The sequence below is a fragment of the Streptomyces sp. NPDC050703 genome (genome assembly GCF_040654435.1).
Taxonomy (GTDB): Bacteria; Actinomycetota; Actinomycetes; order Streptomycetales; family Streptomycetaceae; genus Streptomyces.
Genome location: NZ_JBFAHX010000004.1, coordinates 1 through 56,007 on the forward strand (window position 1 = coordinate 1; position 56,007 = coordinate 56,007).

Consider the following 56,007-nt stretch of genomic DNA (forward strand, 5'->3'; position numbering starts at 1 on the left):
AAACTGCCCCACCCTCCGTCTTCCCCCGAGACGCTGGGTGGGGCTTTTCGCTGCCCGATGTCTTCGCAGGGTTCTTGCTAGTAGAAAGTGATCCAGATGAACCAGCTCCACACCCCGAAGGCGAGCAGGAACCAGGAGACAGGGCGGCTGAGCTTCATACGTTCAGTATCGCGATCCGGCCTGTCGAACCGCTCCCGGGGTGGGGACAGCGCGGCGGGAGGCACCTCGGCGCCGGGGTCCACGGCCGGGACCTGTACGTTCACGTCCGTGCCCGCCTTGAGAAGAGCCGCCCTGCTGCTCGCTTCCGCGACGATGCTGACCCTGTCGACCACGGCCCCCGCCCTCGCGGACGGCAAGCCGGACGACGACGGGCAGCCCAAGCCCCCTTCCTCCATGTCGACGGTCGGCGGCGCGAGGCTCGGAAAGCCGGGTACGCAGGTGCGGCTGAAGCAGGGCGCCCCGGTGCTGCCCAAGGACCTGTCGGCGCGCTCCTGGATGGTGTCGGACGCGGAGTCGGGCGAGGTGCTCGCCGCGCACAACGCGCACTGGCGGCTGCCTCCGGCGAGCACCCTGAAGATGCTGTTCGCGGACACGGTCCTGCCGAAGTTCCCCAAGAGCCAGAAGCACGAGGTCAAGCTCTCCGACCTGGAAGGGGTCGGCGTGGGCAGCAGCCTGGTGGGCATCAAGGAGAACGAGACGTACACCGTCCACGACCTGTGGCTCGGTGTCTTCCTGCGCTCGGGCAACGACGCGGTGCACGTCCTCTCGGCGATGAACGACGGCGTCGAGCAGACCGTCAAGGACATGCAGGAGCACGCCGAGGAGCTCCAGGCGCTCGACACGCACGTCGTCTCGCCCGACGGCTACGACGAGAAGGGGCAGGTCTCCTCGGCGTACGACCTGACGCTGTTCGCCCGGTCGGGGCTGCAGAAGAAGGACTTCCGCGAGTACTGCTCGACGGCCACGGCCCAGTTCCCCGGCGAGACGAAGAAGATCACCAAGGGCAAGGACAAGGGCAGGACCAAGCGCGAGTCGTTCGGGATCCAGAACACCAACCGGCTGCTCACGGGTGCCGACGGGATCACTCCGTACAAGGGCATCGCCGGTGTCAAGAACGGCAGCACCACCAACGCGGGCAACACGTTCACCGGGGTCGCCGAGCGCGACGGCAAGGTCCTCCTCGTGACCGTCATGAACCCCTCGTCCGGGGAGCCGCACGCGGTGTACAAGGAGACCGCCCGGCTCCTCGACTGGGGCTTCGAGGCGGCGGACAAGGTCGAGCCGGTGGGTGAGCTCGTCGCGCCGAAGGGCGCGACCGGTTCGGGCAAGGGCGCTCCCGGCGGTGGCGGCAAGGGCGATGCCGCCGCGAAGCTGGCGCACACGTCCGGCGGGGGTTCGAGCGGCATGGGGGTCGCCCTCGGGGTGGCGGGCGGTGTGGTCCTCGTGCTCGGTGCGGGCGCCTTCGTGCTCAGGCGCCGGATGCCGCTCCCGGGACAGGCCGGCCGGCGGACCCCGCGGGACTGACGGCGTCCGGCCCGGCGCGGTCGGCGCTCTCCGCGCCGTCCGCGCCGTCCTCGCCGACCTCGCCGGCCTCGCGGGACGCCTTCCGCGTCGCCGTCCACGCGGCGCAGAACAGCAGCAGCTTCGCGGTGAGGTTGATCCAGAGCAGCAGCGCGACGGGCACGCCGAAGGCGCCGTACATGCTCTTCGCGGCGACGCCCTTCATGTAGCCGCCGAGCAGCAGCTTGAGCAGTTCGAAGCCGACGGCGCCGATCAGGGCGGCGGTGACGAGGTCGCGACGGTGCGGCTGCACGCCGGGCAGCAGCGTCAGGACGTAGAGCAGCAGCAGGAAGTCCGCGAGGATGGCGATGGCGAACGCCAGGACCTGGAGCAGTACGGCTCCCCAGCCGGTCTCGTCGATGCCGAGGAGGCGCGCCGTCCAGCCGACGGCGACCGACGCGAGGCCGGAGGCCGCGAACGAGGCGAGGCCCGCGCCGCCGAGCCCGAGGAGCACCCCGGCGTCCTTGGCCTTGCGCAGGACGGGGTTCTCCTCCTCGTCCTCGCACTGCCAGACGGCCCGCAGGCACTCCCGCATGGAGCCGACCCAGCCGATGCCGGTGAAGAGCAGCAGGGCGCCCGCGATGAGGCCGACGGTGCCGGCGTTGGCGACGAGGGCGTCGAGGTCGAGCTGGTCGGAGATGCCGGGCACCTGCTCGGCGAGCTTGTCCTTGAGGGTGTCCTGCTGCTTCGCGGAGAGGGTGGCGGCGGCGATCGCCGCGGCGACGGTGAGCAGCGGGAAGAGCGCCAGGAAGCTGATGAAGGTCATCGCGGCGGCGAGGCGGGTCCAGTGCACCTCGTCGAGCCGTTCGTAGGCGTGCCACGCGTGCGTGCGCATGCCCTTGGCCACCAGCGGCCCGATGCCGGGCAGTCTCTTCAGCCAGTCCATGACGCCTCTCCGCCCGCTGTCGCGCCCTGAGCCGTCCCCGACGGCTCGCGGGACACCCGGAAGACCAGGGTCCGTGTACCCCAGAATCGCAGGGCGGTGGCCAGCGCCATGCCGATGCCCGCCCCGGAGACGGTGTCGGCGCGCCGCGAGGTGAGGCCGAGGCCGTAGTGCGACACGGCGATGCAGAGCAGTTGGACGAGGGCGCCCGCGATGTTGACGGCGAAGAAGACCACGTACTGGCGCAGCCGTGACACCCGCGCGGCCCTGCGCCGGTAGGTGCCGAGCGCGTTGCCCGCGTACGCCACGGAGCAGCCCGCCACGAAGGACAGGGCCTTGGCGGTCAGCGGGTCGAGGCCGGCGGGGCCGCGCAGCCAGAGGAAGAGGCCGAGGTCGGCGGCGTAGGCGCAGGCACCGGCGGCGGCGAAGCCGAGGAGTTCGGGTCCCATCGCCCGCAGCCGTGCGCGCGGGGTGGGCCCTGCCCGCTTCCGGCCGGGTGCCGGGGGCCGGGCGGGCCGCGTCACCAGTCCGCGACCGCGAGGCCGTACAGGGCCACCCACACGACGCCGATCACGGCCAGGGCCCTGTCCCGCAGGACGACGTCCTCCGGCTCGCCCGCGGTGCCCCGGTCGGCGAACACGGCGTAGCGCAGGACGGCGAGGATGAAGGCCGCCATGGAGAGCTGGCGCCAGGGCAGCGTGCCGCCGTTGGCGGTGCCGCCCTCCTCCATGGCCCACAGGCAGTACGCGAGGACGGCGACGCCGGCGGCGAGCTGCCATACGAAGCGCAGGTAGCCGGTGGTGTATTCGGTGAGCAGCGCGCGCGTGGCGCCGGGTCTGCCGGGGCCCGCGGACATCTGGACGGCTTCGGAGTAGCGCTTGGCGGAGACCATGAAGAGCGCGCCGAAGCCGGTGGTGATCAGGAACCACCGCGAGAGCGGGATGCCGAGCGCGAGGCCGCCGATCATGGCGCGCATCAGGAAGCCGGTCGTGACGATCGTGAGGTCGACGACGAGGACGTGCTTGAGGCTGACGCAGTACGCGAGTTGCATGACGACGTACGCGGCCAGGAGGGCCGCGGTCAGCGGGGTGCACAGGACGGCGGCGGTGGTGGGCGCGAGGACGGCGAGGAGCCCGCCCGCCGCGTAGGCGACGGGTACCGGCACCTGTCCGGCGGCCACCGGTCTGCGGCACTTGGTGGGGTGGGCGCGGTCGGCGTCGGCGTCCCGGGCGTCGTTGATGAGGTAGACGGCGGAGGCGGCGGCCGTGAACAGCGTGAAGACGAGGACGAGTTGGACGGCGGCGTGGCGCGAGAAGAGCTCACCGGCCGCCGCGGGGGCGGCGACGACCAGGACGTTCTTCACCCACTGGCGGGGCCGCGCGGTCTTCAGGACGCCCAGCGGCAGGCCAAGGGCGGACGGCCGGGGAGGCGGGTCGAGGGCGGCGGGGGAGAGTTCCGGTACGGCGGCGGAATGTTCGGGCACGGCGGCGGAGCGCTCAGCCACGGCTGCGGCCCCCGTTCATCCAGCCGGCTCCCAGGCGGGCGGTGAGCGCGCCGAGTGCGGCGCCCGCGGCCACGTCCGAGGGGTAGTGGACGCCGACGACGAGCCGGGAGACGCACACGGCGGCGGCCAGCGGCGGCACGAGGCGGGCTCCGGCGGGGCGCAGCGCGCCGTACGCGACGGCGGCGGCGGCCGACGAGGTGGCGTGGGAGCTGGGGAAGGAGTGCCGGCCCGCGGTGCGCACGAGGGGCGCCGCGCCGTCCGGTCCCTGCGGGCGCGGCCTGCGGACGACCCGCTTGACGGCCATGCTCGCCGCATGGGCGGTGACGGTCAGCGCCGTGGCGCGCAGCCAGGCGCCGCGCCGCTCGCGGTCCGCGGCGGCGCCCACGAGGCCGGCGGCGATCCACAGGGCGCCGTGTTCGCCGCCCCGGGACAGGGCGCGGGCCGCGGCGGCCACGCGCGGGTCGGTGCCGCAGTCGCGCAGGGCCGACAGCAACCGGTGGTCCATGTCGTGCATGTGGCCTCGATCTCGAAGCATCTCTTCATCCGGGCAGTTCAACTCTCCAAGGCATCAGCCCGATAATGGGGTCATTACAGGGTGACACTCCCCTAATCACCCATTTCGGTGAGAGCACGGACGATCCTGAGTAAATCCCCCTCATTCCGGCGCTACCGTCGTGGCCATGCCTGCCGACTCCCCCTCCCTGGCGCCCTTCGAAGCCGTCTCCGTCTCCGGCTGGGGGCGCACGGCCCCGACCACCGCCCGGCTGGTGAGACCCCGTACGCAGGAGGAGGCGGCGGCCGCGGTGCTCGGCTGCGGTGAGCGCGGCGGCATCGCCAGGGGCCTCGGCCGGGCCTACGGCGACGCCGCGCAGAACGCGGGCGGCGACGTCTTCGACATGACGGGCCTCGACCGGGTGCACTCCATCGACGCCGACGCGGGCACCGTCGTCTGCGACGCGGGCGTCTCGCTGCACCACCTGATGGAGGTCCTGCTCCCCCTCGGCTGGTTCGTGCCCGTCACCCCGGGCACGCGCTACGTCACCGTCGGCGGGGCCATCGGCGCCGACATCCACGGCAAGAACCACCACGGCTCCGGTGCCTTCGCCCGCCACGTCCTCTCGATGGACCTGCTCACGGCCGACGGCACCATCCGCACCCTCGCGCCCGGCACGCCCCTGTTCGACGCCACGGCGGGCGGCATGGGCCTGACCGGCGTGATCCTCTCGGCGGCCGTGCGGCTCCAGCCGGTCGAGACGTCCCTGATGAGCGTGGACACCGAGCGCGCGACGGACCTCGACGACCTGATGGCCCGCCTCACCGCCACCGACCACCGCTACCGCTACTCCGTGGCCTGGATCGACCTCCTCGCCCGCGGCGCGGCCATGGGCCGCTCGGTCCTCACCCGCGGCGACCACGCCCCGCTCGACGCCCTCCCGGCACGGGCACGCGCGCGCAGAGCGCCCCTCGCGTTCCGCCCCGGGCAGCTCCCCGCCGCCCCCTCCTTCGTCCCCGAAGGGCTCCTCGGCAGGACGTCGGTGGGCCTCTTCAACGAGCTCTGGTACCGCAAGGCACCCCGGTGGCGCACCGGGGAGCTGCAGAAGATCTCCACCTTCTTCCACCCCCTGGACGGCGTCCCGCACTGGAACCGCGTCTACGGCCGCGGCGGCTTCGTGCAGTACCAGTTCGTCGTCGGGTACGGCAAGGAAGAGGCCCTGCACCGCATCGTGCGCCGCATCTCCGAGCGCGGCTGCCCGTCCTTCCTCGCCGTCCTGAAGCGCTTCGGCGACGCCGATCCGGGGTGGCTGTCCTTCCCGCTGCCCGGCTGGACGCTCGCGCTCGACATCCCGGCGAACCTGCCGGGGCTCGGCGCCTTCCTCGACGAGCTCGACGAGGAGGTGGCCGCCGCCGACGGGCGCGTCTACCTCGCCAAGGACTCGCGGCTGCGGCCCGAGATGCTCGCCGGGATGTACCCCAGGCTCGACGACTTCCGCGCCCTGCGGGCCGAGCTCGACCCGCGCGGCGTGTTCCGCTCGGACCTCTCGCGCCGCCTCGCCCTCTAGGAGATCGGTACTCATGAAAGACGCCTTCGGCACCCCCCAGTCCCTGCTCGTCCTCGGCGGCACCTCGGAGATCGGCCTGGCCGTCGCGCGGCGCCTCGTCGTACGCCGCACCCGTACCGTGTGGCTGGCGGGCCGCCCGTCACCGGCCCTCGACGAGGCCGCGGCGGGGCTGCGCGACATGGGCGCCGACGTGCGGACCGTCGCCTTCGACGCGCTCGACCCCGAGTCCCACGAGGAGGGGCTCGGCAAGGTCTTCGCCGAGGGCGACATCGACATGGTGCTGCTCGCCTTCGGCGTCCTCGGCGACCAGGCCCGCGACGAGGACGAACCCCTCTCGGCGGTGCGCGTCGCCCAGACCAACTACACCGGGGCCGTCTCCTCCGGCCTGGTCTGCGCGCGGGCGCTGCAGTCGCAGGGCCACGGCTCCCTGGTGGTGCTCTCCTCGGTGGCGGGCGAGCGGGCGCGCCGCTCCAACTTCATCTACGGCTCCAGCAAGGCCGGCCTCGACACCTTCACCCAGGGCCTCGGCGACGCCCTGCACGGCACCGGGGTGCACGTCATGGTCGTCCGCCCCGGCTTCGTCCGCTCGAAGATGACGGCAGGCCTGGAGGAGGCCCCCCTGTCGACCACGCCCGACGCGGTCGCGGCGGCCGTCGAGACGGGGCTGCGGCGGCGCTCGGAGACGGTGTGGGTGCCCGGGAGGCTGCGCGTGGTGATGTCGGCGCTACGGCACGTGCCGAGGCCGCTGTTCCGGCGCCTGCCGATCTGACGGGCCCCGCGCGGCCCCGGCCGGGCCGCTGCCCCGGTCAGCGGGTGGGCAGCGTGCCGCGGGCCGCCGGGGACGCGGCCTGGGACGGCACCACAGGGCCGCCGAAGTCGAAGTCGCGCAGCTTGCGCCAGATGCCGTCCGTGCCCTGTTCGTAGAGCGCGAAGCCGGTGCAGGGCCAGGCGGCCTCGTACTCCGACAGCTCCTCGTACGCCCGGTCCATGGCCTCCTCGGAGATGCCGTGGGCCACCGTGACGTGCGGGTGGTACGGGAACTGCAGTTCGCGTGCCATCGGCCCCGACGCGTCCCGCACCCGCTTCTGGAGCCAGGAGCAGGCCGCGCCACCCTCCACGACCTGCACGAAGACGACCGGCGACAGCGGCCGGAACGTGCCCGTCCCCGACAGGCGCATCGGGAAGGGCCGCCCGGCCGCCGCGACCGACATCAGATGCGACTCGACCGCGGGCAGCGCGGACGCCTCCACCTCGGTGGGGGGCAGCAGGGTCACATGCGTGGGGATGCCGTGCGCCGCGGGGTCCCCGAAGCCCGCGCGCCGCTCCTGGAGCAGGCTGCCGTGTGGCTCCGGGACCGCGATCGAGACGCCGATCGTTACGGTCCCCACGTCGTACTCCTGTCGTCGTGTCGATGGGCAGGGGGCGCTGCTCGCCGCGCAGCGCGGGTGCGGTGGTCGTGCTCGGTCCGGTGACGCTCAGTGCTTGGCGGGCAGGAAACCCACCCTGTCGTACGCCTGCGCGAGGGTCTCGGCGGCGACGGCACGGGCCTTCTCCGCTCCCTTGGCCAGGATCGAGTCCAGCGTCTCGGGGTCCCCCAGATATTCCTGGGTGCGGTCCCTGAACGGGGTCACGAACTCGACCATGACCTCGGCGAGGTCGGTCTTGAGCGCACCGTAGCCCTTGCCGGCGTACTTCTGCTCCAGTTCCGCGATACCGGCACCGGTGAGCGTGGAGTAGATGCGGAGGAGGTTGCTGACGCCGGGCTTCTCGGCCACGTCGTAGCGGATGACGGTGTCCGTGTCGGTGACGGCGCTCTTGACCTTCTTGGCGGTCGCCTTGGGGTCGTCCAGGAGGTTGATCAGGCCCTTCGGCGTGGACGCCGACTTGCTCATCTTGATCGACGGGTCCTGGAGGTCGTAGATCTTCGCCGTCTCCTTGAGGATGTACGCCGACGGCACGGTGAACGTCTCCCCGAGGCGGCCGTTGAAGCGCTCGGCGAGGTCGCGGGTCAGCTCGACGTGCTGGCGCTGGTCCTCGCCGACCGGGACCTCGTTGGCCTGGTAGAGCAGGATGTCCGCGACCTGGAGGACCGGGTACGTGAAGAGGCCCACGGAGGCCTTCTCGGCGCCGTGCCTGGCCGACTTGTCCTTGAACTGCGTCATCCGGGACGCCTCGCCGAAGCCGGTGAGGCAGTTCATGATCCAGGCGAGCTGGGCGTGCTCGGGGACGTGGCTCTGGACGAAGAGCGTGCAGCGCTCCGGGTCGAGCCCCGCGGCGAGCAGCTGGGCGGCGGCGAGCCGGGTGTTGGCGCGCAGCTCCGCGGGGTCCTGCGGGACCGTGATGGCGTGCAGGTCCACCACCATGTAGAAGGCGTCGTGGGACTCCTGCAGGGCGACCCACTGGCGCACGGCGCCGAGGTAGTTGCCGAGGTGGAACGAGCCGGCGGTGGGCTGGATACCGGAGAGCACACGAGGACGTTCAGAGGCCATGCGGCCCATTCTCTCAGGTGCCTCTCACAACTCGGAAACAGGTGCGGCCCGCGCGCGGCCCGCAGGGGCCCCGTCTCCCGCGCGCCAGTCGCCGTCCTGTCGAGTCCGCCCCGGCGGGCACGCCGATACGGCATGTTTCCCCGTCCGCGACGCGGCCGACGATAGAACATGGGCGCCACCTACACGCCACACCGCAGGACGATCGGAGAACCCGTGTCGAGCATGCCAGCACCGTTCGCGTCATCTTCGTCAGCGCAGTCGGCGACGCCCTCGCCGGCGGCACCCGCGGGCTCGGCCACCGCGGAGTACATCGCGTCCGCCGAGGCGCACAGCGCGCACAACTACCATCCGCTGCCGATCGTCGTCGCCTCCGCCGAGGGGGCGTGGATGACCGACGTCGAGGGGCGGCGGTACCTCGACATGCTCGCCGGGTACTCCGCGCTCAACTTCGGGCACGGCAACCGCCGGCTCGTCGACGCGGCCAAGGCGCAGCTCGACCGGGTGACGCTGACGTCGCGGGCCTTCCACCACGACCGGTTCGCCGAATTCTGCGCCCGCCTCGCCGAGCTGTGCGGCAAGGACATGGTGCTGCCGATGAACACCGGCGCCGAGGCCGTGGAGACGGCCGTGAAGACCGCGCGGAAGTGGGGTTACCGGGTCAAGGGCGTGCCTGAGGGGCGGGCGAGGATCGTCGTGGCGGCCGGGAACTTCCACGGCAGGACGACGACCATCGTCAGCTTCTCGACGGACGAGGAGGCCCGGGCCGACTACGGTCCGTACACGCCGGGCTTCGAGATCGTGCCGTACGGCGACGCGGCGGCGCTGCGGGCCGCCGTCACCGACGACACGGTGGCGGTGCTGCTCGAACCGATCCAGGGCGAGGCCGGAGTCCTGGTGCCGCCGCCCGGCTATCTGGCGGGCGTCAGGGAGCTGACCCGGGAGCGGAACGTCCTCTTCGTCGCGGACGAGATCCAGTCGGGGCTCGGCAGGACGGGCCGTACGTTCGCGTGCGAGCACGAGGGCGTGGTGCCCGACGTGTATCTGCTGGGCAAGGCGCTCGGCGGCGGCGTCGTGCCCGTGTCGGCGGTGGTCGCCGACGCCGACGTGCTCGGGGTGTTCAAGCCGGGCGAGCACGGGTCGACGTTCGGCGGCAACCCGCTCGCCTGCGCGGTGGGCCTGGAGGTGGTCGCGATGCTGTCCACGGGCGAGTTCCAGGCCCGCGCCACGGAGCTGGGCGAGCACCTGCACGCCGAGCTGAACCTGCTGGCCGGTGCCGGTGCGGTGACCGGGGTGCGCGGGCGCGGCCTGTGGGCGGGCGTCGACATCGCCCCGGGGCACGGCACGGGCCGCGAGGTCTCCGAGAAGCTGATGGACCGCGGCGTCCTGGTCAAGGACACGCACGGCGCGACGATCCGCATCGCTCCCCCGCTGGTGATCAGCAAGGAGGACCTGGACTGGGGCCTCGACCAGCTGCGGGCGGTGCTCGCCCAGCCACGGGCGTGACCGCCCCCGGCCGGGGGCGGCGCCCGTTCCGCTACGGCAGGATCACGTGCGGGAGGAAGCGCGCGTACTCGTCCGTGACCAGCCCCGACGACTCCCTGATGCCGAGCCCGGCCGCCTCGTCCTCGACGACCCACGCGCCGAGGACGACGCGGTTGCCGTCGAAGTCGGGCAGCGGCGCGAGCTCCTGGTAGCAGCAGGGCTCGTCGCGGACGGCGGGGGCGGCGCCGGGCTCGTGCACGGTCACGCCCGCGCCCTCGCGGCCGAGCAGCGGCTTGGCGACGTAGCCGCGTTCGCCGGCCAGCTCGCGGGGGCCGTCCAGATGGGCGGGGAGCAGGTTCGGGTGGCCGGGGTACAGCTCCCAGAGGACGGCGAGCAGCGCCTTGTTGGACAGGAGCATCTTCCAGGCGGGCTCGATCCAGAGCGTCGATCCGGTGCCGCCGCCGTTGTCGAGGGTCTCCAGGACGTGCGGGGCGAAGCGGTCCGTGGTCAGCCACTCCCACGGGTACAGCTTGAAGCAGCCGCGCATGAAGCGGAGCCGCTTGTCGACGAAGCGGCGCGAGAGGCGGTCCCAGCCGATGTCCTCCATGGCGATGGCCTCGGTGGCGAGCCCCGCCTGTTCGGCCGTCTCCCTGAGGTACGCCACCGTCATCAGGTCCTCGCCGAGTTCGTCGGCGGCGGAGTGCGCGAAGTACAGCGGGGAGCCGGGCGGCAGGAGCGCGGCCTGCTTCCGCCAGGCGTCGACGAGGCGTTCGTGCAGGGAGTTCCACTGGTCGGCGCCGGGGAAGCGCTCCTCCATCCAGAACCACTGCGGGCTCGCGGCCTCGACCAGGGAGGTGGGCGTGTCGGCGTTGTACTCCAGGAGCTTGGCGGGGCCCGTGCCGTCGTACCGCAGGTCGAAGCGGCCGTAGAGCGAGGGGAGTTCGGCGCGGCGGTGCCAGGACTCGGTGACGGCGGCGGCCACGCGCGGGTCGGTGATGCCGAGGTCGGCGAGGCGGTCGTGGCCGACGATGTGCGCGGCGGCGGCCAGGCACATCGCGTGCAGCTCCTCGACGACCTCCTCCAGCGCCTCCACCTCGGGAAGCGAGAACACGTAGTACGCGCTCTCGTCCCAGTAGGGGCGCAGGGAGCCGTCGGGGTAGCGGGTGAGCGGATAGATGAGGCCCTGGTCCTCGACGGTCCGCTGCCAGCCGGGGCGGGGTTCGATGGTGCGGCGTTCCATGGCGTACGCGTCCTCGTCCCCGGGTCAGCCGCCGCCGCTGCCGCTGCCCGAGCAGCCGAAGCCGTCGCGGTCCACGGCCTCGCTGCGGCTGAACGTGCCGTTGTCGGCGTGGCGTCCTTCGACGTCCGCGTCGTAGTACCAGGCGGGGTCGGTGCGGCCCGCCTTCTTGCCCGTGCCGTAGGAGCCCGGGCCCGCCTTGCGGCCCTTGCCCGCTGAACTCCCGGACGAGGGCTTGCAGTTCTTGTCGGCGACGACCTTGTAGCCGAGGAACGTGTCGTAGCTGTCCCGGTCCACGCACCGCCGGTCCGGGTCGGAGCCGCAGGACGTCAGGGCCGCCGCGAGGACGCCCATGCCGCCGAGCACGACCGTGCTGGAACGCAGCCGCCGTGGTGTCTTCTCCGCCATTCCGTGTACTCCCCCGTTGTCCGTGCTCCCGCCGTGCCCGGTGGCGGGCGGGTGGCCCGCGTACGTCTCGGGCCGGCGATCAGCGTAGGCAAGGCGCCGCGCGGCGTGCCGGCCGCCCACCCCTGATGTCCGCCGTGTGCCCGTTGGGCCGCCTTTGACGCGTGGTGGCGGGCCGCCGTCACGGAAGGACCCGGCACAGGGCCGCGAGGGCCCCGGTCCACGCGTGCTCGGCGGGGGTGCCGTAGCCGACGACGAGCGCGTCGCCCTGCCGGGCCGCCGCGAGGGGGTGGCGGAAGCGGGAGAGGCCCTGCACCGCCAGGCGTTCCCAGGTGGCGGCCTCGACCACGGAGTCCTCCGTGCCCGGGGGCAGTTCGAGCACCGCGTGGAGGCCCGCCGCGATGCCCGTGGCGCGGGTCTCGGGGGCCCGCTCGGCGAGGGCGGCCACGAGCTGGTCCCTGCGGCGCCGGTAGCGGAGCCTCGCGGCGCGCACGTGGCGGTCGTACGCGCCCGAGGTGAGGAACTCCGCCAGGGTGAGCTGGTCGAGGGCGCCGCAGGACCAGCCCGCCGCGTCCTTCTCGCCGAGCGCCTCGTCCCGCAGCCCGGCCGGCAGCACCATCCATCCGATGCGCAGCCCCGGCGCGAGGGACTTGCTGGCCGTGCCGAGGTAGACGACGCGCTCGGGGTCGAGGCCCTGGAGGGCGCCGACCGGCTGGCGGTCGTAGCGGAACTCGCCGTCGTAGTCGTCCTCCAGGATCAGGCCGCCCTCGCGCCGGGCCCAGTCGACGGCCGCCGCCCGCCGGTCGGGGCGCAGCGGCATCCCCATCGGGAACTGGTGCGCCGGGGTGAGCAGCACCGTCTCGGCCGCGCCCGCCCCGCCGGTGAGGTCGGAGACCACCGTGCCGAGGCCGTCGAAGCCGAGGGGCACCGTCCGCAGGCCCGCCCGGTGCAGCAGCTGCCAGTGGATGTCGAGGCCGTACGACTCCACGCCGACCTGCCGCTGCCCCCGGGCCCGCAGCACCCTGCCGAGGATCGACAGGGCGTGCACGAACCCGGCGGTCACCACGATGCGGTCGGGGTCGGCGTGCACGCCGCGGGCCCGCGCGAGGTATCCGGCGAGGGCCTCGCGCAGCTCCACCCTGCCGCGCGGGTCGCCGTAGCCGAGGGCGTCGTTGGGGGCCGCGGTGAGCGCGCGGCGGGCCGCCTTGAGCCACTCGGCGCGGGGGAAGGCGGAGAGGTCGGGCTTGCCCGGGGTCAGGTCGTACGTCGGCTCCCCGCCCCTCCTGCGGGGCCGCGCGGCCCGCTCCGGGGGCGTGACGACCCGCTCGGCGACCCGCGTGCCGGAGCCCTGCCGGGCCGTGAGCCAGCCCTCGGCGACCAGGTCGGCGTACGCGTCGGCGACCGTGTTCCGCGCGATGCCCAGGTCGACGGCGAGGGAGCGGGAGGACGGCAGCCGCGTGCCCGGCGCGAGCCTGCCGCCGCGCACCGCTTCGCGCAGCGCGTCCGTGAGGCCCCTGCGGACCCCGTGCCGTGAGGCGTCGCCGCCCGTCTCCAGGTGCAGGTCGACGCCGAGATTGGCCCACGTTCCTCCCATGGGAATGGACCATACCGCTGGGCTGCATCGAGCCTAGGCTCGACCGCATGACGACCACGGACGAGAACAGCACGGGAACCGGCACCACCAAGGAGTACCTGCACGAGCACACCCCCCGCCTCGCCTGGGCCACCCACGCCCCCGAGGTGTTCAAGGCCATGATCAAGTTCGACGCGGCGGCCCGTAAGGGCCTCGACCCGGTCATCTACGAGCTGGTCAAGATCCGCGCCTCGCAGATCAACCGCTGCGCGCTCTGCCTCGACATGCACACCAAGGACGCGCTGGCGGCGGGCGAGAGCGTCGAGCGGATCGTCCAGCTCAGCGCGTGGGAGGAGTCGCGGCACTTCTACACGGCCAGGGAGATCGCGGCGATCGAGCTGACCGAGGCCGTCACCGTCCTCACCGACGGCTTCGTGCCGGACGAGGTGTACGCGAAGGCCGCCGAGCAGTTCGACGAGGCCGAGCTGACCCAGCTCATCGCCGCGATCACGGTCATCAACGCCTGGAACCGCTTCGGCGTGACGACGCGCCAGGTGCCGGGCCACTACAAGCCGGGCGACCACAAGTGACCGTCGGCGCCGCGCCGCACCCGGGTCCCCGTACGACGTACCTGGACCCGGGTGTGGCGGGCGCGATGAGCGCGCTGAGCGCCGCCGCCAAGCGGGGGCTCGGCGACCCCGTGCTCGCCGAGCTGGTGATGGCGCGTGCCTCGCAGATCAACGCGTGCGCGTTCTGCCTCGACATGCACGTGGACCTCGCCCTGGAGCGGGGCGAGACGCCGAAGCGGATCGCGCTGCTCGACGCCTGGGCGGAGGCCGGGGACCTGTTCACCGAACGGGAGCGCGCGGCCCTCGCGCTGACCGAGGCGGTCACGGTCCTGACCGCGGACGCCGTCCCCGACGCGACGTACGCGCGGGCCGCCGAGCACTTCGGCGACGCCGGGCTCGCGCACCTCATCGCCCTGATCACCGTCATCAACGGCTGGAACCGGCTGATGGTCAGCCGCCGCATCGCCCCCGGAGGCCCCGCATGGTGAACCACGTCGAGACGCTGCGCGCCCTGCACCACGGGCGGGCGCCCGGGGACCCGCTGGTCCTGCCGGGGCCGTGGGACGCGGCTAGCGCTCGTACGTTCGAGGCGGCGGGGAGTCCCGCGCTCGCGACGCCCAGTGCGGGCATCGCGCTGTCCCTCGGGTACGAGGACGGCCAGGTGCCGCCGGACGAGATGTTCGCGGCGGTCGCGCGGATCACGCGGTCCGTCTCCGTGCCGGTGAGCGCGGACGTCGAGGACGGCTACGGGCTCGCGCCCGCCGAGCTGGTCGAGCGGCTCCTTGAGGCCGGCGCGGTCGGCTGCAACCTGGAGGACTCCCGGGGCGGCGCCCTCAGGGACCCCGCCGAGCAGGCGGACTTCCTCGCGGCGGTACGGGATGCCGCGGGCGGCCGGATCTTCGTGAACGCCCGCGTCGACACGTTCCTGCGGGGCGTCGCGGAGCCGGGCCCCGCGATCGAGAGGGCCCGGCTGTACGTGGCCGCGGGCGCGGACTGCGTCTACCCGATCCTGGCGCCCGCCGAGGCGGTCCCCGCGCTGCGGGCGGGGATCGAGGGGCCGATCAACGTGGTCGCCCTGCCGGACGGCCCCGGCCCGCGGGAACTGGGGGAACTGGGCGCCACGAGGGTCACGTTCGGGCCCGGCCTGCTGCACCGGACGATGGCCGCCCTGGAGGAGATCATGGCGGACCTGGTCTAGACGGGCCGAGCGGGCGGGCGGGTGGGAGAGACCCGCCGCGAAGCGGCGGATCAGAAAAACCCCCACCCCCCGGCAGGGTCACTTGGGCAGCCAGGCCCGCCACTTGGACTCGTTCTTCTTGATCCAGGACTCCGCCGCGGCGTCCGGTGACATCTTCTTGTCCGCGATCATCAGGGAGACCTCGTTCTGGTCCTCCTCCGACCACCGGAAGTTCTTCAGGAACTCCGCGGCCTCGCCGCCCTTCTTCGCGAAGTCCGCGTTGAAGTACTTCTGCAGCGGCGTGTGCGGGTAGGCGCACTTGATCTCGGCCGGGTCGGCGTCGCAGCCCTCCTTGTACGCGGGCAGCTTCACCTCCGTCATCGGCACCTTCTCGAACAGCCACTGCGGCTTGTACCAGTAGGTGAGGAACGGCTTCTTCTGCTTGGCGAACTGCTCGATCTGGGTGATCTGCGCGGCCTCGGACCCGGCGAAGACGACCTCGTAGTCCAGGCCGAGGTTCTTCACCAGGGCCTTGTCGTTCGTCACGTACGACGGGGAGCCGTCCATGAGCTGGCCCTTGCTGCCGCTCTCGGACGTCTTGAACCGGTCGGCGTACTTGTTGAGGTTCTTCCAGTCGGTGACGTCCGGGTGCTTCTTCGCGAAGTACGTGGGGACGTACCAGCCGATGTGCCCGGTGACGCCGACGTCGCCGCCGGGGACGATCGTCTTCTTGTCCTTGACGTACCGCTGCTCCTGCTCGGGGTGGCCCCAGTCCTCCAGGATCGCGTCGACGCGGCCCTGGCTGAGGGCGTCCCAGGCGGGGACCTCGTCGATCTGGACCTTGTCGACGCGGTAGCCCAGCTCGTTCTTGAGCAGGTACTCGGCGACGGCGACGTCCGCCTGCGCGCCCACCCAGGACTGGACCGAGAGGGTCACGGTCTTGGCGCCCTCGGCGTTGGCGTACGGGGACGCCTGCTTGGTCATGTCGGCCGCGCCGCAGCCGGAGAGCGCGAACAGCGCCCCGCCGGCCGTGACGGCGCTCATGACACGCGTACGAGTGCGCATGTCACGCTCCCTTCCTGCCGCGGCGTTCGGTGGGCTGGGTGACGCGGTCGAGCATCAGGCCGAGGCAGACGATCGCCACACCGGCCACCAGGCCCGTGGCGAGGTCGCCCTGCGCGATGCCGAACACGACGTCGTAGCCGAGCGCGCCACCGCCGACCAGGCCGCCGATGACGACGACGGCGAGGACCAGGACGACGCCCTGGTTGAGGGCGAGCAGCAGCGCGGGGCGGGCCAGTGGGAGCTGGACCTTGCGCAGCTGCTGCCAGCTCGTGGCGCCGAGCGAGCGCGAGGACTCCATCGCGGCGGCGTCGACCTCGCGCAGGCCCTGCGTGGTGATGCGGACGACGGCGGGCAGCGCGTAGACGACGGCCGCGGCGACCGCGGGGGCGCGGCCGATGCCGAAGAGGGCGACGACCGGGATCAGGTACACGAACTGCGGCAGGGTCTGGAAGACGTCGAGGACCGGGCGCAGCAGGCGTTCGAACCGCGGGCCGCGGGAGGCCGCGATGCCGATCGCGAAGCCGAGGACCAGCGTGACGGCGACGCCGGCGAGGACCTGCGCGAGGGTGTCGAGGGACTTGTCCCAGACGCCGAACACGCCGATGGCGGCCATGGCGGCGACGGCGGTGAGCGCGGTCTGCCAGGTGCCGATCAGCCAGGCGAGCGCGGCGACGATCAGCAGCGCGGCCCACCAGGGCAGGCCCTGGAGGCCGTCGCGGACGGGGTTGAGGACCCACGTGGTGAAGTGGGACGCCCAGTCGGCGGTGCCGCCGACGACGGGCACGCCGGTGTAGAGGTGGTCGACCATCCACTCCTTGGCGGTGTTCACCGACGGGGCGATGTTCACGACCCAGCCGGTGGGCCACTCCAGGCGGTCGGCGAAGCGGGCGGCGAGCGCGGCGGCGACGCTCACGACGGCGGCGAAGGACCAGCCGCGCCACCCGCGCAGGGCGGAGGTGTCGGTGCCGTGCGCGCCCGCCTTCTCGCCGGCGGCGGCGGTGACGCGGTCGAGGACGACGGCGAGCAGCACGATGGGGATGCCGCCGGCGAGCGCCTGGCCGACGTCGACGGTGGAGAGCGCCTGGTAGACGCGGTCGCCGAGGCCGCCGGCGCCGATCACGGAGGCGATGACGGCCATGGAGAGCGCCATCATGATCGTCTGGTTGACGCCGAGCAGCAGCTGCTTGGCGGCCAGCGGCAGCCGGGCGGAGAACAGCCGCTGGCGGCTGGTCGCGCCGAGCGACGTGACCGCTTCGAGGACGCCGCCGTCGGCGCCGCGCAGGCCGAGCGCGGTGAGCCGGGCCATGGGCGGGGCCGCGTACACGACCGTCGCGATGACGGCCGCGGGGACGCCCATGCCGAAGATGAGGGCGAACGGCAGCAGGTACGCGTAGGCGGGAAGGACCTGCATGGTGTCGAGTACGGGCCGCAGGATGCGGAAGACCCGGTCGTTGAGGCCGCCCGCGAGGCCGAGCAGCGCGCCGGTCACGATCGAGGCGAGGACCGCCACGATCATCAGGGCGAGCGTCTGCGTGGTCGGCACCCACATGCCGAGCAGCCCGCAGACGGCGAACGCGGCGGAGGCGGTGACGGCGAGCCGTACGCCCGCCACGCGCCAGGCGACGAGTCCGGCGGCGACGGTCACGCCGGCCCAGCCCGCGGCGAGCAGCACGAGGTAGACGCCGCGCACGGAGAGCACGATGGCGTTGCTGACGTGCCCGAAGAAGTAGGTGAACAGCGGGTGGCTGTCACGGTTGTCGATGATCCAGTCGCTGGCCCTGCCGAGCGGCTCCGTCAGGTCGACGGTGAGGGCCTGCGGCCAGGCGCCGGAGGCCCATCTGGCGTTCACGATCGGCACGAGGACCGCCGCGGCTGCCGCGAGCAGCAGGAGCTTGCCGACGGCGCGGTGGCGAAGGAGCGCGCCGATGCCCGTATCTCGTACGGGGCTCGACGCGGTGGCGGTGGCCATCAGGCGACCACCTCGCCCTTGCCGGAGGTCTCGCCGGCGACTTCGACGGGGGCCTTGACGGGGGCGTCGGTGCCCGCGACCACGGCGAGCAGCCCGGCGTGGTCGACCACGCCGAGGCAGCGCTTGCCGTCCATCACGCGCACCGGGAAGCCCGAGCGTGCGACGGCCTCGATGGCCTCGGCGACCTTGGCGTCGGGCGCGAGGGCCGCGCCGCGGCTCTCCTCGTCGGTCTCGGCGGGGCGCATGGCGCTGCGCACGCTCATGACGTCGGCGCGGGCCACGTCGCGCACGAAGTCGCGGACGTAGTCGTCGGCCGGGGAGCCGACGATCTCCTCGGGCGTGCCGAGCTGCACCACGCGGCCGTCGCGCATCAGGGCGATGCGGTCGCCGAGCTTGAGGGCCTCGCTGAGGTCGTGGGTGATGAAGACCATGGTGCGGCCCTCTTCGCGGTGCAGGCGGACGACCTCTTCCTGCATGTCGCGGCGGATCAGCGGGTCGAGGGCGCTGAACGGTTCGTCGAAGAGCAGGACCTCGGGGTCGACGGCGAGGGCGCGGGCGAGGCCGACGCGCTGCTGCTGGCCGCCGGAGAGCTGGCCGGGCCTGCGCTGTTCGAGGCCGTCGAGGCCGACCTTGGCGATGACCTCAAGGGCCTTCTCGCGCCGCTCGGCCTTGCCGACGCCCTGGATCTCCAGGCCGTAGGCGACGTTGTCGAGGACGGAGCGGTGCGGCAGGAGGCCGAAGTGCTGGAAGACCATGGCGGCGCGGCGGCGGCGCAGTTCGCGCAGGCGCGCCTTGTCCATGGCGAGGACGTCCTCGCCGTCGATGGCGAGCCGTCCCGACGTGGGCTCGATGAGCCGGGTCAGGCAGCGTACGAGGGTCGACTTGCCCGAGCCGGAGAGGCCCATGACGACGAAGACCTCACCCTTGTTGACCTCGAAGGACACATCGCGCACGGCGGCGGTGCAGCCGGTGCGTTCGCGCAGTTCGGCGGGGCTGAGGTCGTGGAGCGCGGTGTCGTCGGGTATGCGCTCCGCCTTCGGGCCGAAGACCTTCCAGAGGTTCTCGACGGCGAAGACGGGCCCGTCGGTGGCCGCCGTCTCCTCACCGGTCGTCACGAGGGCCTCGCTCATCGGCCGTCACCACCCAGCATCTCGGCACATTTCTCCCCGACCATGAGTACTCCGATCATCGGGTTCACGGCGGGCATCGTCGGGAAGACGGATGCGTCCGCGATACGGATTCCCTGCATGCCCCGGATCTTCAGTTCCGGGTCCACCACGGCGAGTTCATCAGTGGAAGCGCCCATTCGGCAGGTTCCCGCCGGGTGGTAGACCGTGTGCGCGGCCTTGCGGACCAGTTCGCTGATCTCGGCGTCGTCGGTGACGTCGGGGCCGGGGAAGACCTCGCGCTTGAGCCACTTCTTGAACGGCTCGGCCTGAGCGACCTTCCGGGCCAGCTTGATGCCGTCGACGAGGGTCCGCCCGTCGTAGTCGCCCTCGTCCTCGAAGTACCTGAAGTCCAGGGCGGGCTTGGCCTCGGGGTCCGCCGACGTCAGGTAGAGACGGCCGCGGGCGCGGGACTTGGGGATGTTCGGGGTCATCGACACGCCGTGCTCGGGGCGCTCGTAGCCGAGGCGCTCCGGGTTGTCCGTGAAGGGGATCTGGTAGAAGTGGAACATCAGGTCGGGGCCCTTGTGGTCCGGGTCCCGCCGCACGAAGAGGCCCGCGTCGGAGTCCATCGCGGAGTTGCCGGGGATCGGCCCGTTCGTCTCCCAGACGATGACCGACTCCGGGTGGTCGATGAGGTTCTCGCCGACGCCGGGCAGGTCGTGGACGACCGGGATGCCGAGCGCTTCGAGGTCCTTCCTCGGGCCGATGCCCGAGTGCAGGAGCAGCCGGGGCGTGTCGACGGCGCCCGCGCACACCAGTACCTCGCGGCGGGCGGTGAGCAGCTTCTCCGCGCCGTCCTTGGTGCGGACGCGGACGCCGCGGGCGGTCTTGCCGTCCAGTTCCAGCTTGGTGGCCCAGGTCTCCAGGAACAGGTGGAGGTTCGGGCGGTCGCCCGCCTCCATGTGCGGGTGGAGGTAGGCGACCGAGGCGGAGGAGCGCTTGTTGTTCTCCGGGTGGTACGCCAGGTCGAAGAAGCCGACGCCCTCGTCGAAGGGCTTGTCGTTGAAGCCGACGACCTCGGGGACGCCGAGGGCGGTCTTCGCCGCCTCGACCCAGTCGGTGGCGATCTGGTTCTGGTCCTTCTTGGCGACGCGCACGATGTTGTTGCGCAGCTTGCCGAAGTAGGGGTCCATCGCCCCGGCGTTCCAGCCGGTGGCCCCGGCCTCCTCCCACTCGTCCCAGTCGGACGGCAGCGGCTTGAAGGAGATCAGGGTGTTGTGCGACGAGCACCCGCCGAGCACCTTGGCACGGCTGTGCAGGATGTGGGAGTTGCCCCGCGGCTGCTCCGTGGTCGTGTAGCCGTAGTCGAGGTCTCCGCCGAGCAGGCCGAGCCAGCGGCGGAGCGTGAGGACGTCCTCGCGGTCGATGTCGCTGGGTCCGCCCTCGATGACGGCGACGGTGACGCCGGGGTCCTCGGTGAGGCGGGACGCGATCACCGATCCCGCGGTGCCGCCGCCGACGATCACGTAGTCGTACGTGGTCGCGGCGCCGGACTCGGCCACTGCCTGGGGGGTTTCAGCCATGGGGTAGCTACTCCTCTTCCTGCGAGGTCGTGCAAGGTGCTTGCGCGTAAGGGGTGGACGGGCGTCAGCCCGCGAACCAGCGGACCGGGCGCGGTGCCAGGTTCTGGTAGATGTGCTTGGACTCGCGGTACTCGGCGAGGCCCGCGGGGCCGAGTTCGCGCCCGACGCCGCTCTTGCCGAAGCCGCCCCACTCCGCCTGCGGAAGGTAGGGGTGGAAGTCGTTGATCCAGATGGTGCCGTGGCGCATCCGGCGGGCCATGCGGCTCGCGCGGCCCTGGTCGCTGGTCCACACGGCGCCCGCGAGACCGTACTCGGTGTCGTTGGCGAGGGCCACGGCCTCGTCCTCGGTGCGGAAGGTCTCGACGGTCAGGACGGGCCCGAAGACCTCCTCGCGTACGACCTTCATCTCGCGGTGGCACTGGTCGAGGACGGTCGGCTCGTAGAAGTAGCCCTCGGCGGGCCGCACTTCGCTCGGCTCGGGGCGCTTGCCGCCGGAGCGGAGCACCGCGCCCTCCCGCAGCGCGGAGGCCACGTACATCTCGGTCTTCTCGCGCTGCTGCGCCGAGACGAGGGGGCCGCACTCGACGCCGTCCTCGGTGCCGCGGCCGAGTTTGATCTGCCCGGCCCTGCGGGCGAGTTCGGCCACGAAGCGCTCGCGGACGGACTCCTCGACGATGAGGCGGCCACCGGCGGAGCAGACCTGTCCGCTGTGGATGAAGGCGGCGTTCAGCGCCTGGTCGACGGCGGTGTCGAAGCCGTCGTCGGTGGCGCAGGCGTCGGCGAAGACCACGTTGGGGTTCTTGCCGCCGAGTTCGAGGGCGACCTTCTTCACGCCGAGCGCGGCGGCCTGGGCGACCTTGGTGCCGGAGACGAGTCCGCCGGTGAAGGAGACCAGGTCGACGTCGGGGTGGTCGGCGAGGCGGGCGCCGACGGTGTGGCCGGGGCCCGTCACGATGTTGGCGACACCGGCGGGGAGACCCGCCTCGACGAGCAGTTCGATGAGCGCGACGGTCGTCAGCGGGGTGATCTCGCTCGGCTTGATGACGAACGTGTTGCCCGCCGCGAGCGCGGGCGCGATCTTCCAGCTGGCCTGGAGCAGCGGGTAGTTCCAGGGTGTGATCATCGAGCAGACGCCGACGGGCTCGTGCACGACGACGCTGTGGATGTCGTCGGAGCCCGCGTCCACGACGCGTCCCGCGCCCTCGCCGATCACCAGGTCGGCGAAGTACCGGAAGGCGTCGGCGACGCAGTCGACGTCGACGCGGCCCTCTTCGAGGGTCTTGCCCGCGTCCCGGCTCTCCAGGAGGCCGATCTTCTCGCGGTCGCGTATGAGGAGGTCGGCGACCCTGCGCAGCAGCGCGGCGCGTTCGGCGACGGGGGTGGCAGGCCACGGCCCCTCGTCGAAGGCCCTGCGCGCGGCGGCGACGGCCGCGTCGGCGTCCTCGGTACCGCCCTCGGCGATCAGCGCGAACGGCTTGGCATCCGCCGGGTCGAGGATCTCGCGGGTGGCGCCGGAGGCGGCGCTCAGCCACTCTCCGCCCACATGGATGGTCAGTTGTGCGGACACGTCCCGTATGCCTTCCGTTCCTGTCAAATGCCCCGCCAGTCACTCACGGGAGCCGGGAGCACCTTCCCAACGGGCGGGAAGTCATGCCTGACGTGGCCGAAAGTGCGCTGTGTCACTGAGCGGGGGACGGAACGGGACAGGAGGGTGCCGCTATGGGCGGGACAGCCAGGCGCCCTTGGGTGCGCCATCGCCGTGGACGCCGTCGTCGATGCCGTCGTCGATGCCGGGCTCGTCACGTACGGAGAGACCGGCCACCCAGAGCGGCATCAGCCAGTGGACGACGAAGACGGAGAACAGGACGGGGAAGAGGTACCCCTCGGTGTCCACGCCCTTCACGGTGAGCGCGCCGGCGGCGACGGTCACGGCGAGGAGCAGCCACAGCATCACGCCGCGGGCCCGGGCCGCCACCCGGAAGCGCTCCGCGCGCTGGCGCTCGTCCAGCGCGCGGGCCCGCAGTTCGAGCAGGCCGCGGGTGGAGCTGTTGATGACGCCGGTCACGAAGCACCAGGGCAGCAGCAGGCCGAGCATCGTGAACATGGCCCAGGACCGCTCGCCCACGACGGAGAGGAGCCAGGCGGCACCGGCCGCGACCGTCAGCGCGATGTGGGCCACGACCACGGCGCGCCTGCGGGCGGCGGTGGCGTGGAGGGCGGCCCCCTCGCGGCGGTTCATCAGCCGGAACATCCGCCGGTCATAGCTGGTCGTGGGGCGCTCGTCGGTCGCCGTCATCACTGGTTCCTCCCGTAGACCTGATCCGTGAGCGGCCGGAACGGTTCGAGGGAGAACAGCGCCTCGACCGGCAGCTCGAAGAACTTCGCGACCTTCAGTGCGAGGTCCAGGCTCGGGTTGTACTGCCCCCGCTCGATGTAGCCGATGGTCTGGTAGTGGACGCCCACCGCCTCGGCCAGGCGCTGGCGCGACACCTTCCGCTCGGCGCGCACCATCGCCAACCTGTTGTGCACTTGCTCGCTCATGTATAAGAAGTACTACATTCGAGAGCAGGAGAGCAACAGGTCGGCATCGCCTCCCCCGCCCGCTCGCCGACCGCGGGAGCTAGGTCCCCGGCGTCGGGCACTCCTGGAACGGTGGACAGAACCAGGCCAGGGCGGTCGTGACGAGCTGCTCCTCATCGGCCCTGCCGTCGGATTCCGCGCCATAGGCGGCCACCGCGTACAGCCGGCCGTCGAAGGCCTCGAAGCGGTGGTCGATGACGTGCCAGAGGCCGATCTCCCGCTCCCCGGGAATCCGGTCCGTGAGGTGTTCGAGCCGGGCGGCGGGCAGACCGTCGCGTTCGAGTCGCTCCAGGGAGATCTGCTCGTACCCCTCGGCCTTCCGCACGGACGAGACCTCCAGGTACTCCCGCAGCGAGCCGTACGGGGTCGCCTCGCCGACCTGGTACACCTGTAGCCGCCGGGTCCCGTCGGGGCTGCGGTAGTTGACCACGTCGTAGCCCTCGCCGGGGGAGAGCCGCTCGCGCTCCCAGCCGCGCGGCACGGCGAGCCGGTAGCCCTGGGAGTCGGTCACCTCCTCGAAGTCGTCGGGCAGCCCGTCCGCCGGGGAGGGCGACGCGGTGGAGCCGCCGTCCGCGCCCGCCTCCCGCGACGACCCCCACTCCCCCCGGTGTGCCACGGGCCCCGGCTCGTCCTTCCAGCCGAGCGCCCAGACGCCGAAGGCGAGGGAGCAGACCGCGAGGACGGCCAGGGCGCCGTGCAGCGCCGTGCGCTGGCGGGCGGCGTCCCGCTCGTGGAGCCCGGCGATCCGCCGCTCCTCCCCGGGGTCCTGCCACTCCTGGCGGACGGGGTCGAAGGCGCGCGCCCCGTCTCCGGCGCGCACCGGTTCGGTGGACCGCACCGCTCAGCCCGGGATCTGGGCGATCGCCTGAAGCACGGCCGTCACCGACGCGGCCGTCGCGGTGGCGGCACCGTACCGTTCGAGGAGGGTCCGCAGCTTCGTGAGCGGTCCGCCGCTGCCGGTGCGGCCGATCTCCCGCTCCACGGCGGCGAGTTCGGCGTCCAGCTCCTCGTCCTCGGGCGTCTGCCCCTCCGCCCGGTCCAGCTCGCCGCGGAGGGTGCGCACCGTGCCGAGCAGCCGCTCGTACCCCTGTCCCGGCACGACAGTGACATTGGTGGAATCGGCCCTGCCGTGGTCGCCGAATGCCTGCGAGCCCCCGCTGATCGATCCGATCCGCACGTGCGCCCCGCCGCCGGTGCCCGTCTCCGCGCTCATGCCGTGCTCCTCTCGTGGTGCGCGGCCCGGCCGTGGGTGCCGGTGGCGAGGGCGCCGCCGGACATCTCCCCGATGTAGACCCCGCTGTTGGTGATCTGCGTGATGTGCTGCTCCAGGCGGTCGGTGCGGTACCCGCCGAGGCGCAGCGCCTCGCGGACGCCCTCGCCGATGCGGTCCTGGAGGGTCTTCGTGTAGCGGGCCACGTCCATCTCCTGGAGGAGGGACAGGCCGTCGGTGGCGGCCAGTTCGCGCAGCGAGACGTCCGGGGCGTCGGACGGCACGCCGTCGGGCGGCGCGGGCCAGAGCGCCGAGCAGCGCCGACGCAGGGCGCGCAGGGCGTCCGCGGCCCGCGGCCGGAGCCACTTGGGGGGAGCGGTCGTGCCGGTGTCGGCGGCCAGCCAGAACCGGAGCGAGGCGCCGAGGGACGGCAGCGTGCGCAGCGCGGCCACGCCGATCGCGAGTCCCGCGGCGGGGGCGTCCCGGCAGGCGCGCAGGGCGTCGCGCAGCGGCCCCTCCGGTTCGCCCGCCACGATGCGGTCGACCGCGCGGTACTCCGGCACGATCGGCCCGAGCACGTGCGGCACCACTTCGAGGACCAGCATGCCGCCCTGCGTGTGCACCCTGACCAGGAGCGAGACGACGACCTGCTCGTCCCAGGCGCCGACCCTGAGGCGCAGGAAGTGCCGCCGGGCCTCCCCGCCCTCGCCCGCCGCTTCGGCGATGTGCCGCTCGGCCTGCGCGGGGGCGTAGACGGCCGCGGGCTCCTCGCCCGGTCCGGCGCGCAGCGGCTCGTCGCGGCCCGGTCCCGCGGGGAGGCAGACGAACTCCTCGATCTCCAGGTCGCACAGCCGGTCCCTGCTGGTGGCCGCGGCGGAGGTGCGCAGGGCCCGCAGGCGGGGCCTGATCATCTCGATGACGTCACGCGCGGTGAGCGCGACCGGTGGCCGGGCGCCCTGCCGGGGCACGGTGCCGTCCGGCTCCCGGCCCGGCTCCTCGGCGTCGCCGCGGCGCAGCTCAAGGACGACGGACCACGGTTTGCGGGGCGTGCCGGAGCCGACGAAGGGGCGGTTGGCGTCGTACAGGGTGAGCGGGGCCCGCTGCTCGCGGCGGACGCACTCGGCGATCCGCGCGTACCTGCGGGGCAGGCGCGACTGGGCGGCCCCGTCGAAGTTCCGCCGGGCCAGCTCGGCGCGCAGCGTCCGCCTGCCGAGGAACTGGTGCCGCCACACCACGGCCGCCATGAGCAGCGGGAAGATCACGGGGTAGGGGTTGCCGGTGATCCCGGTGAGCGCCTCGATCCCGTACGTGGCCGCCGTGGACCAGGCGAACAGGTTCAGCAGGAAGGCGGCGCGGCGCCGCAGCCAGGCGAGGACGGGCGGGAGGCGCCGCTCGCGGGGCGGTCCGCCGCCGGTGGGGCGCCCCGAGACGACCCTGGCCAGCCAGAGCAGCAGCACGACCACGGCGTACGAGCCGGCCCAGCCGCCCGGCAGCAGGGTGCCGAGCCCGTCCCAGGGCCCTGAGTGCTCGCCGTGGTCGCCGGGGCCGACGGCGAGCAGCGCGATGTCCGAGCCGGTGAGCCCGGACTCGCCGCCCGCCCCGTCCTCCAGGGAGTCCCAGATCATCAGCGAGTCGGCGGCGAGGAACCCGGCCCAGGCGGTGAGCAGCAGCAGGGCGGTGCGCATGTCGTCGCGGCGGGCGCGCAGCGCGTGGGCGAGGACCGGGAGGACATCGGCGCCGAGGGCGGGGGCGACGGGGCGCTCGGCGTGTCCGACGAGTTCCTCGACGACGCGCCTGCCGAACGCCGGGTCGAGCCGGACACCGGCGCAGAGCAGCCGGGTGGCCTCGGAGTTCGCGTACTGCCGCGGCGGGTCGTCGTCCATGGGCCGCAAGCTAGGGGAGCACGCGCGCCCCGGTCGGGAGAAGGGCACTCCGGTCCCCCGAACCGGTGAACGGCGGCGGTGCGGGGACGACGACGCCCCCGGCCGCCGCGGTGAGCGGCTGCCGGGGGCGGGTCGCCTCACGGGCGCTGGGGCCCGGGAGGTGTCGTTCAGATGAGGCCGAGACCGCGGACGGCCTCGCGCTCCTCGGTGAGCTCCTGCACGGACGCGTCGATGCGGGCGCGCGAGAACTCGTTGATCTCCAGGCCCTGGACGATCTCGTACTTGCCGTCCTTGGCGGTGACGGGGAAGGAGGAGATGAGGCCCTCGGGAACGCCGTACGAGCCGTCGGACGGGATGCCCATGGAGGTCCAGTCGCCGTCCGCGGTGCCGTTGACCCACGTGTGGACGTGGTCGATGGCGGCGTTGGCGGCGGAGGCGGCCGAGGACGCGCCACGGGCCTCGATGATCGCGGCGCCGCGCTTGGCGACGGTCGGGATGAAGTCGTCGGCGAGCCACGCCTGGTCGTTCACGACCTCGGCGGCGTTCTTGCCGGCGATCTCCGCGTGGAAGATGTCGGGGTACTGGGTGGCCGAGTGGTTGCCCCAGATGGTCAGGCGCTTGATGTCGGAGACCGAGGCGCCCGTCTTCTTCGCCAGCTGCGACAGGGCGCGGTTGTGGTCGAGGCGGGTCATCGCGGTGAAGCGCTCGGCCGGCACGTCCGGGGCGGCGGCCTGCGCGATGAGCGCGTTGGTGTTGGCCGGGTTGCCGACGACGAGGACCTTGATGTCGTCCGCGGCGTGGTCGTTGATGGCCTTGCCCTGCGGCTTGAAGATGCCGCCGTTGGCCTCCAGGAGGTCACCGCGCTCCATGCCCTTGGTGCGGGGGCGGGCACCGACGAGAAGGGCGACGTTGGCGCCGTCGAAGGCGACGTTCGGGTCGTCGCTGATCTCGATCGAGTTCAGCAGCGGGAAGGCGCAGTCGTCGAGCTCCATGGCGGTGCCCTCGGCGGCCTTCAGCGCCGGCGTGATCTCCAGAAGGCGCAGGTTGACCGGCACGTCCGCGCCGAGCAGGTGGCCCGAGGCGATGCGGAAGAGCAGCGCGTAGCCGATCTGGCCGGCCGCGCCGGTGACGGTGACATTCACGGGAGTGCGGGTCATGGCGATCTCCGTAAGACAGCTGGCGGTGGGGTCCCGTGTCCCTCTACTGGATCCCCTGATTCCTGGATCCCCGCCGACGCCTCTTCGAGTCCTCGATCGCCTCTCGATGATCGATCTCTTGGCATCAAGAGAGATCCGCCGCCAGGCTATCGCGCCCCGGCCACCCCCGGCCGCCGGGTCCGTGTGGCCCAGCCCACAGCTTCACCGTGATGCCGGAAAAAGGGGGCGGCCGCCACCGGGGGGGAGGGTGGCGGCCGCTGTGGGGGTGTGAACCACTCCCGTGGGGGTACCGTCCGCCTGCCCCGCGATGAACGGCTCATGCACTCGTCGCGGAAATTTCTTCGGGGCGCCCGCGGCGGGGCCTTTCCGGACGCGTCAGTCCGTGCAGCCCGTCTGCCCCGAGGTCAGCGTCGCGCAGGCCTTCGCGGACGTGCCCTCCTTGACCGCGACCATCGGCGTGTACGCGTCGAAGTCCGCGTTGACCGTGCCGTTCTGCTTGGCGTCTGCGCCCTTGCCGGAGCCGGTGACCGTGACCTTGTCGCCCGGCGTGGCCTGGGTGATCCGCGCCCACGCCGCCCCGCACGTCTTGCTGTAGCGCACCTCGATCAGCGCCTTGCCGACCGTGGCCCGCGAGGTGGTCTTCGCCAGCTCGCCGCCGCAGCCCATGTTCTCGGGGTCCTTGCCCGCGCAGTCCGTGCCGCTGCACTCGACGCCCGCGGGCAGGTCCGCCGCGCTGGAGGTGGGGGTCTTGGACGGTTCCGCCGCGGTCTTCTCGTCGCCGCCGCCGGATCGGGTGAGGAAGATTGCCGCCGCGATCACGACGAGGGCCCCGACGACGCCCGCGAGGAACATCGTCAGCTGCCGCTTGCGCCGCTGCCCGTCGGGCGAATCGCCGCCCCGCGGGACGTGCGGGGCGCCGGGCGGCGTTCCCGCGCCCCCGGGCACGCCGCCCTCGCCGAAGGCCGACGCGGAGGCGTCACCGTACGAGGAAGGGGCTCCGTACGGCGAGGGGGTCCCGTACGGCACGCCCGGGCCCGGGGCGCCCGGGGCGGAGTGGGGGGCGGGGGTGTGCGGCGGCAGCGTGGGCGAGACGCCCGCCGGGCCCGCGACACCCGTCAGGCCGGCGCCCGCGGAGCCGTGGCGCGCCGGGGCCGCGTCGTCCTTGCCGGACGCTTCGCCCGACGGCTTGCCGGACTTCGGGCGGGACTTGGCCGCGGAGGGGGCCTGGCGCTGCTCCGCCTCCTTCAGGGCGGCCCGCGCCTGGGATATGCGTATCGCCTGCATGGTCATGTCGTGGCGCATCTCGGAGCGGCTCCAGGCGCGCTCCGCGAGTTCCCAGAGGGTGATGAGGTGCACGGGCGGGGTGCCCGTCACCTCGGCGAGCGCGACGATCGCCCCCTTGGGCGCGAGCAGCCGCCCGTTCAGATAGCGCTCCCACGACGTCTTGCTGTACCCGGTCCGGTCCGAGACCGCCGCGATGCTCAGACCGCTGCGGTCCACGAGCCTGCGGAGCTGGTCGGCGAACTCCCTGACCTCTGGGTCGAGCTCGTCCGGCAGTGCCTTCCAACGAGGCATTACTCCCCCTCTTCCCCCCGTACGTGCCTGTCCTGCCCCCGTACGTCCTGTCCTGCGTCCGCGCCTGCCTTGCCGCCGCCCCGTCCGGAGGGATGCGCGGAGTCAGGATGTCAGTTCCCGCGGCCCGCCGAACAGTGTCCCACCGCCTCGCGGTGGCCGGTCACACACATCGGACCAGGGTCGTTGCACGCCTCGGACACCGTTGCGGAATGGTCACCTCCGTGCCACAGGGGCCGGGCAGAGCTTGAACGATGTTGGCGCGTCCATGACTCTGGATCTCAAGCGGAACGCACCGCTTACATCGGGTGATTCCTTCGGGAATCGCCCCTCCCCGACGACGGTGCCCGTCCTCCCACGGGGGAGAGGACGGGCGCCGTCTCCCTTCCGTTCCACGGACACCGGGGCGATTGGCCCGAAAGGGCGTACTTCGGCCAAGTCTGCGGCGCGGGGCCCCGGGAGATCGGCAGAGTGCAGAGGCACAGCACGCACTCACGAAGGGACCCGTACATGAAGTACGGCAAGCGTCTCGCCGGCGGACTCGTCGCCGCCACCGCCCTCCTCGGCACCTGCCTCGCCACGGCCCCCGCGGCCGAGGCGGCGACGGTGCGGGGCACCGCACCGTCCTGTGTGAAGCGGGACGTGATCAAGCACCGGAAGTACGTGAAGGTCACGAACAACTGCCGCGAGACCATGCACCTGAAGGTCGTCATCGACTGGGGCAGCGACTCGCCGTGCCTCACCTACCAGCCGGGCCAGCAGTGGGAGTGGAACTGGGGCCGCGGCTCCTACGGCAAGGTCGTCACCTGCTGAACGACGACCGCCGGGGGCCGTACCGGGCCCCCGGACCCGCACCGCGGGGGTTCACCGCGCGCCGGGCGTGACGAGGCCCGACTCGTAGGCCACCACCACCGCCTGCGCCCTGCTGTCCAGGCCGAGCTTGCTCATCGTGCGGTTGAGGTGCGTCTTGACCGTGGCCTCACTGATGTAGAGCCGCTCCGCGATGTCCGCGTTGGTCAGGCCGCGGGCGATCAGCTTCAGGACCTCCACCTCGCGCCCGGTCAGCGCCGCGAGGTCGGGCGGCGGTTCGCCCTCGTCGCCGTCGCCCGGGGCCGCGGCCTGCCGCGCGAACGCCTCGACCAGGCGGCGCGTCACGCTGGGCGCGAAGAGCGCGTCGCCGGCGCCGACCGCCGCCACCGCGGCGAGCAGCCGCTCCGGCCCCGAGTCCTTGAGCAGGAACCCCGAGGCGCCGGCGCGCAGCGCCCCGTACACGTACTCGTCGAGGTCGAAGGTGGTCAGGACCAGGACCCGCGGCGCGGGCTCCGCCGCCTGGGCGAGGATGCGCGCGGTGGCGGTGATGCCGTTCGTGCCGGGCATCCGGATGTCCATGAGGATGACGTCGGGACGCGTCTCCGCGGCGAGCGCCACCGCCTCGTCGCCGTCGCCCGCCTCGCCGACGACCTCGATGCCCGGCGCGGCCCGCAGGAGTCCGACCAGGCCCGCGCGGATCAGGAACTGGTCATCCACGACAAGTACTTTCACCGAGCCGGTCATTCCGTGGTGTCGTCCCCTTGAGCAGCGGCCCTGGCCGAGGTCGGCAGGGTGAGACGCACGGCGAATCCCCCCTCGCTCAGCGGGCCGATGCTGATCGTCCCGCCGTAGAGCTTGGCCCGCTCCCGCATCCCAATCAAGCCGTGCCCCGCCCCCGTCCGCACCTTGTCCGGAATCACCCCCTCTCCGTCGTTGGTCACCGAGACCTCGATGTGGCGCCGCCGGTAGGCGAGTTCCACCGTGGTGCCCGCGCCGCCCGCGTGCTTCATCACGTTGGTCAGCGCCTCCTGCGCCACGCGGTAGGCGCACAGTTCGACGCCGGGCGCGAGCGGTCGCGGCGTCCCCGTCACGCGCAGCTCGACCGGGACTCCCCCGGCCCGCACCCGCTCGACCATCTCGTCGAGCCGGGCGAGGCCCGGCATGGGCGCACCCGGCGCGCCGTCGTCGTCGCCGCCGTCCTCGGCCCGCAGCACGCGCAGCATGCGGCGCAGCTCTTCGAGCGCCTCGCCGCTGGTGTCCGCGATGGTGCCGAGCGCCGAGCGCGCCGTGGGCGGGTCCGAGCCGAAGACGAAGGTGGCGAGGCCCGCCTGCACGGATATGACCGACATATGGTGCGCCACGACATCGTGCAGCTCCCGCGCGATCCGCCCGCGCTCCTGCTGGACCTCGCGCCGGGCCCGCTCGTCCTGCTCCCGTTTGAGCTGCCGGGCCAGTTCCGCCGTGCGGCGCGCGGTGTACCCGAAGCGCCAGATCACCAGGGGGAAACCGATCGCCTGGGCGACGACGGCGGGCATGGCCGCGCCCTCGGTGAGCAGACCCGCGTAGATCCATACGGCGCCCATGAGGACCACGCAGGGCAGCGAGACGCGGGTGGGCCGCACCGACGCCACGGTGTACACGGCGAGCATGGGCGCGAAGGTGTTCAGGACCGGCCAGTACCCGGCCGTGACGTACACGGTCCACACGGCGTGCACGAGGAGGAGCACGGTGAGCGGCGCCTTGCTCCGCAGGACCGCGGGCAGGTTGACGAGGGCCACCAGCGCGTAACCGACGGCGTCGAGTTCCGGCCAGCCCTGCCGTGCGGACTCCTGGCCGAGGAGCACGGCCACCGTGGTCAGGGCGACCGCGATGAGCGCGTCGACGACAACGGGGCGGATGCGCATCGCCGCAGCGTAACCCTCGTTCCGGCGGCGGTACGTCAACCAGCGGCGGTACCGCGGAAGTTGCAGGAACCGCGCGCCTACCGCGTCCGGTGTGCCCCGAGATCAACCCGGCGTGTGACGACGCCCCTCGGGGCCCCGCCGTAGCTTCTTGCACCAGCACCACGGTGCCGGCGTCCACGGCGCCGGTTCGGGCCGCGGGCCGTCGGGGGGGGCGCGTCCCGGGGGGCCTGGTCGGGGGGAGCGACCCGGCGGGGCCCGAAGGGGTGGACGGAGCGTGGGCCCGAAGGGGGCAGGCCCTTGGCGTGGTCCGTGCTCCGGCCGGACGACGGTGGCCCGTCCCCCCGGGGGAGGACGGGCCACCGTCACGCACCGCTCACGGCGCCGGCGCCTGCGCCTGCGCCGCGTCAGCTGTCGATCGTGAAGTGCAGCGTGTCGTCCAGGAACGGAATCTCCAGGACCGGCTCCGGCTGCGCCATCAGGGCCAGCAGGACGATGGCCCCGCCGAGCGCCCCGTACGTCACCATGTCCGTGAACCGCGAGCGCACCGCCAGCATGCCGACGTCCGGCAGCGCCCACCGCAGCACGGCACCGCCGACGAGCGCCACGCCGATCAGCACCGTGCCGAGCCGGAACACGTCGAGCGCGGTGAGCAGCAGCCCGAGGCCGACCAGGCCGGTGACGCTGAGCAGCGGCCACTGGCGGGCGGGGGCGGGGGCGTCGCCGGGGGCCGCGCGTCCGCCGCCCTCGGGGCGGGCGGTGTCGCGGGTGAACAGCGGGAAGCGGCGCGAGACCTTCCGCGGCTCGCCGTCGGGCCCCGGCGCGCTGACGGTGCCCTTGGCCCCGGCCTCCGCCGGCTCCGGCGTCCCATCGGCCGGGTGCGCCCCCGCGGTCTCCGCCTCGGCGGACCCCGCGGCCTCGGCGGACCCCGCGCTCTCCGCGGACTTCCGCTCCGATTCTGCGTTCATCAGCGCGCCCCTTCCCGGCTCAGCTCGCGGCAGCGCTGCGCTCGGCGGCCTCGACGACGTTCACCAGGAGCTGGGCGCGGGTCATCGGACCGACGCCGCCCGGGTTCGGGGAGATCCACCCGGCGACCTCGGCGACGCCCGGGTGGACGTCCCCGACGATCTTGCCGCTCTCGTCGCGCGAGACGCCGACGTCCAGGACGGCGGCGCCCTGCTTCACGTCCTCGGGCTTGATGAGGTGCGGGACGCCCGCGGCGGCCACGATGATGTCGGCCCGCTTCAGGTGCGCGGCGAGGTCACGGGTGCCGGTGTGGCACTGCGTGACCGTGGCGTTCTCGGACTTGCGGGTGAGCAGCAGCGGCATCGGCCTGCCGATGGTGACACCGCGCCCGACGACCACGACCTCGGCGCCCTTGATCTCCACGCCGTGCTGCCGGAGCAGCCGGATGATGCCGTACGGGGTGCAGGGCAGCGGGGCCGGCTCGTTCAGGACGAGGCGGCCGAGGTTCATCGGGTGCAGGCCGTCGGCGTCCTTGGCCGGGTCCATCAGTTCCAGGACGCGGTTCTCGTCGATGCCCTTGGGCAGCGGGAGTTGGACGATGTAGCCGGTGCACGCGGGGTCGTCGTTCAGCTCGCGCACGACCGCCTCGACCTCCTCCTGGGAGGCCGTGGCGGGCAGTTCGCGCTGGATGGAGGCGATCCCCACCTGCGCGCAGTCGCGGTGCTTGCCCGCGACGTACTTCTGGCTGCCCGGGTCGTCGCCGACCAGGACGGTACCGAGTCCGGGCGTGACGCCCTTCTCCTTCAGGGCCGCCACGCGGGCGGTCAGTTCGGACTTGATCGCGGCTGCGGTGGCCTTGCCATCGAGAATCTGGGCGGTCATGACCCCATCTTCCCGGATGAGGGCCGCCCGGTTCCAATCAGGGCGCCACCGCGTCTCACCCGCTGCTCAGCGAGGTTGCACTTGCACAACACCTGTGTGGCGCGGCTGGACAAATAAGCCAAGGCTAAAGAACGATGTGCGGCACAGTGCCGCGGGCAGTGTCGGGGGGACGGACCGCATCTGTAACACCTTCCTCCGTGATGTGCCGCGTCGTCCCCGCACCATCCCGACGGAGGAAGACCGCCATGAGTTACGGCGACCCCAACAACCCCTACGGACAGCAGCCGCCGCAGGGACAGCCCGGTTACGGCCAGGCGCCGGGCCAGCCCGGCTACGGCTATCCCCAGCAGTCCCCGCAGGGCGTCCCGCAGCAGGGCTACGGCTACCCGCAGCAGCCGGCTTCCCCGTACGGCGCGTACCCGCAGCAGCCCGGCGGCGGCTACGGCTACCAGGGCGGCGGTCCCACGGTGGCGTCCATGGGCCGCCGCTTCGGCGCCCGTGTCATCGACGGGCTGGCGTTCGGCATCATCTACGGCATCCTCCTCGCGATCGGCATCGCCGGCCTCGTGGGCGCGGCGTCCGACTGCGACCCGAACTCGGTCACGTACGACAGCTGCATGAACGACGCAGGCTCCGACTCCATGGCCGCCATGGCTGTTGGGTTCGGCGCCTTCGCGGTCATCGGCCTGCTCTACGAGTGGCTGATGACGGCCCTCGTCGGCGGCACGCTCGGCAAGCTCGCCGTCGGCATCCGCGTCGTCAACGCCGACACCGGCCAGAAGCCGGGCGTCGGCGCGGCCTTCGTCCGCTACATCATCCCGATCCTCGGCTCCCTGGCCTGCGGCATCGGTGCCCTCCTCGTCTACCTGTCCCCGTTCTGGGACAAGACCGGACGCCAGCAGGGCTGGCACGACAAGGCCGCCAAGACGATGGTGGTCCAGCGCTCCAACAACTAGGCCGGCTCCCGGCCGCGTGCGCGCGAAGGCCGCGCCTCCCGGAAGGGGAGGCGCGGCCTTCGGCGTGTCCGGCGTCTGAGCGCTGAGCGCTGAGCGCGCAGGGTGTGGGCTCAGGGCTCAGACGTTCAGGGATCAGGGCTCAGTGGAAGAAGTGCCGGGTCCCCGTGAAGTACATCGTGACGCCCGCCTTCTTCGCCGCCTCGACGACCAGCTCGTCGCGGACCGAACCGCCCGGCTGGACGACCGCCTTGACGCCCGCGGCGGTCAGGATCTCCAGGCCGTCGGGGAAGGGGAAGAACGCGTCGGAGGCCGCGAAGGAACCGCGGGCCCGCTCCTCGCCCGCCCGCTCGACGGCGAGCTTCGCGGAGTCGACGCGGTTGACCTGGCCCATGCCGACGCCGACCGACGCGCCGTCCTTGGCGAGCAGGATCGCGTTGGACTTCACCGCGCGGGACGCCTTCCACGCGAACGCCAGCTCGGCGAGGTCGCTCGCGCTCAGGGCCTCACCCGTGGCGAGCGTCCACCGGGCGGGGTCGTCGCCCTCGGCCTGGAGCCGGTCGGTGACCTGGAGCAGCGCGCCGCCGTCGATCGGCTTGACCTCGACGGCGTTCGACGGCGCCTGCTGGGCCCGCAGCACGCGGATGTTCTTCTTCTTGGTGAGGGCTTCGAGGGCGCCGTCCTCGTAGTCCGGCGCGACGATGACCTCGGTGAAGATCTCGGCGACCTGCTCCGCCATCTCCTTCGAGACAGGGCGGTTGACGGCGATCACGCCGCCGAACGCGGAGAGCGGGTCGCACGCGTGCGCCTTGCGGTGCGCCTCGGCGACGTCCGCGCCGATCGCGATGCCGCACGGGTTGGCGTGCTTGATGATCGCGACGCAGGGCTCGTCGTGGTCGTACGCGGCACGGCGCGCGGCGTCCGTGTCCGTGAAGTTGTTGTACGACATCTCCTTGCCGTGCAGCTGCTCGGCCTCGGCGAGGCCGCCCGTGCCGTCGACGTAGAGCGCGGCGCCCTGGTGGGGGTTCTCGCCGTAGCGGAGCACGTTCTTGCGCTCGTAGGTCGCGCCGATGAACCCGGGGAAGCCCGACTCGTCGGCCGCGGCGTAACCGTCGGCGAACCATCCGGCCACCGCCACGTCGTACGCGGCCGTGTGCCGGAACGCCTCGCCCGCCAGCCGCTTGCGCGCGGTCAGGTCGAAGCCGCCCGCGTTGACCGCCGCGAGGACGTCGGCGTACCGCTGCGGGTCGGTGACGACCGCCACCGAGGGGTGGTTCTTGGCGGCGGCGCGGACCATCGAGGGGCCGCCGATGTCGATCTGCTCGACGCACTCGTCGGGCGTCGCGCCAGAGGCGACGGTCTCCTTGAAGGGGTAGAGGTTCACCACGACGAGCTGGAAGGGCTCGACGCCGAGCTCGTCGAGCTGGCGGCGGTGGTCGTCGAGGCGCAGGTCGGCGAGGATGCCCGCGTGGACCTTGGGGTGCAGGGTCTTGACGCGGCCGTCCAGGCACTCGGGGAAGCCGGTCAGCTCCTCGACCTTGGTGACGGGCACACCCGCGGCGGCGATCCTCGCGGCGGTGGAGCCGGTGGAGACGAGCTCGACGCCCGCCTCGTGCAGTCCGCGCGCGAGCTCTTCCAGGCCGGTCTTGTCGTAGACGCTGACGAGCGCGCGCTTGACCGGGCGCCGCGCGGCGTCCGCGGTCGCGTTCACGTTCGCAGCGTTCTTAGCTTCGGCGGTCACGGGATAAGAACCTTTCGTCCCTCAATGCGGTAGCCGTGCCGGGCCAGACGCCCCACGACATCGACGAGCAGCGTGCGCTCGACTTCCTTGATGCGCTCGTGCAGAGCGCTCTCGTCGTCCTCGTCCCGGACCTCGACCACGCCCTGGGCGATGATCGGGCCGGTGTCGACGCCGTCGTCGACGAAGTGGACGGTGCAGCCGGTGACCTTCACGCCGTACGCGAGCGCGTCGCGCGCGCCGTGGGCCCCCGGAAAACTGGGCAGCAGCGCGGGGTGCGTGTTCACGAACCGCCCGCCGAAGCGCGCGAGGAACTCCTTCCCCACGATCTTCATGAACCCGGCGGAGACCACCAGGTCGGGGCTGTGCGCGGCCGTCGCGTCGGCCAGGGCGGCGTCCCACGCCTCGCGGGTCCCGTGGTCCTTGACCCGGCAGACGAAGGTCGGGATGCCCGCGCGTTCCGCGCGCTCCAGGCCCGCGATGCCGTCGCGGTCGGCGCCGACGGCGACGATCTCGGCGCCGTAGCACCCGGCTCCCTCGGCGCGGACCGCGTCGAGCAGGGCCTGCAGGTTCGTGCCCGATCCCGAGACCAGCACGACGAGCCGCTTGGGGCGCTCGATCCGGTCGAGGCGCCCGCCCTGCCCGGGGTCCTCGCCCCGGTCGGGGCGCTCGCCCTCAGCGCTCTTGGCCACAGCGGGGCCCTTTCTCGGAAGGTGCGTCTCGTCACGCGTGTCTTGATACGCACGGCTCTGCGCGCGCGGCTTTGTACGGTCGTACGAAGGCTTCGCCTCCCTCGATACGGGGAACCCTACGAAGCGGCCGACCGCCTGCAACGATACCGGCACACGGAACCGCCCCTCACGGGACGGGGGCGCGGGCGGAGGGTAGCGTCTGCGGGAAAGCGCCCCCATACCGACGAACGCCGCGTTGCCGAGCCGCCCATGGGCTCCACCACGGCCCTACCCAAGGGAAGACGCACACCTGATGCCGGACCGTAGCCGCCCTTCGTCTCCACCGCAGGACCCCGACTCCCAGGGCCCGGAGTCCCGGGACGCGGGTGCCCAGGGCACGGGCAAGGACGACGACAACCCCTTCGCGCCGCCGCCGGAGGGGACTCCGGACCGGCCGTGGCAGCCGCGCCGCTCCTCGGGCGACGACTCGTCGGGGGGTGACTCCGAAGGCTCCGGGCGGAACTCCCCCTGGGGCAGCCAGTGGAGCGACCGCCAGCCGGGCCGCTCGCAGGGCGGCTTCGGCGATCGCCCCGGCCGACGGGACGGTTCCGGCCAGGACGACCCGGCCAAGCCGGGCGGCGGGCCGCGCTGGGACCCGACGGACCCCGCGCAGCGGCGAGCGCGCTACGCGCTGCTCTCCGGCATGTGGGCCTTCTTCTTCGCCCTCTTCGGCTGGCGGTACCTCGCGCTGCTGCTCGGCGCGCTGGCGCTGAGCTGGGCCATCCAGTCCCTGCGCGCGAAGCCGCGCACCCCGGACCCGACGGCTCCGGCTCCCGCGCAGGACGGGGCGGCGCAGCGGGCCACGTCCTCGACGAGGCCGCAGACGACGGCCGCGATCAGCGGCCTGGTGACGGGCGCGCTCGCGCTGCTGATGGTGGCGGGGACGTTCACGGCTCAGCTCGTGTACCGGGACTACTACACGTGCGTGGACGACGCCCTCACGAGCACGGCGCAGCAGAACTGCGAGGATCTGCTGCCGAAGCAGCTGCGGCCGTTGCTGGGCGAGCAGGACTAGGGGTTGCTGCTGGGCCCGGGTCCGGGCCTCGCTTCGGGACTGGGCTTGGGCCCGGCCTCACGGGTGGGTCTGGGCCTGGGCCCGGGCTGCTACTCGGGGTTGCGGCGGGAGTGGGGGCCGGGCTCGCTGTGCGGCTCGGGCCGGATCTCGGGCACGCGGTGCGGCTCGGGCCGGATCTCGGGCTCGGGGTCGCGGGGAGTCGTGGTCCGGGTTTCGGGTGCGGGGTGCGGCGGGCTCTGGGGCTTGGGCGGGGCTTTGAACCGGGCGGCGGTTCCGGTTTCGGTCTCGGTTCCGGTCTCGGTTCCGGTCTCGGTTCCGGTCTCGGCCCCGGTCTCGGTTCCGGTCCTGAATCCGGTCCTGATTCCGGTCCTGATTCCGGTCCCTGCCTCAGCCTGAGGGAAAGCCCTGGGCGGGATCGTCGGCCTTGGTGGGGCCGCGATCGCAGGGCCGCCGGCCGGGAGCGGCGCCAACGCCCCGGGCGCGGGCGTGCGTGGGGGCGCGCCGACGGGGTTGGTGGCCACCGGGAGCGGAGTGTCCCCCCTTCGGACCCGTACGGACCACAGCCGGGGCAGCCGGGGCAGCCGGGACAGCCGGGGCCTCGGCAGCGGCGGACGCGGCAGCCGGGGCCGCGGCAGGGCTCCGGAGAACGGCAGGCCGAGCCGCGGGGTCCACCAGGGGCGCCGGCCGTCCCACGTGAGCAGACGCCAGGCCCGTACGACGATGGCCACGGGCACCGCGACCGCCGCCGTCCACGCCAGCGCCGTCGCGCCCGCCAGCCACCACGCGGGGCCGAAGTCGGCGAGGGCCGCCGCGCCCATCGGACCGCCCGCCAGCCCCGCGAGCACCGCCATGGCCGCCCCGCACACGACCGCGGACGCCGCCGCGCTGACGGCGGTACGCCCCGCCGACCACACCTCGGCCCGCTCCCCGCGCGCGGGCGCCGCCGCCCGGACGGTGCACCAGGCCACCACGCACCCCGCCGCCACCGGCACCATGAGGACCGCCGCCGCGAGCACGCCTTCCCGCCCCGCCGCGGGCACCGCCTCCAGCAGCGGGAACGGCGGCAGCGGCGGGCCCGCCTCCACCCCCCGGGGAGCCGCCACGGTGCCGGTGCCGACGGCGAAGCCGGGGCCGAGGGCGTAGGCCGCGCCCCACACGGCGGCGTTCGGCACCAGGGCCACGGCCAGCAGGAACACGGCGACGCTACCCGTCCACACGCTCGTGATCTGCCCGAACGAGGCGTGGACAGCGCCGATGTGCGCCACGAGGGCCGCCGCGACGAGCAGCGCGCCGCCGCCCACGAGCGCCACCGCGCCCGCCGCGCCCGCCCGCACCACGGCCAACGCCTCGCCGCGCACGAAGGGCCCCCGTACGACATGGGGCCGCAGGAGATCGGGCAGCACGTTCAGGGCGGGCCGTACGGACACCGGCAGCGGACCGCGCGGGTACCCGTGCCCGGCCCACACCCCGAACCCCGCGACCACCGCCACCAGCAGCGGCACGCTCGGCAACGCGTCCAGCCAGTCGGGCCGCGGCTCGCCTCCCGACGCGTACACCAGCATGAAGAGGGCGACCAGCAGGTACCCCGACACCACCCCGCCCCACGCCGTACGCACGGGATGACCGCACCCGTCGGGAGCCGCCGCGTCCCGCGCCGCCCGGTGCACGAGCCAGCCCGGCAGGACGACGAGGAGCAGGGGCGTGAGCCCGACCGGCGCCGGTACCCCCGAGGCGGTGTCCGCCCTGATCAGCTCGGTGCCGTGCGCGAGGAGCCAGAGGCTCGCCACGACGCGCAGCACCCCGTCGGGCCCGCTGTCCGGGTAGGGCGAACCGATCCAGAGGACCATCACGAGGACGGCGAACGCACCGAGCCCCAGGAATGCGGCGACGGCCCCCACCACCATGCAGGCGGCCAGGTCCGGCGAACGGTCTCGCATGCGTTCTCGCGACGCCGACGGTTTCACGGGCGACGGGGCTGCGCTGTGATCGGTCGTTAGGGTCACCCGGCCATGCTGCCAACGACACGCGCCTTCTTCACGTAACAGGCGAATATCGGATGTGTCGCCCAATATACGTTTATGTAATTATTCGTACTGCGGACAGCCGTGCCCGGCGGCCGTCCGCGTGCGTCGGCCCACGCTGCGGAGAGTCCGACATGACCCAGAGCCCTGCCACGCCTCTGCCGTCTCCCGAGGAACGACGCAGGCTGCGCGAGGCGAAGTCACTGACCCAGGCCGAACTGGCCGCCACGCTCGGCATCCCGCACGAGACGGTCCGCTCCTGGGAGTCCGGCCGCGTCCCCCCGGAGGGCCGCGAGGGCAAGGCCTACGAGAAGCTCCTGACGACCTTCGCGGCCACGGGGGCGCCGGGGGCCTCTGAGCGGGTCCGGCGGGGTGGGCGGGCCGAGCGGAGTGGACGGGCCGAGCCACTGTCGGAGCCGGGAGCGCGGGCAGAGCCGGGAGCGCGGGCGGAGCCGGGGCCGGGGGCGAGGCCGGGCCCGCGTTGGGCGGAGGCGCCCCGTCCCGAGGACGACCCCCGGCCCGCGCACGTCTTCGACGCCCTCTGCGCCCACACCGCGGGCACCCTGGTCCGCCAGGCCTACCTGCTCACCGGCAGGCGGCGCCTGGCCCAGGAGTCGGTGGAGCGTGCCTTCCAGCACGCGTGGCAGAGGTGGCCGGAGGTGGCCGTGGACCGCGACCCCGCAGGCTGGGTACGGGCCGCCGTGCACGAGTACGCGATGTCCCCCTGGCACCGCTTCCGCCCCGGCCTGCGCCACCCGGACCCCCCGCCCCCGGAACCGGCCGACCGCGCCCTCTTCCGCGTCCTCATGGACCTGCCGCCCGCCCAGCGCCGCACCCTGCTGCTCTACGACGGCGTGGGCCTCGACCTGCCGGAGACCGCCGCCGAGACGCAGGCGAGCACTCCGGCCACCGCGCACCGACTGATGCACGCGCGCGAGGCGGTGGCCGAGGCCCTGCCCGACCTGACGGCCCCCGAGGACCTCCACCGCCGCCTCGGCGAACTGGCCGCCGCCGCGGGTCTCCGGCCCCCCGAACCGGAACACGTCCGCCTGCGCGGCGAGCACCGCACCCGCGTGTGGACCCGCGCGGCGATCGCGTTCACCGCCCTGATCATCGGAGCGACGTCCCTGACGCTGCGCACGGCCCCGACCCGCTACGAGGCCCCCCTGTCCCCCGGCAAGACGATCACCGGCGTCCCCGCGTACATGGGCCCGTCCCCCCTGAACGGCCGCTCCCGCACCCTCCACGCCTACCTCGACGCCCAGCTGTCGACGGGCCCCGGCCGCCTCACCCCGGGCCTCGGCTAGCACACCCTCGCACCCCGGCCCCCGGCCCCCGGCCCCCGGCCGGCACTCCGAAAACGAAGAAGTGGGCCCGCGTCCCCCAGAGGAGACGCGGGCCCACTTCTGAACCGCTGGGCCGGACGCCCTGATCAGCCGGCGAGGATCTCGCGCGCGAGCTTGGCGGTCTCGGTCGGCGTCTTGCCGACCTTGACGCCGGCGGCCTCAAGGGCCTCCTTCTTCGCGGCGGCGGTGCCGGAGGAGCCGGAGACGATGGCGCCCGCGTGGCCCATCGTCTTGCCCTCGGGCGCCGTGAAGCCCGCGACGTAGCCGACGACCGGCTTCGTCACGTTGGCCTTGATGAAGTCCGCCGCGCGCTCCTCGGCGTCGCCGCCGATCTCACCGATCATGACGATCAGGTCGGTGTCGGGGTCGGCCTCGAACGCCTCCAGGGCGTCGATGTGCGTCGTGCCGATGACCGGGTCGCCACCGATGCCGACGGCCGAGGAGAAGCCGATGTCACGCAGCTCGTACATCATCTGGTACGTCAGCGTGCCGGACTTCGAGACCAGGCCGATGCGGCCCGGCTTCGTGATGTCGCCCGGGATGATGCCGGCGTTGGACTGGCCCGGGGTGATGAGGCCGGGGCAGTTCGGGCCGATGATGCGGGTCTTGTTGCCCTTGGCCTTCGCGTACGCCCAGAAGGCGGCGGAGTCGTGGACGGCGATGCCCTCCGTGATGACCACGGCGAGGGGGATCTCGGCGTCGATGGCCTCGACGACGGCGGCCTTGGAGAAGGCCGGCGGCACGAAGAGGACGGAGACGTTGGCGCCCGTCTTCTCCATGGCCTCCTTGACGGTGCCGAAGACCGGCACCTCCGTGCCGTCGAAGTCGACGGACGTGCCGGCCTTGCGCGGGTTCACGCCGCCGACGATGTTGGTGCCGTCACCCAGCATGAGCTTGGTGTGCTTCATGCCCGTGGCACCGGTCATGCCCTGGACGATGACCTTGCTGTCCTTGTTGAGGAAGATAGCCATGGCTGTTCTGTCCCTCGTCCCTTACTTCGAAGCCGCGAGCTCGGCGGCCTTGTCGGCCGCGCCGTCCATGGTGTCCACGCGCTGCACGAGCGGGTGGTTGGCGTCGCTGAGGATCTTGCGACCCAGCTCCGCGTTGTTGCCGTCGAGACGCACGACCAGCGGCTTCTCGACCTTCTCACCCTTGGACGCGAGCAGCTCCAGGGCCTGCACGATGCCATTGGCGACCTCGTCGCACGCGGTGATGCCACCGAACACGTTGACGAAGACGGACTTGACGTCCGTGTCGCCGAGGATGATCTCCAGGCCGTTCGCCATGACCTCGGCGGAGGCGCCGCCACCGATGTCGAGGAAGTTGGCGGGCTTCACGCCGCCGTGGTTCTCACCGGCGTACGCGACGACATCGAGGGTGCTCATGACGAGACCCGCGCCGTTGCCGATGATGCCGACCTCGCCGTCGAGCTTCACGTAGTTGAGACCCTTGGCCTTGGCGGCAGCCTCAAGCGGGTTGGCTGCGGCCTTGTCCTCAAGCGCCTCGTGCTCGGGCTGGCGGAAGTCGGCGTTCTCGTCGAGCGAGACCTTGCCGTCCAGGGCCAGGATGCGACCGTCCTTGGTCTTCACCAGCGGGTTGACCTCGACGAGGAGCGCGTCCTCGGCGACGAAGGTGTCCCACAGGGTCACCATGGCCTCGGCGACCTTCTCGGCCACGTCGGCCGGGAACTTCGCCTGCGCCACGATCTCGCGGGCCTTCTCGATGGTGACACCGTCGTTGGAGTCGACCGGGACCTTCGCGAGGGCCTCGGGGGTCTTCTCCGCGACCTCCTCGATGTCCATGCCGCCCTGCACCGACGCCATGGCCAGGAAGGTGCGGTTGGTGCGGTCGAGGAGGTACGAGACGTAGTACTCCGCCTCGATCTCCGGGGACAGCTCGGCGATCATCACCTTGTGGACCGTGTGGCCCTTGATGTCCATGCCGAGGATGTCCGTCGCGCGAGCGACGGCCTCGTCCGGGGTCCCCGCCAGCTTCACGCCGCCGGCCTTGCCGCGGCCACCGACCTTCACCTGCGCCTTGACGACCGACTTGCCGCCCAGTCGCTCGGTGGCCTCGCGCGCCGCCTCAGGCGTGTCGATGACTTCACCGGCCAGCACCGGTACACCGTGCTTGGCGAAGAGGTCCCTCGCCTGGTACTCGAACAGGTCCACGCGCGTCCGTCCCTTATCCGTGATCTCGCTGCGATCTCGCTGCTTTGGTGTCAGCTGTCTGCGTGGGCGTGCCGCGGAGGGCAACGTGACTGCGCTGTCACAAGGGAGGCGTAGGACGGAGTCCAGTACGCGGCATGTCCGTCTCGCAGGTTATCGCCGCGGGCCGCGCCTCCCTAAATCGCAGATCACATTTGGGCGGTGATGACGGTCACAGATCGTGCGCCGCCGGGCACCGGGCCGGCTCCGAACGGCGCCCGGGTGCCGCCCATTTGCTCCCGTTGCTCCGGCAATCGGCCGGCGTACGAGATGTGCGTCACGCTTCCGCGCCCGCGGTCACGCCACCGCCGTGTCGGGTATGGGGAGAGGGCGCTTCTCGATCGCGGCGGCCATCACCTCCGGGAAGAGGTCGGGTGTGCACGCGAAGGCCGGCGCGTCCAGCGCGGCGAGCGCCGCGGCGTGCTCGCGGTCGTACGCCGGTGCCCCCTCGTCGGAGAGCGCGAGCAGCGTCACGAACTGCACTCCGGACGCCTTCATCGCCGCGACCCGCTTCAGCATCTCGTCACGGATGCCGCCTTCGTAGAGGTCGCTGATGAGGACGACGACGGTGTCGGCGGGACGGCTGATCTGCGACTGGCAGTAGGCGAGGGCGCGGTTGATGTCCGTGCCGCCGCCCAGCTGCGTGCCGAACAGGACGTCCACCGGATCGTCGAGCTGCTCGGTCAGGTCGACGACGTTGGTGTCGAAGACGACGAGCCGCGTGTTCAGCGAACGCATCGAACCCAGCACCGCCCCGAACACCGAGGCGTACACCACGGACGCCGCCATCGAACCCGACTGGTCGATGCAGAGGACGACCTCCTTCTTCACGGACTGCGAGGCCCGCCCGTACCCGATGAGCCGCTCGGGCACGACCGTCCGGTACTCCGGCAGGTAGTTCTTCAGGTTCACCGCGATCGTGCGGTTCCAGTCGATGTCGTGGTGGCGCGGCCTGCTGACGCGCGCGCTGCGGTCGAGCGCGCCGGTGAGGGTGGCGCGGGTCCGCGTCGCGAGCCGCTTCTCCAGCTCCTCGACGACCTTGCGTACGACGGCTCGCGCGGTCTCCTTGGTCGTCTCCGGCATGGCCTTGTTGAGCGAGAGCAGCGTGCCCACCAGGTGGACGTCCGCCTCGACGGCCTCCAGCATCTCCGGTTCGAGGAGCAGCGCGGAGAGCCCGAGCCGGTCGATGGCGTCGCGCTGCATCACCTGGACGACGGACGAGGGGAAGTACGTCCGGATGTCCCCCAGCCACCGCGCCACCGCCGGCGCGGACCCCCCGAGCCCCGCGGCCCGCTCCTGTCCCTGCTTCCGGCCGCCCTTGTCGCCCGCTCCCCCGTACAGCGCCTGAAGCGCCCCGTCCATCGCGGCGTCCCGCCCCCCGAGCTCGCACCCGGTCCCGTCGGCCCCGCCGCCGCCGAGCACCAGCCGCCACCGCCGCAACCGCTCGTCCCCCATGCCACTCACTCCGACCGCCTCCCCTGCCCCGCCACGCCCCGCCATGCCTGTCACGCCACCACACTCCTCGCCGGCTCGCATCGGCTCCCGCCGGCTCGCCTTCACGCCTGTCCCCGCCATCGCCGTGGCGATCCCTCTGTACGACTCAGCAGCCGCCGCCCCGGATCTACCGCGGCCCCGCCACCGCCGATGCCGCCCCCTCCAGCGCCGGCGCCACCCCCTACCGCGCCCCAGCCGGTGGCCCACCGCTCCGAGCCGAGGGCCCGGTGGCGGTCACCGTCCCGGTGGCGGTCACCTCGCCGCCCCTGCCCGGCCGGCACCCGCCTCCGTCGGCTCGGCACCCGCCCCCGTCGGCTCGGCGCCCGTCCCGGCCGGCTCGGCAACAGGCCCGGCCCGGCCGGCATCTGCCCCCGCCGGGGCGGTACCCGCTCCCGTCAGCCCGAGCAGCAACCGCACCGTCGGCACCACGGCGTCCGCGCGCTCCGCGTCCAGGTCCTCGGCGAAGCCGGGTATGCCTAGGCCGGTCGTCGGGGGCCCGGCCGTGGCGGGGCCCCGGCGGACCAGCTCGCCCAGGGTCCGCCGCACCCCCGGCTCGTACGCCGAGAACGTGCGCCGCAGCAGCGGCAGTACGTCGATGAATGCCTCGTCCGACACCCCGCTGAGCCACGCGTCCACCAGGCCCAGCAGGCGCTGGTCGTGGACGAGCAGCATGCCGCCCCCGGAGCCGCCGCCGACGAAGCCCTCGATCCAGGCGGCTCCTTCGGCGGGCTCGCTGCCCCGTGACAGCGCCAGGCCCATGAGGCGGGCGGCCTCCTCGTCCGCCAGTTCCCCGCTGTCCAGGAGCAGCCGCACGCTGCGCCCCCGGACGACCCCGGCCACGGCGTCCCGCTGCGCCAGCAGCCGCAGCACCGACCACCACCGGGCACGGACGTCGGGCGCGGCCTCGGTTCCGGGCCCCGCCACGTCACCCCCGGCGCCCCCGGCACCTCCGGGCCCGAACTCGCCGAGCAGCCCCACCGCCTGATGCACCGCGTCGACATGGCCCCGCATCTCCAGCGCCGCGTCCGTGTCGAGGCCCGCGCACGCACCCGGCAACCCCACGAAGACCCGCTCGGCGAGACCGAGGGCCACTTCGCCGAGCGCCGCCGTGTCCGTGCCCCGCACGTCCCCGTACCGCAGCGACCGCACCAGCGCGGGCAGCGCCTGCGCGAGGTGCCCGACGTCCGCGTCCAGCGCCGCGCGGTCGGCGAGGACCCGCATCACCACCGGCAGCGCGTCCGGCAGCTCCGCCAGCAGGCACCGCTCGGCGAGTGCCGTGACGTCGGCCAGCGCCCCCGTACCGACCGCGTCCGCGGACGCCTTGCCGGTGGCCGCGCCCAGCACCGTCGTGCCCCAGACGCCCGCCTCCGCGACCCGGACCGACAGCTCCGGCTCCCACCGCAGCCGCCAGGTCTCCCGGAACGTCCCCGTGCTCCCCCGCGACCGCGCCGGCTCCCCCCAGCCGACCCCGAGGAGCCGCAGACGGTGCAGCAGCGTGCTGCGCGCCGCGTCCGTCTCCTTGCGCAGGTCCAGCTCCAGCTCCCGGTCGAGCGCCTCCGGTTTGAGCCGCAGTCTGCGCTGCAACCGCGTGAGGTCACGCTGCAGCGGCACCGCCGGCGCCGACTCGGGCACTTCGCCCAGGACATCGCCGACGACCAGCTTGTCGTGCACCAGGGCGAGCGGCACGTCCGAGCCCTCGCACATCACCGCCCGCACGGCGTCGGTGGTCTCGGTGAGCCCGGCCAGCGGCCTCCCCCGCATCGCGGCGAGCGTGTCGGCGAGCCGGACCGCCTCGATGACGTGCGCGGACGAGACGAGCCTGTCCTCGTCGCGCAGCAGCCCCGCGACCTTGGTCATCCAGCGCTCGACGGGTCGGTCCGGGGCGCTGAACAGGTGGCCGTACCACCCGGGGGACACGATTCCCGCGCCGTACCCACTGGTCCGGGAGAGCCTCCGGTGGGTCCACGGCACCCACGTCATCTCCGCCTTCACCTTGGGCAGCCCCTTGAGCAGCGCCCGGTCGGCGGCCACGGTCGTCCTCCGCCGCAGGGCAGGCACATGCCAGGCCCCGCACACCACGGCCACGCGCCCCGCCCCGAACTCCCGTACGGCGGCCCGCGTCTGAAGCCGCATGTACGCCTCGCGGATCAGGTCACGGCCGTGCCCGCCGTCCCCATAGGTCTCGCGCAGGGCCTCCATGGCATCGCCGAGCGCCTCGAAGGGCGCCAACGCGTCACTCTCCGTCGCGCGGTGCTCGACCACGTCCTCCCACCACCGCTCGGGATCGTCGTACCCGGCGGTCTCGGCGAGCACGGCCAGCGGATCGACGCGCACGGCCTCCTCCCCCGCGGAGGCTTCACCGTCCCCTTCCGATGCCCCACCTCCCCCTTCGGCCCCCGCCGGCTCCTCCGTCCGCGCCAGCGACTGCGCGGCCGGCAGGTCGATGAAGCGGACCGGCACGCCCCGCCCGACGGCCCACCGGATGGCCACCCACTCCGGGGAGAACTCGGCGAGCGGCCAGAACGCCGAGCGGCCCGGCTCGTCCACCACGTGCGCGAGCAGCGCCACGGGCGGCCGCATCCCCTCGTCGGCGGCGAGCCCCACCAGCGGGTCGGCCTCGGGCGGCCCCTCGACGAGCACGGCGTCCGGCAGCACCGCGTCGAGCGCGGCCCGCACCGCCCTCGCCGAGCCCGGCCCGTGGTGCCGCACCCCGAGCAGCAGCGCCCCGCTCTCGGCCCCCTCCCCCGACCTGGTCATACGCTCACCTCGCGGCAGGCGCGGTAGAAGTCCTTCCAGCCGTCGCGCTCGCGCACGACCGCCTCCAGGTACTCCTGCCAGATCACCCGGTCCGCCGCCGGATCGCGGACGACGGCGCCGAGGATGCCGGCCGCGACGTCGCCGGGGCGCAGGACGCCGTCCCCGAAGTGGGCCGCCAGGGCGAGGCCGTTGGTGACGACGGAGATCGCCTCGGCGGTCGACAGCGTGCCGCTGGGCGACTTCACCTTCGTACGCCCGTCGGCCGTCACGCCGTCGCGCAGCTCGCGGAAGACGGTGACGACGCGCCGTATCTCGTCGATGCCCTCGGGGCCCGCCGGCAGGTCGAGCGAGCGTCCGATCTGGTCGACGCGGCGCGCGACGATGTCGACCTCGGCGTCGGCGCTCGCCGGCAGCGGCAGGACGACCGTGTTGAAGCGACGGCGCAGGGCGCTCGACAGGTCGTTGACCCCGCGGTCGCGGTCGTTGGCCGTGGCGATGAGGTTGAATCCCCGTACCGCCTGGACCTCCTGGCCGAGCTCCGGGATGGGCAGGGTCTTCTCGGACAGGATCGTGATCAGCGTGTCCTGCACGTCCGCCGGGATGCGGGTCAGCTCCTCGACCCGTGCCGTCATGCCGTCGGACATGGCGCGCATGACGGGGCTGGGCACGAGCGCGTCACGGCTGGGGCCGTGGGCGAGGAGCTGCGCGTAGTTCCACCCGTACCGGATGGCTTCCTCCGGTGTGCCCGCCGTGCCCTGCACGAGCAGCGTCGAGTCACCGCTGACCGCCGCGGCCAGGTGCTCCGACACCCAGGTCTTGGCGGTGCCGGGCACACCGAGCAGGAGCAGGGCGCGGTCGGTCGCGAGGGTGGTGACGGCCACCTCGACGATGCGGCGGGGCCCCACGTACTTCGGTGTGATCACCGTGCCGTCGGGCAGCGTGCCGCCGAGCAGATACGTCGCGACGGCCCACGGCGACAGCTTCCACCGCTGCGGGCGCGGCCAGTCGTCCTGCGCGGCGAGCGCGGCCAGTTCGGCGGCGAACGCGTGCTCGGCGTGGGGCCGCAGGGCCTCGGCCCGATTCGCGGTCGCGGACGTCGTCGAGTCGACGGATACGGACATGGAGCGATCCCCCTCCAGCTCGTCCGGGCTCGTCTGGCCCGGATGTGGTTCCACCGTGCACCACGCCACTGACAATCGACCCTCTCGCATCGCTGACCTGCGGAAACGTACACGGCCGGGCCGATTGTCAGTGGCGGGACCTACCTTCGAGACATGACTCAGCAGGGGGTGCGCTGGACGGCGGATCAGGTGCTGGCACTGGCGCCTGACGCCTCGTCACGCAAGGCGGGGAGCAAACTCGGTGTCGCCGGCCCGTGGTCGGAGGCGGGCAGTTCGAGCGAGGGGACGGTGTGGGGGCTGTGCAAGGGCAGTGGCAGCAAGCCGTATCAGACGATCGTGGACGTCGCGGACGCGGCGGGCCCGGCGTACAAGTGCAGTTGTCCGAGCCGGAAGTTCCCGTGCAAGCACGCGTTGGGGCTGCTGCTGCTCTGGGCGGGCACGGACGGCACCGTTCCGGACGGTGAGCCGCCGGCCTGGGCCGGGCAGTGGCTGGCCGGCCGCCGCAAGAGAGCCGAGGACAAGCGGAATCCGGTCCCGGCCGCCGCGGCTCCCGCCGACCCCGAGGCAGCGCGCAGGAGAGCGGAGAAGCGGGCCGAGCGGATCACCGCGGGGGTGACGGAGCTGGAGCAGCGCCTCTGTGACCTGCTGCGCGGAGGTACGGCCGCGGCCGAGCAGGCGGGGTACGGCATGTGGGAGGAGACCGCGGCCCGCATGGTCGACGCCCAGGCACCTGGCCTCGCGGCACGCGTACGGGAGTTGGGGGCCGTCCCGGCCTCGGGGCCCGGCTGGCCCGTGCGCCTGCTGGAGGAGTGCGCGCTGCTCCACCTCCTCGTCCAGGGCTGGCTGCACCGTGACGGGCTCCCGGACGGCCTCGCCGCCACGGTCAGGTCCCGCGTCGGGCTGCCCGCACAGCCCGAGGGGCCACCGCTGCGGGACCAGTGGCTGGTCCTCGCGCAGTACGACACCTGGGACGGCAAGCTCACCACGCGCCACATCTGGCTGTACGGGACGGACTCCGGCCGCACTTCGCTCCTGCTCGCCTACGGGGCGGCGGGCCGGGCCCCCGCGCTCGCCCTGCCCGTCGGCCTGCGGCTCGACGCCGAGCTGACCGGGTATCCGGGGGCGCGGCAGCTCCGGGCGGAGCTGGGCGAACAGTTCACGGCCCCGGCACCCACCGTCCGGCGCCCACCGGGCGTACGCACGGACGAGGCCGTCGCCCGGTACGGCGAGGCGCTGCGCGACGACCCCTGGCTGGAGACATGGCCGGTCACGCTCTCCGCGGTGATACCGACCCGGCACGGCGCATCGTGGCAGCTGGCGGACGCCGACGGCGCCTCGGCACTGCCCGTGGCACCGCGGGCGGCGGGGGCGGGCCTCTGGCGGATGGTCGCCCTGTCGGGCGGCGCCCCACTGACGGTCTTCGGCGAATGCGGCCACCAGGGCTTCACCCCCTTGGCCGCGTGGCCGCGGGGCGCGGGAGAGACGGTGCCGCTGTGCTGAGGGACGTACGTCAGGAGGGGCAGACGCCGCGGGGTGAGCGGACGCCCCAGGAGCAACCAGGGATGCCGCGGGGTGAGCGGACACCCCGACAGCGACCGGGGACGCCCCGGGAACAGCGGAAGCCCCAGGAGGAGCAGACACCTCAGGAGGAGCACATGCCCGGCACACCTTCGCAGGCCGAGAACCCGCGGGACGGTAGCGCGCGGGACGGGAGCGCGCGGGCCGAGAACCCGCGGGACGGGAGCGCACGGGACCAGACCGCGCGGGACGGGAACCCACGGGACGCCAGCGCACGGGACGGCAGCCCACGGGACCAGACCGCGCGGGACGAGAACCCGCGGGACGGGAGGTCAGGGCCCGAGGACCCGGCGGCCGAGACCCCGCGCATCGCGACCTCGCGGGCCGGGGCACCGCAGACAGGGCGCCCGGCCAGGCACCGAGAGGGTGACACCGGGCAGGGCGAGCCCTCTCAGGCCCGCGCCCCGCAGGCGCCCCCGCCCTGGGACGAGCTGGTCACGACGGCCCTGCTCGGCACCGACCGCCGCGCGCTGCCCGACGCCCTTCTCACACCGCCCGGCAAAGAGGCACCGGTCGCCCTCCTCGACGCGGCGGCGGAGCAGACCGTGCGCCGCAGGGCGGGGCTGCGCCCGGCGGCGGCCGCCGCCCTGCCCGAGCCCGCCGCCGACGACCCCAGGCCACCGGTGCCGCCCGCGGCCCGGCGCCGACTGGCGACGCTGCTCACCGATCAGCCGGGCACGGGCGGTGGCGGCCGGCGGGGCGCGGCACCTGACCTGATGGAGCTGCTGCCCCAGTGGCTGGCTCTGGCCAACGCACGGGGGTACGGAGCACCGCCGGAGCTGCTGCCCGCCCTGCTGAACGCCGCGCGCGGCCGCACGGATCTGCGCCCGCAGGCCCTCACCTTCGCCGGCCCCAGAGCCCTGTGGCTGGCCCGTCTCAACCCGGACTGGAAGTTCGCGCTGCGCTCGGCGCCCGGGGGCGGCATGGCCCTGCCGCCCCCGGAGGAGACCGCGAAGGTCAGACAGCTCTGGGAGGAGGGCCTCTTCGCCGAGCGGGTCGCGCTCCTCACTACGCTCCGCGCACACGACGCCGAGGCGGCCCGTGAGCTGCTCGCGACGACGTGGCCGACGGAGCGCGCCGAGGACCGGCTGATGTTCCTCGACTCGCTGCGGACCGGTCTGTCCGCCGCGGACGAGCCGTTCCTGGAGCAGGCCCTCACCGACCGCAGCCGCAACGTCCGCTCCACCGCGGCCGAACTGCTCTCGGCGCTCCCCGAGTCGGCGCTGGCCGGACGGATGGCGTCCCGCGCCGCCTCGTACGTGGCGGTGGACCACGTGGCGAGCGTCCCCACCCTCATGGTCGAGGCGCCCCACGCCTGCGACGCGGGCATGGAGCGCGACGGTGTCGTCCCCAAGCCGCCCACCGGCAGGGGCGAGCGCTCCTGGTGGCTCGGGCAGCTGGTGGAGGCGGCGCCGCTCACGGCCTGGCCGGCCCGGCTCGGCAACCGCACGCCCGCCGAGATAGTGGCCCTACCGGTGGCCGACGGCTGGCGGGACGAACTGCACGCCGCCTGGTGCCGCGCCGCCGTACGCCAGCGGGACGCGGTCTGGTCGAGAGCCCTGCTCGGCACGCCCGCGTCACCCGACGCGGCGGGCCCCGGAGCCGTGTCGCTCGCCGAACGGTCCAAGCTGCTCGCCGCGCTCCCGGCCGACGAGCGGTCCGAGTGGGTGGCGGGGTTCATCGCGGCGCACGGCCTGTCCGAGGCGTTCCAGCTCCTCGCCGTCTGCACCGTCCCCTGGACCGGACCACTGGGCCAGGCGGTCGTGGACGCGCTGAACATCGCCCGCGACGCGGGCAGCTACCCCTGGAGCTTCAGCGGCGTCATGGGCCTGGCGGAGCGCTGCCTCGACCCCTCGGAGGCCGTCCGCCTGGAGGCGCTCACGGCGATACCCGACGAACCGGAGAACGCCTCGCCCGGCGCGGGCGGCTACTGGGCGGAGGCGTTCCAACGCCTGGTCACGACGTTGCGGCTGCGCGCGGCGATACGGGACGAGCTACCGCCGCCGACATAGGCGGCGGGCGGCGGGGCCACGGGCCGCCCGAAGAGCCACGGGCCCGGCTCCGGCTCTGCCCCAGCCACGGTCCTGCCTCGGCTCGGCCCCGGCCTCTGCCAGACGGACGGCCCGCCGAGCCGCGGGGGCCCGGCCGGGGTCAGGCCCCGGCGGGCTGCCGCACGTTGGCGCGGACCCACTCGACGATCGAGGTCGTCGTGGCACCCGGCGTGAAGATCTCCGCGACGCCCTTCTCCTTCAGCGGCGCGATGTCCGCCTCGGGGATGATGCCACCGCCGAACACCAGGATGTCCTCGGCCTCCCGCTCCTTCAGGAGTTCGAGCACCCGCGCGAACAGCGTGTTGTGCGCCCCGGACAGGATGGAGAGACCGATCGCGTCGGCGTCCTCCTGGATCGCGGTGTCCACCACCTGCTCGGGCGTCTGGTGCAGCCCGGTGTAGATGACCTCCATGCCGGCGTCGCGCAGCGCCCGCGCGATCACCTTGGCCCCGCGATCGTGCCCGTCGAGCCCCGGCTTGGCGACCACCACGCGGATAGGCCCGGCTGCCACACCCATCACTGCCTCCATGTACCGAATATCCGTACCGACATCCGTCTGTCCCAGCACAGATACCCCGAGCCGCACGGCCGGGGAAGTGAACGAACGTTATCGCCAGCATCCCGCACGCGGCAGTTTCGCGGTGGACAGGGAGGGGGAAATCACACAGTGGGACACGTTCGCTGCGCGCCCGTCCGCTGTTCAGGGGTCCTTCGGCCACGCGCCGGTTCGCCCTCCGCATCCGGGCCAGGCGCGAGGGGAGCCGCGACGAGATCGCCGGGCCACCACCGGCAGGGCACGGTGGATGGCGCGGTACATCGGCGACGCAACGGGGGCACGGGGCCACCGATCGGTGGAGGACGTCGCCGTCGTGCGCCGACTCCTTGGCCACGACTCCCCCTAGGGCACACGGGGTGCGGAGCCGTCTTCCCGTGCGCCGGTCGGGAGGTCGACGATGCCGGTCACAGGGGTCCGCCCCTTTCGCCTTCTGGGCCTTCCGCTGCCCGCGCCGCCCTTCCTGACGGCGCTGCCGGGCCTGTCCGCGCTTTCGGCCCGAATGGCCGGCGTCTCCGTGGCCCTCCTCAAGTCCACCGCCCTCGAACTGGCGATCCTCGCGGGGCATCTCCTCCTCTATCCGTCGGGCATCGCCCAGGAACGCTGGGCGAATCCGAACCCGGTGCGGCCCCCGGCCGACGCGCCCCGCCTCCCGGCGGACGAGAAGCCTCCGGTCCTTCTCCTGCACGGCTTCATCGACAACCGCTCCGTCTTCGTCCTGCTCCGCCGCGCTCTCGCCCAGCACGGTGGACGCCGCGTGGAGTCCCTCAACTACTCGCCGCTGACCTGCGACATCCCCACCGCCGCCGCCCTGCTGGGCCGCCATGTCGAAGAGTTCTGCGAGCGCTCCGGCCGCCCCCGGATCGACATCGTCGGGCACAGCCTGGGCGGGCTGATCGCGCGTTACTACGTCCAGCGCCTCGGGGGCGACACGCGCATCCGCACCCTGATCACACTGGGGACGCCGCACGCGGGCACCCGTGTCGCACCCCTGGCAAACGCGCACCCCATCGTCCGGCAGATGCGGCCCGGCTCCGCCGTGATCGAGGAGCTGAAGGAACCGGCACCGGGCTGCCGCACCCAGTTCGTGAGTTTCTGGAGCGACCTCGACCAGATCATGGTCCCGCTGGAGACGGCGTGCGTGGACCACCCGGACCTGATCGTGCAGAACGTCCGCGTGACCGGGATCGGTCATCTCGCGCTGCCCGTCCACCCGGCCGTCGCGAACGGCATACGCCAGGCCCTGGATCTGACCGAGCCGGGAGCAGACGCCAGGGAGGCACCGTCCGGCCTCACGGTCGCCTGAAGCGGAAGCCCGCAATCCATCCAGGACACACCCGAACCGTCAAGGCTGCCCGAAGCGGGGACCGACCATCAACTACCGGACATCAGGCGCAAAATACTCGGTCCCGCGACCACACGCTTGACGCAAGACATCGAACACCTCTCGAACGCAAAGCCAAAGCTGTGCCCGCAGTCCGCCGAAAGGCGGCCGAATGCCCGTTTCCTGAGAGCATGAAACCTGCCGAAGATTGTCGCGCCCGTATACCGCCGGGTACAGTCGCCGCACTGCTCCGCCCTTGCTGCCGAGGCGAAAGAGAAGTTGGTGAACGACCGTCACCCGTCGGGGAGCTCGACTCCCCAGCCCTCGGCACCCGACGCCGAGTACGCCCACTACGCGGCGTACGACGCGCACAGTGCCCATCACGGTGGCCCTGGCTACGACGCCTACTCCACCGGCGGTTTCGACACCGGCGCCATCGACACCGGTACCTTCGCGGTGGACCCGCTCTTCGGCGACATGCCCGGCGGTGACCACGGCACCGGCCAGTGGGCGACCGACACGGGGCCCCAGCCGGCCATCGGCTACGACGCGTACGCCGCGCAGCACCACACCGCCACGTACGACACCGGCGGCTTCGAGACCACCTCTGCGTGGGCGACCGGCGGCCACCAGCACCTCGGTGACGCGCAGCACCTCGCGGACATCCCGGCGCAGCCGACCCCCGACGGCACCGGCCAGTGGGACACCACCGCCTGGAACCAGGCGCCGCAGACCGGGCAGTGGGAGACACCGGCCTTCGACACGGGGGCGGCGTACGACGCCACGGCGTGGAACTCCGCCGGCGACACGCACCACCCGCACCACTCGCATCCCGAGCACTCTGAGCACCTCACGGGCCCCGCGGACCTCACGGACCCTGCCGACCTCGCGGATCATGCGGACCTCGCAGACGTCGCAGACGTCGCAGACCTCCGAGACTCGCAGTCGTACGAGCTCGCCGACCCGTACGAAATCTCCGCCGACGTCCCCCACGAGGCCGACGCCCTCCACGACACCGCGGAGCACGAACCGGTCACGGTGGCCCCGGGCACCGCGCCGCGCGCCTCCCGCGCGAAGAACGGCGGCTCCGGCCAGGGCCGTTCACGGACCCGTCGCCGTACGCCCGCGAAGCGTTCCGCCCTGTTCACCGTCGCCGTGCCCTCGGCCTGTGTGATGGGTGTCGCCGGTGTGGCCGCCGCCTCGGTGGGCGACTTCGGCGGCAACGACAAGAGGGAGACGACGGCCTCGGCCCCGGACGTCACGTCCGTGAAGCCCTCGACCGCCAACAACAAGCTGGACACCCAGCTCGCGAACCTCTCCGCCGACGCCGGCGACTTCGCCGACCGCGCGAGCCGCACGCAGGAGCGCATCGACCTCAAGGCCGAGAGGGCGGCCGCCGAGAAGCAGGCGGCGGCGGAAGCGGCACGCAAGGAACGGCTCCGTCCCAAGTTCGTCCTGCCGGTGAAGCAGCACGGGCTCAGCGCCTCCTACG

Annotated in this window: 50 protein-coding genes (1 of these 50 only partly in view); 15 read left to right on the plus strand and 35 right to left on the minus strand. The window is 73.1% G+C overall.

The genetic code is table 11. The features are described from left to right. Nucleotides 1-77: 77 nt before the first annotated feature. Nucleotides 78-263 (minus strand): hypothetical protein, encoded by a 186-nt coding sequence (locus AB0I16_RS04755; protein ID WP_363248134.1) that lies wholly within the window; start codon nt 261-263, stop codon nt 78-80. A gap of 4 nt (nt 264-267) precedes the next feature. On the opposite strand from AB0I16_RS04755, the gene AB0I16_RS04760 reads away from it, so the two are divergent. After that, nucleotides 268-1,524: a D-alanyl-D-alanine carboxypeptidase gene (locus AB0I16_RS04760; protein WP_363247891.1), complete on the plus strand. Its 1,257-nt coding sequence runs from the start codon at nt 268-270 to the stop codon at nt 1,522-1,524. Here AB0I16_RS04760 and AB0I16_RS04765 read toward each other — a convergent pair. From AB0I16_RS04765 to AB0I16_RS04780, 4 genes are all read right to left on the minus strand, one after another. After that, nucleotides 1,469-2,446, minus strand: a complete 978-nt coding sequence (locus tag AB0I16_RS04765) for a YihY/virulence factor BrkB family protein (protein WP_363247892.1) — start codon at nt 2,444-2,446, stop codon at nt 1,469-1,471. The genes AB0I16_RS04760 and AB0I16_RS04765 overlap by 56 nt on opposite strands. Then, nucleotides 2,434-2,892 (minus strand): GtrA family protein, encoded by a 459-nt coding sequence (locus AB0I16_RS04770; protein WP_363247893.1) that lies wholly within the window; start codon nt 2,890-2,892, stop codon nt 2,434-2,436. Before AB0I16_RS04770 ends, AB0I16_RS04765 begins: the two co-directional genes overlap by 13 nt. A gap of 71 nt (nt 2,893-2,963) precedes the next feature. Next, complete coding sequence (locus AB0I16_RS04775) at nt 2,964-3,848, minus strand: decaprenyl-phosphate phosphoribosyltransferase (RefSeq protein ID WP_363248114.1); 885 nt, start codon at nt 3,846-3,848, stop codon at nt 2,964-2,966. Nucleotides 3,849-3,939: 91 nt separating this feature from the next. Beyond that, a complete protein-coding gene (locus AB0I16_RS04780) occupies nt 3,940-4,461 on the minus strand; it encodes a phosphatase PAP2 family protein (protein ID WP_363247894.1) in 522 nt (173 codons plus the stop codon). 166 nt (nt 4,462-4,627) lie between these two features. On the opposite strand from AB0I16_RS04780, the gene AB0I16_RS04785 reads away from it, so the two are divergent. Together AB0I16_RS04785 and AB0I16_RS04790 are read left to right on the plus strand one after the other, a co-directional pair. Then, entirely contained in the window at nt 4,628-6,007 is a 1,380-nt protein-coding gene (locus AB0I16_RS04785) for an FAD-binding oxidoreductase (RefSeq protein WP_363247895.1), read from the plus strand. Nucleotides 6,008-6,020: 13 nt separating this feature from the next. Then, entirely contained in the window at nt 6,021-6,776 is a 756-nt protein-coding gene (locus tag AB0I16_RS04790) for a decaprenylphospho-beta-D-erythro-pentofuranosid-2-ulose 2-reductase (RefSeq protein WP_363247896.1), read from the plus strand. Nucleotides 6,777-6,813: 37 nt separating this feature from the next. Here the strand turns inward: AB0I16_RS04790 and AB0I16_RS04795 are convergent, their stop codons facing one another. Both AB0I16_RS04795 and trpS read right to left on the minus strand, forming a co-directional pair. Continuing rightward, nucleotides 6,814-7,395, minus strand: a complete 582-nt coding sequence (locus AB0I16_RS04795) for a 2'-5' RNA ligase family protein (protein WP_363247897.1) — start codon at nt 7,393-7,395, stop codon at nt 6,814-6,816. An 87-nt stretch (nt 7,396-7,482) separates the two neighbouring features. Next, entirely contained in the window at nt 7,483-8,496 is a 1,014-nt protein-coding gene (gene trpS / locus AB0I16_RS04800; protein ID WP_363247898.1) for a tryptophan--tRNA ligase, read from the minus strand. Between the two features lie 222 nt (nt 8,497-8,718). Here trpS and rocD point away from each other — a divergent pair, with 222 nt between their 5' ends. Further along, a complete protein-coding gene (gene rocD / locus AB0I16_RS04805; protein ID WP_363247899.1) occupies nt 8,719-9,999 on the plus strand; it encodes an ornithine--oxo-acid transaminase in 1,281 nt (426 codons plus the stop codon). 31 nt (nt 10,000-10,030) lie between these two features. On the opposite strand, the gene AB0I16_RS04810 is transcribed toward rocD, so the two are convergent. From AB0I16_RS04810 to AB0I16_RS04820, 3 genes are all read right to left on the minus strand, one after another. Continuing rightward, the gene (locus AB0I16_RS04810; RefSeq protein ID WP_363247900.1) at nt 10,031-11,218 is read right to left on the minus strand and encodes a glutathionylspermidine synthase family protein; all 1,188 of its coding nucleotides are present in this window, start codon (nt 11,216-11,218) and stop codon (nt 10,031-10,033) included. Between the two features lie 24 nt (nt 11,219-11,242). Then, nucleotides 11,243-11,623 (minus strand): hypothetical protein, encoded by a 381-nt coding sequence (locus AB0I16_RS04815; RefSeq protein WP_363247901.1) that lies wholly within the window; start codon nt 11,621-11,623, stop codon nt 11,243-11,245. Between the two features lie 178 nt (nt 11,624-11,801). Continuing rightward, complete coding sequence (locus AB0I16_RS04820; RefSeq protein ID WP_363247902.1) at nt 11,802-13,214, minus strand: PLP-dependent aminotransferase family protein; 1,413 nt, start codon at nt 13,212-13,214, stop codon at nt 11,802-11,804. 47 nt (nt 13,215-13,261) lie between these two features. Between AB0I16_RS04820 and AB0I16_RS04825 the strand changes: the two genes are divergently transcribed. The 3 genes from AB0I16_RS04825 to AB0I16_RS04835 all read left to right on the plus strand — a co-directional run bounded on the left by AB0I16_RS04825 (nt 13,262) and on the right by AB0I16_RS04835 (nt 14,960). Next, nucleotides 13,262-13,783 carry a carboxymuconolactone decarboxylase family protein gene (locus tag AB0I16_RS04825; protein ID WP_363247903.1) on the plus strand — a complete coding sequence of 174 codons (522 nt, stop codon included), beginning with the start codon at nt 13,262-13,264 and terminating at the stop codon, nt 13,781-13,783. Nucleotides 13,784-13,848: 65 nt separating this feature from the next. Further along, complete coding sequence (locus tag AB0I16_RS04830; protein WP_363248115.1) at nt 13,849-14,250, plus strand: carboxymuconolactone decarboxylase family protein; 402 nt, start codon at nt 13,849-13,851, stop codon at nt 14,248-14,250. Further along, nucleotides 14,244-14,960: an isocitrate lyase/phosphoenolpyruvate mutase family protein gene (locus AB0I16_RS04835; protein WP_363247904.1), complete on the plus strand. Its 717-nt coding sequence runs from the start codon at nt 14,244-14,246 to the stop codon at nt 14,958-14,960. The genes AB0I16_RS04830 and AB0I16_RS04835 overlap by 7 nt, the downstream gene beginning before the upstream one ends. A gap of 78 nt (nt 14,961-15,038) precedes the next feature. Here AB0I16_RS04835 and AB0I16_RS04840 read toward each other — a convergent pair whose 3' ends face one another. The 12 genes from AB0I16_RS04840 to AB0I16_RS04895 form a co-directional block, all read right to left on the minus strand. Continuing rightward, nucleotides 15,039-15,983, minus strand: a complete 945-nt coding sequence (locus tag AB0I16_RS04840; RefSeq protein WP_363248116.1) for an ABC transporter substrate-binding protein — start codon at nt 15,981-15,983, stop codon at nt 15,039-15,041. 22 nt (nt 15,984-16,005) lie between these two features. After that, a complete protein-coding gene (locus AB0I16_RS04845; protein ID WP_363247905.1) occupies nt 16,006-17,973 on the minus strand; it encodes an ABC transporter permease subunit in 1,968 nt (655 codons plus the stop codon). Then, nucleotides 17,973-19,103, minus strand: a complete 1,131-nt coding sequence (locus AB0I16_RS04850; protein ID WP_363247906.1) for a glycine betaine/L-proline ABC transporter ATP-binding protein — start codon at nt 19,101-19,103, stop codon at nt 17,973-17,975. The genes AB0I16_RS04845 and AB0I16_RS04850 overlap by 1 nt, the downstream gene beginning before the upstream one ends. Next, entirely contained in the window at nt 19,100-20,665 is a 1,566-nt protein-coding gene (locus AB0I16_RS04855) for a GMC oxidoreductase (RefSeq protein WP_363247907.1), read from the minus strand. The genes AB0I16_RS04850 and AB0I16_RS04855 overlap by 4 nt, the downstream gene beginning before the upstream one ends. Nucleotides 20,666-20,729: 64 nt before the next feature. After that, nucleotides 20,730-22,232 (minus strand): aldehyde dehydrogenase family protein, encoded by a 1,503-nt coding sequence (locus AB0I16_RS04860; protein ID WP_363247908.1) that lies wholly within the window; start codon nt 22,230-22,232, stop codon nt 20,730-20,732. A gap of 150 nt (nt 22,233-22,382) precedes the next feature. After that, nucleotides 22,383-22,961, minus strand: a complete 579-nt coding sequence (locus AB0I16_RS04865) for a hypothetical protein (protein WP_363247909.1) — start codon at nt 22,959-22,961, stop codon at nt 22,383-22,385. Further along, nucleotides 22,961-23,206 carry a helix-turn-helix transcriptional regulator gene (locus AB0I16_RS04870; protein WP_062778412.1) on the minus strand — a complete coding sequence of 82 codons (246 nt, stop codon included), beginning with the start codon at nt 23,204-23,206 and terminating at the stop codon, nt 22,961-22,963. Before AB0I16_RS04870 ends, AB0I16_RS04865 begins: the two co-directional genes overlap by 1 nt. A 79-nt stretch (nt 23,207-23,285) precedes the next feature. Continuing rightward, nucleotides 23,286-24,083, minus strand: coding sequence for a hypothetical protein (locus AB0I16_RS04875; protein ID WP_363247910.1), 798 nt, complete (start codon nt 24,081-24,083; stop codon nt 23,286-23,288). A 3-nt stretch (nt 24,084-24,086) separates the two neighbouring features. Further along, nucleotides 24,087-24,458, minus strand: a complete 372-nt coding sequence (locus AB0I16_RS04880) for a hypothetical protein (protein WP_363247911.1) — start codon at nt 24,456-24,458, stop codon at nt 24,087-24,089. After that, nucleotides 24,455-26,338, minus strand: coding sequence for a hypothetical protein (locus tag AB0I16_RS04885; RefSeq protein WP_363247912.1), 1,884 nt, complete (start codon nt 26,336-26,338; stop codon nt 24,455-24,457). The genes AB0I16_RS04880 and AB0I16_RS04885 overlap by 4 nt, the downstream gene beginning before the upstream one ends. Before the next feature lie 167 nt (nt 26,339-26,505). Next, entirely contained in the window at nt 26,506-27,495 is a 990-nt protein-coding gene (locus AB0I16_RS04890; protein ID WP_363247913.1) for a malate dehydrogenase, read from the minus strand. 375 nt (nt 27,496-27,870) lie between these two features. Continuing rightward, the gene (locus AB0I16_RS04895) at nt 27,871-29,070 is read right to left on the minus strand and encodes a DUF2690 domain-containing protein (protein WP_363247914.1); all 1,200 of its coding nucleotides are present in this window, start codon (nt 29,068-29,070) and stop codon (nt 27,871-27,873) included. A 507-nt stretch (nt 29,071-29,577) separates the two neighbouring features. Between AB0I16_RS04895 and AB0I16_RS04900 the strand changes: the two genes are divergently transcribed. Then, on the plus strand, nt 29,578-29,880 hold the full coding sequence (locus tag AB0I16_RS04900; RefSeq protein WP_363247915.1) for a hypothetical protein: 303 nt from the start codon (nt 29,578-29,580) through the stop codon (nt 29,878-29,880). A gap of 51 nt (nt 29,881-29,931) precedes the next feature. Here the strand turns inward: AB0I16_RS04900 and AB0I16_RS04905 are convergent, their stop codons facing one another. The 4 genes from AB0I16_RS04905 to AB0I16_RS04920 all read right to left on the minus strand — a co-directional run bounded on the left by AB0I16_RS04905 (nt 29,932) and on the right by AB0I16_RS04920 (nt 33,626). After that, nucleotides 29,932-30,621, minus strand: coding sequence for a response regulator transcription factor (locus AB0I16_RS04905; protein ID WP_363247916.1), 690 nt, complete (start codon nt 30,619-30,621; stop codon nt 29,932-29,934). Continuing rightward, on the minus strand, nt 30,618-31,781 hold the full coding sequence (locus tag AB0I16_RS04910; RefSeq protein ID WP_363247918.1) for a sensor histidine kinase: 1,164 nt from the start codon (nt 31,779-31,781) through the stop codon (nt 30,618-30,620). The genes AB0I16_RS04905 and AB0I16_RS04910 overlap by 4 nt, the downstream gene beginning before the upstream one ends. A gap of 404 nt (nt 31,782-32,185) precedes the next feature. Further along, nucleotides 32,186-32,746 (minus strand): DUF3017 domain-containing protein, encoded by a 561-nt coding sequence (locus AB0I16_RS04915; RefSeq protein WP_363247919.1) that lies wholly within the window; start codon nt 32,744-32,746, stop codon nt 32,186-32,188. Nucleotides 32,747-32,765: 19 nt separating this feature from the next. Continuing rightward, nucleotides 32,766-33,626 carry a bifunctional methylenetetrahydrofolate dehydrogenase/methenyltetrahydrofolate cyclohydrolase gene (locus AB0I16_RS04920; RefSeq protein ID WP_363247920.1) on the minus strand — a complete coding sequence of 287 codons (861 nt, stop codon included), beginning with the start codon at nt 33,624-33,626 and terminating at the stop codon, nt 32,766-32,768. Nucleotides 33,627-33,871: 245 nt separating this feature from the next. Here AB0I16_RS04920 and AB0I16_RS04925 point away from each other — a divergent pair, with 245 nt between their 5' ends. Then, a complete protein-coding gene (locus AB0I16_RS04925) occupies nt 33,872-34,582 on the plus strand; it encodes an RDD family protein (RefSeq protein ID WP_363247921.1) in 711 nt (236 codons plus the stop codon). Nucleotides 34,583-34,721: 139 nt separating this feature from the next. Here the strand turns inward: AB0I16_RS04925 and purH are convergent, their stop codons facing one another. Together purH and purN are read right to left on the minus strand one after the other, a co-directional pair. Continuing rightward, complete coding sequence (gene purH, locus AB0I16_RS04930; protein ID WP_363247922.1) at nt 34,722-36,320, minus strand: bifunctional phosphoribosylaminoimidazolecarboxamide formyltransferase/IMP cyclohydrolase; 1,599 nt, start codon at nt 36,318-36,320, stop codon at nt 34,722-34,724. Continuing rightward, nucleotides 36,317-36,937 carry a phosphoribosylglycinamide formyltransferase gene (gene purN, locus AB0I16_RS04935; protein WP_363248117.1) on the minus strand — a complete coding sequence of 207 codons (621 nt, stop codon included), beginning with the start codon at nt 36,935-36,937 and terminating at the stop codon, nt 36,317-36,319. Before purN ends, purH begins: the two co-directional genes overlap by 4 nt. 364 nt (nt 36,938-37,301) lie before the next feature. Here purN and AB0I16_RS04940 point away from each other — a divergent pair, with 364 nt between their 5' ends. After that, nucleotides 37,302-38,063 (plus strand): hypothetical protein, encoded by a 762-nt coding sequence (locus AB0I16_RS04940; protein ID WP_363247923.1) that lies wholly within the window; start codon nt 37,302-37,304, stop codon nt 38,061-38,063. 89 nt (nt 38,064-38,152) lie between these two features. Here AB0I16_RS04940 and AB0I16_RS04945 read toward each other — a convergent pair whose 3' ends face one another. Beyond that, complete coding sequence (locus AB0I16_RS04945) at nt 38,153-40,000, minus strand: DUF6350 family protein (protein WP_363247924.1); 1,848 nt, start codon at nt 39,998-40,000, stop codon at nt 38,153-38,155. Nucleotides 40,001-40,218: 218 nt separating this feature from the next. On the opposite strand from AB0I16_RS04945, the gene AB0I16_RS04950 reads away from it, so the two are divergent. Further along, nucleotides 40,219-41,391, plus strand: coding sequence for a helix-turn-helix domain-containing protein (locus tag AB0I16_RS04950; RefSeq protein WP_363247925.1), 1,173 nt, complete (start codon nt 40,219-40,221; stop codon nt 41,389-41,391). 125 nt (nt 41,392-41,516) lie between these two features. Here AB0I16_RS04950 and sucD read toward each other — a convergent pair whose 3' ends face one another. The 5 genes from sucD to AB0I16_RS04975 all read right to left on the minus strand — a co-directional run bounded on the left by sucD (nt 41,517) and on the right by AB0I16_RS04975 (nt 49,009). Next, nucleotides 41,517-42,401, minus strand: a complete 885-nt coding sequence (gene sucD, locus AB0I16_RS04955) for a succinate--CoA ligase subunit alpha (RefSeq protein ID WP_062782865.1) — start codon at nt 42,399-42,401, stop codon at nt 41,517-41,519. A 21-nt stretch (nt 42,402-42,422) separates the two neighbouring features. Further along, nucleotides 42,423-43,601 (minus strand): ADP-forming succinate--CoA ligase subunit beta, encoded by a 1,179-nt coding sequence (sucC, locus tag AB0I16_RS04960; RefSeq protein ID WP_363247926.1) that lies wholly within the window; start codon nt 43,599-43,601, stop codon nt 42,423-42,425. 333 nt (nt 43,602-43,934) lie between these two features. Then, nucleotides 43,935-45,137, minus strand: a complete 1,203-nt coding sequence (locus AB0I16_RS04965) for a VWA domain-containing protein (RefSeq protein ID WP_363248118.1) — start codon at nt 45,135-45,137, stop codon at nt 43,935-43,937. Between the two features lie 246 nt (nt 45,138-45,383). Continuing rightward, a complete protein-coding gene (locus tag AB0I16_RS04970) occupies nt 45,384-47,888 on the minus strand; it encodes a DUF5682 family protein (protein WP_363247927.1) in 2,505 nt (834 codons plus the stop codon). Then, nucleotides 47,885-49,009 (minus strand): AAA family ATPase, encoded by a 1,125-nt coding sequence (locus AB0I16_RS04975; protein WP_363247928.1) that lies wholly within the window; start codon nt 49,007-49,009, stop codon nt 47,885-47,887. Before AB0I16_RS04975 ends, AB0I16_RS04970 begins: the two co-directional genes overlap by 4 nt. Before the next feature lie 153 nt (nt 49,010-49,162). Here AB0I16_RS04975 and AB0I16_RS04980 point away from each other — a divergent pair, with 153 nt between their 5' ends. Continuing rightward, nucleotides 49,163-50,509 carry an SWIM zinc finger family protein gene (locus tag AB0I16_RS04980; protein ID WP_363247929.1) on the plus strand — a complete coding sequence of 449 codons (1,347 nt, stop codon included), beginning with the start codon at nt 49,163-49,165 and terminating at the stop codon, nt 50,507-50,509. Nucleotides 50,510-50,664: 155 nt separating this feature from the next. Continuing rightward, nucleotides 50,665-52,599 (plus strand): DUF5691 domain-containing protein, encoded by a 1,935-nt coding sequence (locus tag AB0I16_RS04985; RefSeq protein ID WP_363247930.1) that lies wholly within the window; start codon nt 50,665-50,667, stop codon nt 52,597-52,599. A gap of 139 nt (nt 52,600-52,738) precedes the next feature. Here AB0I16_RS04985 and AB0I16_RS04990 read toward each other — a convergent pair whose 3' ends face one another. Beyond that, complete coding sequence (locus tag AB0I16_RS04990; protein WP_076684918.1) at nt 52,739-53,155, minus strand: cobalamin B12-binding domain-containing protein; 417 nt, start codon at nt 53,153-53,155, stop codon at nt 52,739-52,741. A gap of 538 nt (nt 53,156-53,693) precedes the next feature. Here AB0I16_RS04990 and AB0I16_RS04995 point away from each other — a divergent pair. Together AB0I16_RS04995 and AB0I16_RS05000 are read left to right on the plus strand one after the other, a co-directional pair. Next, nucleotides 53,694-54,497 (plus strand): alpha/beta fold hydrolase, encoded by an 804-nt coding sequence (locus AB0I16_RS04995; protein ID WP_363248119.1) that lies wholly within the window; start codon nt 53,694-53,696, stop codon nt 54,495-54,497. 300 nt (nt 54,498-54,797) lie between these two features. Then, nucleotides 54,798-56,007: the 5' portion of a M23 family metallopeptidase gene (locus AB0I16_RS05000; RefSeq protein WP_363247931.1), read on the plus strand. Its footprint extends 347 nt past the window's final position; only the first 1,210 of its 1,557 coding nucleotides appear in the window; it begins with the start codon at nt 54,798-54,800; its stop codon lies beyond the right edge, outside the window.

Excerpts from the sequence above, each read along its gene's own strand:
- AB0I16_RS04980 (WP_363247929.1), top strand. The coding sequence starts at position 49,163 with ATGACTCAGCAGGGGGTGCGCTGGACGGCGGATCAGGTGCTGGCACTG.
- AB0I16_RS04885 (WP_363247912.1), bottom strand. The coding sequence starts at position 26,338 with ATGGACGACGACCCGCCGCGGCAGTACGCGAACTCCGAGGCCACCCGG.
- AB0I16_RS04890 (WP_363247913.1), bottom strand. The coding sequence starts at position 27,495 with ATGACCCGCACTCCCGTGAATGTCACCGTCACCGGCGCGGCCGGCCAG.
- AB0I16_RS04900 (WP_363247915.1), top strand. The coding sequence starts at position 29,578 with ATGAAGTACGGCAAGCGTCTCGCCGGCGGACTCGTCGCCGCCACCGCC.
- AB0I16_RS04815 (WP_363247901.1), bottom strand. The coding sequence starts at position 11,623 with ATGGCGGAGAAGACACCACGGCGGCTGCGTTCCAGCACGGTCGTGCTC.
- AB0I16_RS04975 (WP_363247928.1), bottom strand. The coding sequence starts at position 49,009 with ATGTCCGTATCCGTCGACTCGACGACGTCCGCGACCGCGAATCGGGCC.
- trpS (WP_363247898.1), bottom strand. The coding sequence starts at position 8,496 with ATGGCCTCTGAACGTCCTCGTGTGCTCTCCGGTATCCAGCCCACCGCC.
- AB0I16_RS04915 (WP_363247919.1), bottom strand. The coding sequence starts at position 32,746 with ATGAACGCAGAATCGGAGCGGAAGTCCGCGGAGAGCGCGGGGTCCGCC.
- AB0I16_RS04780 (WP_363247894.1), bottom strand. The coding sequence starts at position 4,461 with ATGCACGACATGGACCACCGGTTGCTGTCGGCCCTGCGCGACTGCGGC.
- AB0I16_RS04940 (WP_363247923.1), top strand. The coding sequence starts at position 37,302 with ATGCCGGACCGTAGCCGCCCTTCGTCTCCACCGCAGGACCCCGACTCC.
- AB0I16_RS04995 (WP_363248119.1), top strand. The coding sequence starts at position 53,694 with ATGGCCGGCGTCTCCGTGGCCCTCCTCAAGTCCACCGCCCTCGAACTG.
- AB0I16_RS04855 (WP_363247907.1), bottom strand. The coding sequence starts at position 20,665 with ATGGCTGAAACCCCCCAGGCAGTGGCCGAGTCCGGCGCCGCGACCACG.
- AB0I16_RS04920 (WP_363247920.1), bottom strand. The coding sequence starts at position 33,626 with ATGACCGCCCAGATTCTCGATGGCAAGGCCACCGCAGCCGCGATCAAG.
- AB0I16_RS04985 (WP_363247930.1), top strand. The coding sequence starts at position 50,665 with ATGCCCGGCACACCTTCGCAGGCCGAGAACCCGCGGGACGGTAGCGCG.
- AB0I16_RS04850 (WP_363247906.1), bottom strand. The coding sequence starts at position 19,103 with ATGAGCGAGGCCCTCGTGACGACCGGTGAGGAGACGGCGGCCACCGAC.
- AB0I16_RS04880 (WP_363247911.1), bottom strand. The coding sequence starts at position 24,458 with ATGAGCGCGGAGACGGGCACCGGCGGCGGGGCGCACGTGCGGATCGGA.
- AB0I16_RS04840 (WP_363248116.1), bottom strand. The coding sequence starts at position 15,983 with ATGAGCGCCGTCACGGCCGGCGGGGCGCTGTTCGCGCTCTCCGGCTGC.
- AB0I16_RS04820 (WP_363247902.1), bottom strand. The coding sequence starts at position 13,214 with ATGGGAGGAACGTGGGCCAATCTCGGCGTCGACCTGCACCTGGAGACG.
- AB0I16_RS04830 (WP_363248115.1), top strand. The coding sequence starts at position 13,849 with ATGAGCGCGCTGAGCGCCGCCGCCAAGCGGGGGCTCGGCGACCCCGTG.
- rocD (WP_363247899.1), top strand. The coding sequence starts at position 8,719 with ATGCCAGCACCGTTCGCGTCATCTTCGTCAGCGCAGTCGGCGACGCCC.
- AB0I16_RS04865 (WP_363247909.1), bottom strand. The coding sequence starts at position 22,961 with ATGACGGCGACCGACGAGCGCCCCACGACCAGCTATGACCGGCGGATG.
- AB0I16_RS04785 (WP_363247895.1), top strand. The coding sequence starts at position 4,628 with ATGCCTGCCGACTCCCCCTCCCTGGCGCCCTTCGAAGCCGTCTCCGTC.
- AB0I16_RS04835 (WP_363247904.1), top strand. The coding sequence starts at position 14,244 with ATGGTGAACCACGTCGAGACGCTGCGCGCCCTGCACCACGGGCGGGCG.
- AB0I16_RS04895 (WP_363247914.1), bottom strand. The coding sequence starts at position 29,070 with ATGCCTCGTTGGAAGGCACTGCCGGACGAGCTCGACCCAGAGGTCAGG.
- AB0I16_RS04790 (WP_363247896.1), top strand. The coding sequence starts at position 6,021 with ATGAAAGACGCCTTCGGCACCCCCCAGTCCCTGCTCGTCCTCGGCGGC.
- AB0I16_RS04765 (WP_363247892.1), bottom strand. The coding sequence starts at position 2,446 with ATGGACTGGCTGAAGAGACTGCCCGGCATCGGGCCGCTGGTGGCCAAG.
- AB0I16_RS04825 (WP_363247903.1), top strand. The coding sequence starts at position 13,262 with ATGACGACCACGGACGAGAACAGCACGGGAACCGGCACCACCAAGGAG.
- AB0I16_RS04950 (WP_363247925.1), top strand. The coding sequence starts at position 40,219 with ATGACCCAGAGCCCTGCCACGCCTCTGCCGTCTCCCGAGGAACGACGC.
- AB0I16_RS04945 (WP_363247924.1), bottom strand. The coding sequence starts at position 40,000 with ATGCGAGACCGTTCGCCGGACCTGGCCGCCTGCATGGTGGTGGGGGCC.
- AB0I16_RS04770 (WP_363247893.1), bottom strand. The coding sequence starts at position 2,892 with ATGGGACCCGAACTCCTCGGCTTCGCCGCCGCCGGTGCCTGCGCCTAC.
- AB0I16_RS04965 (WP_363248118.1), bottom strand. The coding sequence starts at position 45,137 with ATGGCGGGGCGTGGCGGGGCAGGGGAGGCGGTCGGAGTGAGTGGCATG.
- AB0I16_RS04925 (WP_363247921.1), top strand. The coding sequence starts at position 33,872 with ATGAGTTACGGCGACCCCAACAACCCCTACGGACAGCAGCCGCCGCAG.
- AB0I16_RS04910 (WP_363247918.1), bottom strand. The coding sequence starts at position 31,781 with ATGCGCATCCGCCCCGTTGTCGTCGACGCGCTCATCGCGGTCGCCCTG.
- AB0I16_RS04810 (WP_363247900.1), bottom strand. The coding sequence starts at position 11,218 with ATGGAACGCCGCACCATCGAACCCCGCCCCGGCTGGCAGCGGACCGTC.
- AB0I16_RS04970 (WP_363247927.1), bottom strand. The coding sequence starts at position 47,888 with ATGACCAGGTCGGGGGAGGGGGCCGAGAGCGGGGCGCTGCTGCTCGGG.
- AB0I16_RS04905 (WP_363247916.1), bottom strand. The coding sequence starts at position 30,621 with ATGACCGGCTCGGTGAAAGTACTTGTCGTGGATGACCAGTTCCTGATC.
- AB0I16_RS04990 (WP_076684918.1), bottom strand. The coding sequence starts at position 53,155 with ATGGGTGTGGCAGCCGGGCCTATCCGCGTGGTGGTCGCCAAGCCGGGG.
- AB0I16_RS04845 (WP_363247905.1), bottom strand. The coding sequence starts at position 17,973 with ATGGCCACCGCCACCGCGTCGAGCCCCGTACGAGATACGGGCATCGGC.
- sucD (WP_062782865.1), bottom strand. The coding sequence starts at position 42,401 with ATGGCTATCTTCCTCAACAAGGACAGCAAGGTCATCGTCCAGGGCATG.
- AB0I16_RS04870 (WP_062778412.1), bottom strand. The coding sequence starts at position 23,206 with ATGAGCGAGCAAGTGCACAACAGGTTGGCGATGGTGCGCGCCGAGCGG.